Below are 57,671 nucleotides of genomic sequence, written 5' to 3' on the forward strand. Positions count from 1 at the left end.
GGCAAGGGCAAGAAGAACCCGGTCACCAAGCCCGATCAGTGCCTCGGCAAGACGAGTCCGAAGGTCATCGCCTGCCTGCAGCCTGACCGTCGGGTCGACATCGAACTCATCGGCACCAAGTAATCCGCCATCCCTCGGCGAAGCCCTGCCCCGGCAGGGCTTTTTCGTTTCCGGCACTCAGCGCTCGGCGGAGCGAAGTGAGCATTTCTTGCCTCAGTGTCGACGCGGCAGTTTCGGCGAGCGCCGTGGCGGCGTATTCGGGCAGAAGGAATGTTCTTATACTGAGCGGGGCAACTTGTTACGGACGACGCAGGCATGACGATCAACGCCGATCAGGGCGAGCTTGAGAAATTCAGCCAGCTGGCGCATCGCTGGTGGGATCCGGGTAGCGACTTCAAGCCGCTGCATGACATCAACCCGCTTCGCCTGGACTGGATCGACAGCCAGTCCGGGCTTGCTGGCAAGAGCGTTCTCGATGTCGGTTGCGGGGGCGGTTTGCTGTCCGAGGCGATGTGCGAGAGGGGCGCGACGGTGACCGGCATCGATCTGTCGGACAAGGCGCTGAGCGTTGCTCGTCTGCACCTGCTCGAAAGCGGTCGGATGGTCGATTATCGTCGGGTTTCGGCTGAGGAACTGGCGGCCGAAAGACCTGGCAGCTATGATGTCGTGACGTGCATGGAGATGCTCGAACACGTTCCCGATCCCGCCAGTGTTGTGCTTGCCTGTGCGACTCTTGTCAAACCGGGAGGGCACGTTTTTTTCTCGACCATCAACCGTAACGCCAAGGCCTATCTGTTTGCCGTCGTCGGGGCCGAGTATGTCCTGCGCATGCTGCCCAAGGGCACTCATGACTACTCCCGATTCATCAAGCCTTCGGAACTCCTGCGCTGGGCAAGGGCGGCCGGTCTCGAGGCCGGTGCTTTGCGCGGCATGACCTATAACCCGATCAGTGACCGCTACGCTCTGGGGTGCGACACCGACGTGAATTACCTTTTGCATTGCGTAAAGAGTGTTTGAAGCGATTCTGTTCGACCTTGACGGTACTTTTGCCGATACCGCACCCGACCTCGCTGCCGCCTTGAACCGTCTGCGTGCTGATCTGCATCTCGCACCGTTACCGCTCGCCCGGCTTCGCCCCTATACCTCCCAGGGGGTGCGCGGAATGCTCGGCGCTGGTCTCGCGATGCGCCCGGGTGACGCGCTCTATGCGGAGTTCTACGAGCGCTTCCTGCACTATTACAGCCAGGACATTTGCGTGGAGACGACGGTGTTTCCGGGTATCGACCAGCTTCTCGGCCGAGTGGAGAGACGCGGCGCTCCGTGGGGGATCGTTACCAACAAGGCACAACGCTTTACCCTGCCCTTGCTGGCTCGACTGGGTTATGCCAAACGGGCCGCCTGTGTCGTCAGTGGCGACTCGGCGCGGCGTGCCAAGCCGGCGCCGCAGCCGATGCAGTTGGCTTGCGCCTTGATCGCCAGGGAACCCGCGCGTTGTCTTTACATCGGCGATGATCTGCGCGACGTACAAGCCGGTCGTTCCGTCGGCATGGTGACCGTCGCCGTACGTTATGGCTATCTCGGCGATGGCGAGCCGATCGAAGCCTGGGGCGCCGATCATCTCGTCGATCACGCGGACGACATCGCCGTTTTGGCAGGTTTGCACTGATGCACTCACTCATCTTTCCGCCCGTCACTCGGGTCCGGCAGAGCTGGGCCTGCCGTGTATTCGTATCGGCGTTGGCACTAGCGATACGGTAAACTGGAACGATGTCCAAAGCCGCCCTGATCCTTTTTGCGCATGGCGCGCGTGACCCGGAGTGGGCCGAGCCGATGCGCCGCGTCAGCGCGGCTCTGGGCCGGCAGGCTCCCGAGTTGCGGGTCGAGTTGGCGTTCCTGGAGTTCATGCGGCCAAGCTTGCGCGAGTGCGCCGAGTCGTTGCTGGGCGACGGTTTCGAACGTATCGTCGTCTTGCCGATGTTCATTGCCCGTGGTGGCCACTTGAAGCGCGATGTTCCCTTACTGCTCGACGAACTGCGGCGGCGCCATCCGCAAGTGACGTTCGAACTGGCTGGTGCGGTCGGTGAAGCCGAGGCCATCGTGCAAGCCATGGCCGGACATGCGCTGACCGTCGCCGGTGTTTAGTCGGTGAAGGCGATCCTCCGCGCCGGGAAGAATCTTGTGCGCTGGAATCACGCCGCGCGATTAGCCATGGTGCCCCGTGTCTGATAGCTGTTTTTCGCCGCTCGGCTTTCTGGAAACGCCGTTTCGTGATCGTTTCGGTATTCCTCGACAGCCCCAAATGGCAACGCATGCGCGCGCTCGCTTGCGCTTGCTAAAGCCCTATGATCGGGCCGAAGCGGTACGCGGTCTCGAAGCGTTTTCCCACGTTTGGCTGATTTTCGTTTTCCATCGCACGGCCGGCAGGTGGAGCCCGACCGTTCGGCCACCGCGCCTCGGCGGCAACCGACGGGTCGGCGTGTTTGCCAGTCGCAGCCCTTTTCGCCCTAACCCGCTCGGCTTGTCGCTGGTCGAGCTATTGGCGATAGACGCTTGTGACGGTGTGCTGCTGACCTTCGGTGGCGTCGATCTGCTCGACGGTACGCCGGTACTCGACGTCAAACCCTACCTCCCGTTTGTCGAGAGCCGGCCGGCTGCTCGTACGGGTTTTGTCGATGGTGTGCCGACGCCAATGACTGTTCGCTTTGCGGCCCGTGCGCAGGCGGAATTGGACTGCTACACGGCGCGCTGGCCCGACCTGGCCGAGCTTATTTGCGAGGTGCTGGCACAGGACCCGCGCCCTGCCTATGCTGACGACCCTTTGCGGCGTTACGGCTTGCGGCTTTACGACCTGGAAATCAAATGGCACTGCGCGGACCGGCAGGCGATCGTCGATTCGATCGAGACCGTCGCTGGCGGCTGAGGCCATGGCGCCTCTGGGGCTGTCCAAGGCACGCGCCCGCTGAGGCCAGGAAGTGCCGTCGAACCGCGAGCACGTTATTTGATGGGCGGGCTTGTCGGCGCCAGCCGGGGCGCCGCGTTACTTCCTAGTGAACTGCCGGATACGGACCTCTGTCGCGCCTACCAGAGGTCCATGTTGGGCGACGCACATCGAAGAATCACCATCCTGGAGTACAGTTCATGAAAAAGTCGATTCTCGCGCTGATGGCGCTGGCGTTCAGTCAATCGAGCCTCGTCTTGGCTGATGGCCGTGGCTACAACGTATCAGGGGCCGTGGTTGTCGGCGGACCGGTCGGGCCTCGGGGATATTACGGCTATGGGCACCGGTGGGGATATCCTGGGCCGCGCGTCGGCGTCTACTTCGGTGGTCCGGCGGTCTGGGGTTGGCCGTGGGGACCGCCGGCCTACTATCCGCCACCCGTCGTCTATCCCCCGGTCGTCGCCGTGCCGCCACCCGTGGTCTATGTCGAAAAAGCCGACGAGGCCGGGTCGTCAGCCTCACCTGTCGGCGAGCCGCTGGAGCCGGGATACTGGTACTACTGTCGGGAACAAGGCGCTTACTACCCGGTCGCGCGTGAGTGTCAAGGCGCTTGGCAGAAGGTCGCGCCGATCAGAAAATAGTCCGCTTCGACGGGCTTGAAGCGGACCTCCAAACCGAGTTCAATACCCGGACTCCGGTGTTGGTGCCGGGGCTAAACTGGGAGCACAGCGCTTTACGGTGCCAGTCGTTCGCGAATCCAGCGCCTGTCGTCGGTCAGCCGGTAACGCAGGCGGTCATGCAAGCGGCTCTTCCTGCCTTGCCAGAATTCCCAGGTGTCGGGCTGTAGGCGGTAGCCTCCCCAGTGCGGCGGGCGGGGTGGGTTCAAAAGAAATTTTGCGCCGTAACGGGCCGCGTTGCTCAGGAGCACGCTCCGTCCGGTGATGACTTGGCTTTGCGGGCTGGCCCAGGCGCCAATGCGCGAATCCAGCGGGCGGCTGGCGAAGTAGGCGTCGCTCTCCGCCTCGCTTATTTTACCGACCCGACCTTCGATACGCACGACCCGCTCCAGTTCGACCCAGTGAAATTGCAGCGCCGCCCAGGGATTGTCCATCAGCTCTCGACCCTTGCGGCTGTCGTAATTGGTGTACCAGGTAATGCCGTCCCGATCGTAAGCCTTGATCAGCACGACCCGGGTTGAGGGACGGCCGCTGCCGCGGTCCACTGTCGCTAGCGTCATGGCGTTGGGTTCGGGGAGGTGTGCCTTGATCGCTTCGGCGAGCCATTGCTCGAACTGTTGGATTGGGTCGGCGTGCGAAGCTTCTTCGCTGAGTTCGGCGCGTTCGTAGCTCTTTCTGAGGGCGGCAAGATTGGTCATGGCGAGGTCGCAAGGGGGGCGGTTCGAAAAGGGCTCAATGACGGTCGGTGAAGGCTTGACAAAACAAGCGCCTTACCACTCTCCACCGGCTGCCAGGCGGGTGTCTTCAAGCCTGCAGCCAGGCCGCGCGCAGGGCATTGCTTTTCTTTTGCCAAAGCAGTTTGTGGTGGTCTTTGGTCGGTGCCGCGAGGCGAAGTGTAAACTCCATGAGTTCGTCGCGCCGAAACGCATGTAGCTTGATGGTATCGCCCGCTTTCCGGCGGCACAACAGGCGGTCGAAGGAGGCTGGCGTGACGCGCAGACCATCGATCGCCAGCAGTCGGTCGCCGGCGGAAAGCCCGGCCGCTTGCGCCGGGCCACCCTCGTAGACCGTCGCCAGGTTCACTTCATTGCCCTCGTTTTCGGTGCGCACGCCAAGCGACGGCAGGGTGGACGTTGCGGCACGCTTGAGGACGATGCCGAATGGTTTGAGTAGGCGTGCGAGAGGCAGTTCGGCGGTGCCGTGCACGGCGTCGGCGAAAAAGCGTTCGAGCTTCAGACCCGACAATTCCTCGGCCATCAGGCGAATGTCCTCTTCGCCGAGGCCCCTGCCGGTACAGCCATCGAGTTTTCCGTGGCGTTGCCAGAGGGCGCGCATAAGCTCGTCGAGCGAGCTGCGGTTCTCGGTTTCGGCGCGCAGCGTCAAGTCGAGGGCCAGCGCGACGAGCGCTCCCTTGGTGTAGTAGTTGACCACAGCATTGGCGCTGTTTTCGTCCGGCCGGTAGTACTTGATCCAGGCGTCGAAGCTCGATTGCGCGAGCGTTTGCCGGCGTCGACCGGGGTCGCGCTGGACCCGGTCCATGGTCTTGCCGAGGAGTTGCAGCCAGTCCTTTGCCGTGATCAGGCCGCAGCGCAGCAGCGCCAGATCGTCGTAGTACGAGGTGAAACCCTCGAAGGCCCAGAGCAGGGTGGTGTAGTTCTCAGCATCCAAGTTGTAGCGGCTGAAGGTGGCCGGTTTGATGCGCTTGACGTTCCAAGTATGGAAGTACTCGTGGCTACACAGGCCGAGAAATGTGCGATAACGTTCCGGCAGGCCCTTCATGCCACGGTAAGGCAGGTCGTCGCGCGCACAGAGCAGCGCCGTCGAAGAGCGGTGTTCGAGTCCGCCGTAGGCGTCGCCGACGGCGGTGATCAGAAAAACGTAGCGCGACATCGGTGCCGGTTCGCCAAAGAAACGGATCTGCCACTCACAGAGGCGCTTCAGGTCGCTGGCCAGGCGTTGCAAGTCGCTGTCCTGACGGCCACTGACGGCAATCTCATGCGGCACGCCGCAGGCCGTGAAGGTGGCCATGGCGAAGCGCCCCATTTCGACCGGGTGGTCGATCAGTTCGTCGTAACTGTCCGCGCGGTAGAGACCAAAGCCATGGTCGTCGGCCGCCGAAACTTCGCCGTGTGCCGGCGACAGCGCAGTGGCGACGCGCCACTGCTCGAACGGCTGGCCGAGGGGCGGCTGGAGGTCGACCAGACAGGGTCTCTGTTCTTGGCCGATGGCGCGCAGAAAAACGCAGCTGCCGTTGAAGAACGCGTGCGTCTGGTCGAGGTGTGCGCCGCGAACCGAGAGATCCCAGGCATAAATCTCGCTGATCACGGTCAATGCTTGGGTGTTGTCGACTGGCCTTGCGTGCCAGGTATGCTTGTCGACTTTTTCGAGTGGGACCGCTTGGCCACCCGCCTCGGCGCGAATCGCGACGACATGGCGAGCGAAGTCGCGGATCAGATAGCTGCCGGGAATCCAGGCTGGCAAGGCGAAACGTTGGCCCGCCGGGTCGCTTTCGGTAAGTGTGCAACGGACCTCGAAAAGATGCGCCTGCAGATTGCTCGGGCGAAGGCTGTAACGGACGGGTGTGGTTTTCATCGGGGAGTTTTCATGCTTTTTGGCAAGCTGGCGGAATTGTACGGCCTGCGCACGGTCCGACGAAGGGACCTGGCGACACCGCCTCGAACAAATCGGGCTGGCAATGCGCCGCACGCGGTGCTCGGCCAAGGCCATGCGGCGTACCCGCAAGCGTCGTTATCGGCCTGTCCAGAAATAGTGCGCCGATACGGCTTCACTCATGACCGTTTCATTGCTTGGATCCGGGCCCGAGTCATGCCACAATCGCGTGGTCCGGTATGAGGCCGGTAACCTATTCTGGTTTTCGAGGAGGGAGAGACAATGTTCACCATATCGCGGCGTTTCGCCGTTGCGGCAACTTTGGCCACGGCACTGATGTCCCTGCCTGCCATGGCGCAGGAACTGACCGGTACCTTGAAGAAAGTCAAGGATACCGGCGTCATCACATTGGGTCATCGCGAGTCGTCGATCCCGTTTTCGTACTATGACGACAAACAACAGGTCATCGGCTATTCGCACGAGATGATGCTCAAAGCGGTCGAGGCGATCAAGGCCGAACTGAAGCTCACCAAACTCGACGTCAAGCTGATGCCGGTGACCTCGGCGAATCGCATCACGCTGGTTCAGAATGGCTCCGTCGACCTCGAATGTGGTTCGACGACCAACAACACCGAACGTCAGAAGCAGGTCAGCTTTTCGAACAGCATCTTCGTCATCGGTACCCGCCTGATGACCAAGGTCAACTCCGGGATCAACGATTTTCCCGACCTGGCCGGCAAGAACGTCGTCACCACGGCGGGCACGACATCAGAGCGCCTGCTGCGTAAGATGAACGAAGACAAGCAGATGAAGATGAACGTGATCAGCGCCAAGGATCACGGCGAATCCTTCCTCACTCTGGAGACGGGTCGCGCGGTCGCCTTCATGATGGACGACGCCCTGCTCTATGGCGAAATGGCCAAGGCCAAGAAGGCGAGCGACTGGCTGGTGGTCGGTACGCCGCAGTCCTACGAAGCGTATGGCTGCATGCTGCGCAAGGATGACCCGGCATTCAAGAAGGTCGTCGACACGGCACTTGCCAAAGTGATGACCTCGGGCGAATCCGAGAAGATCTACGCCAAGTGGTTCTTGCAGCCGATTCCTCCAAAGGGGCTCAACCTCAACTTCCCGCTTTCGGAGGCCGTCAAGAAACTGTACAAGGCTCCCAACGACAAAGCGTTCGAGTAGCGCAAGCCCGATCCCGGGGGGCGATGGCCCCCTGGCCAATGTATCGCGTGCAAAGGAGGAAGCCATGTTGCAAAAGGACTTGAGGTGTTGGCTGGTGACTATGGTCTCGCTGCTGGCACTCAGCAGTGCCTCGCTAGCGGCTGGCAAGCCGAACGTCGTCATCCTCGCGACCGGTGGAACGATTGCCGGTGCCGGTGCCGACGCGACCAATAGTGCGACCTACCAGGCGGCGAAAGTGCCGGTCGACAAGCTCATCGCCGGCATTCCGCAATTGGCGGCGATTGCCGACGTACGTGGCGAGCAGGTTTTCCAGATTGCCTCCGAGAGCTTCACCAACGCCAACCTGCTGACTCTCGGCAAGCGTGTGGCGGCGCTCCTGCGGCAAGGCGATGTCGATGGCGTGGTGATCACGCATGGCACGGACACGCTTGAAGAAACAGCCTATTTCCTCAACCTGGTGGTGAGGAACGACAAACCCATTGTCCTCGTCGGCTCCATGCGACCGGGCACGGCGATGTCGGCCGACGGCATGCTGAACCTTTACAACGCGGTCAGCGTCGCGGCCAGCAGGGACGCGCGCGGCAAGGGCGTGCTGGTGACGATGAACGACGAGATCAACAGCGGTCGAGACGTCTCCAAGATGGTCAACCTGAGGCCGGAGGCCTTCAAGAGCCCGTGGGGAGCGCTAGGCATGGTCGTCGAAGGCCGGAACTACTGGTTCCGCCTGCCGGCCAAGCGGCATACGATCAACTCCGAGTTCGACATCGAGAAGATCGACACGCTGCCGCTGGTGGAGATCGCCTACGGCTCCGGAAATGCTTCGGACACCGCCTATCGCGCCTTCGCCGCGAGTGGTGCAAAGGCGATCATCCACGCGGGCACCGGCAATGGTTCGGTGAGCAGCGCCGTCGTCCCCTCGCTGGTCGATCTGCGGCGCAAGGGCGTGCACATCGTCCGTTCCTCGCATGTCAATGCCGGAGGCTTCGTCCTGCGCAACGCCGAACAACCGGACGACAAATACGATTGGGTAGTGGCACACGACCTCAATCCGCAGAAGGCGCGCATCCTTGCCGCTGTCGCTCTGAGCAAGACGCAGGACAGCAAGGAGTTGCAGCGGATTTTCTGGGAGTACTAGTCGGATTCCCGTCCGGCGGGGCGGGAGGCGATCTCGTGGCGAGCTATTGTCTTCGCCGGCGGCGGCCAGTTTCTTGGATCTTCCTATGGCTGAAGCAATGGTCGCCTGTCCTCATCGCCGGCTTTTCGCGCCGGTCGGGCCGGGCGATATTCCCGAATGGCTGGCCGACCGCCACGCGAAGGAGAAGCGTATATGGGCTATAACTGGAACTGGGGTATCTTTCTGCAGCCGACGGCGACCGGCGATGGAACCTATCTGGGCTGGATGTTCTACGGCTTCAAGGTCACCATTGCCCTGTCGCTGTCGGCCTGGCTGATCGCGCTGGCGCTCGGCGCCGTCGTTGGTATTCTGCGAACGGTACCGAACAAGTGGCTGTCGGGTTTCGCAACGGCCTACGTCGAAGTCTTTCGCAATATCCCGTTGCTCGTGCAGCTCTTCCTCTGGTACTTCGTGATGCCCGAGTTGCTGCCCGAGAAATTGGGTAACGCCTTCAAGCAAAGCAATCCGATCGTCCAGCAGTTTCTCTCGTCGATGGTCTGTCTGGCGCTGTTCACCAGTGCGCGGGTCGCCGAGCAGGTACGTTCGGGGATCAATTCGCTGCCGCCCGGACAGAAGAATGCCGGCCTGGCGATGGGCTTCTCGCTGCCGCAGACCTATCGCTACGTGCTGTTGCCGATGGCCGTGCGGTTGATCGTGCCGCCGCTGACTTCGGAGTTTCTCAACATTTTCAAGAATTCGGCCGTATGTTCGACGATCGGCCTGCTGGAATTGGCGGCGCAGGGCCGACAACTGGTCGATTACACCGCACAGCCTTACGAGTCGTTCATCGCCGTCACACTCGCCTATCTGCTGATCAACGTCGTCGTGATGTTCGGCATGCGCTGGGTCGAAGGGCACGTGCGCGTTCCCGGTTATATCGGAGGGAAGTGAGATGCATGAATTCGACTGGTCTTCGATTCCCAATTCACTGCCCTTCCTCTGGGACGGCATGAAGATCTCGCTCGAGATCACGCTCAGTGCCGTGGTTTTCGGGATCGTCTGGGGCACGCTGCTGGCGCTCATGCGCCTGTCGTCGATCACACCGCTGTCGTGGTTCGCGGCCGGCTATGTGAACCTCTTCCGCGCCATCCCGCTGGTCATGGTGCTGCTGTGGTTTTTCCTGATCGTGCCGCACTTGCTGGAGAGCATCTTCGGTTTCCCACGCGGTTCGGACATGCGCCTGTCGTCGGCGATCGCTGGTTTTGCCCTCTTCGAGGCGGCCTACTACTCGGAGATCATTCGCGCTGGCATCCAGTCGGTTCCCAAGGGACAGATGGCGGCCGCCAGTGCCCTCGGCATGACCTATGGCCAGGCCATGCGTCTGGTCGTACTGCCGCAGGCTTTTCGCAACATGGTGCCGCTGCTGCTCACGCAGGGGATCATCCTGTTCCAGGATACCTCGCTGGTCTACGTTTCGGCGCTGGCCGATTTTTTCGGTGCCGCCTACAAGGTCGGCGACCGTGACGGGCGCCTGGTCGAGTTGTTGCTCTTCGCCGGCGCCGTGTATTTCGTGATCTGCTTCACCGCGTCACGTATCGTTCGCCACTATCAGAACAAGCTCAAGACGGCCTGAAACTGCCCGCACCCACCTTTGAGCCACGAGTAGAGGAGACTCTCGATGATTTCGATGAACAAGGTCAGCAAGCATTACGGAGCCTTTCAGGTTCTCACCGACTGCACGACGCAGGTGCACAAAGGCGAAGTGATCGTCGTCTGCGGACCTTCAGGTTCCGGCAAGTCGACGCTGATCAAGTGTGTCAATGGCCTCGAGCCTTTCCAGAGTGGTGAGATCATCGTCAACGGGGTATCGGTCGGTGATCCGAAAACGAACCTTTCCAAGCTGCGGTCGACGGTCGGGATGGTTTTCCAGAACTTCGAACTGTTCCCGCACATGAGCATTATCGACAACCTGAGCATTGCTCAGCTCAAAGTGCTCGGGCGCAGCGAGGAGCAGGCGCGCGAGAAAGGTTACAAGCTGCTCGACCGGGTCGGTCTGCGCCAACAGGCGGAGAAGTACCCCGGACAGCTCTCCGGCGGTCAGCAGCAACGCGTGGCAATCGCCCGGGCGCTGGCGATGGACCCCATCTGCATGCTTTTCGACGAACCGACGTCGGCGCTCGATCCCGAGATGGTCAACGAGGTGCTCGACGTGATGACCGAACTGGCGCAGGAAGGAATGACCATGATGTGCGTGACGCACGAAATGGGTTTTGCGAGACGCGTGGCGAGCCGCGTCATCTTCATGGATCAGGGCCGCATCGTCGAGGACGACAGCAAGGAAGCGTTCTTCGAGCATGCGCGTTCCGAGCGTGCGCAACAGTTTCTCGCCAAGATACTGCATCACTAGTCTAGTCCACCTGCCGAGGGGATGGCCATGGTCAGCGAATCCGCCCAGAACCTGCGCCGCAACCTGCGCGAAATCACCGAGCAGCAGAATCTTTCGCGCTCGCTTGGCGAGTACCTCGAATCCTACTTCGCTGATGTCGAGTTGAGCGACGCCAGCGACGCCAGCCCGGAAGAGCTTCTCGGCGCGGCGCTGCAGCATTTCCGCCTTGGCGAAGCGCGACAGCCGGCGCAGTCCGCCGTGGCGCTCTACACTCCGGACTTCGATCGCCACGGCTGGCATTCGCCGCACACCGTGATCGATGTCGTGACCGACGACATGCCCTTCCTGGTCGATTCGATCACCATGGTCGTCTACCGCCATGGCCTGGTCATCCATCGTCTCGTGCATCCCTTGCTCGGTGCCGAGCGCAGCCCCGAAGGCAAGCTGCAACGCGCCTTGCCGCGCGGCGCCCCGGGTAGTCGGCCGGAATCGTGGATCCACATCGAGATCGATCGCGTGGGTGACGCCGGGCTGCTCGACGAACTGCACCGCGAGGTCGTCGCCGCTCTCGCCGACGTCCGCGCGGCGGTCGAGGACGGGGCGACGATGCAACAGCGGATGCGCGAGGCGCATGCCGAGATGCTGGAGGCCAAAGTCGCCGAGAGCGACGAAGTGGCCGCCTATTTGCAGTGGATCGGCGCCAACAATCTCGTCTTTCTCGGTTACGCCGACTATCGGGCGGCACCTGGCGACAGTACGCTGGCACGCGTCGCCGACAGTGGCCTGGGCATTCTCCGCGATCCCGAGCATCCGGGCTTCGGGCGTTGTCTGGCCGGCATTCCTGGCGGCGTCGCCGATCTGGCCGAGGATCCGGTGCCGGTGATCCTGGTCAAGGCCGATGCCCGAGCAACCGTCCATCGCGCCGCCTATCTCGACTTCATCGGCGTCAAGTGTTACGACACGAGCGGTCGCATCGTCGGTGTGCGAGCTTTCGTTGGTCTCTACACAGCGCACGTCTACCACGTCGCGGCGACCGAGATCCCCCTATTGCGGCGCAAGATCGCCGCCGTACGCGAAGCGATCGGTTTCCTGCCACGCAGCCATCGCGACAAGACCTTGATCAACGTCCTCGAAACCTATCCGCGGGACGAATTGATCGAGATCGACCGCGATGATCTGATGCGCATCGCGCGTGGCATCGTTTCGGTTTACGAACGCGAGCGGGTACGCGTCTTTCTGCGTAACGACGCCTGGGGGCGATACGTTTCGGCCATTGTGTACATGCCGCGCGATCGTTTCGACACCACGGTTCGCGAGCGGATCTCGGCGTTGCTCTACGACACCCTCGCTGCCGAGCGCGTGGACTATTTCATCACGCTTGGCGAAGCCAGGCTGGCTCGCCTGCATTTTATCGCCCGCACACCTGTCGGGAGCCGTTACCGCTACGACGCCGAGGCCATCGAGCGCCAGGTGGCGCGCATCGTCCGCGGCTGGACCGACGAGTTGAAGCAGAACCTCGTCGGCCACTTCGGCGAGGAACGGGGCAATAGTCTGTTGCGTCGTTACTCCCTGGAGCTTCCGCTGTCGTACCAGGAGCGGGTGACGCCGGCCTCGGCCGTATCCGACCTCGAACGACTCGAAACCGCCGAACGCAGTGGCTGTGTCGAAGTCAAGCTGAGCGCCACACAAACCGACGACGGTTCACATCAGCACCTGAAACTTTTCCATCGCGGCCGCCCGCGGCCTCTCTCGGCGATCCTGCCGATCCTCGAAAACATGGGGCTGACGGTGCTTTCCGAGCAACCGTTCAGCCTGCCGAAGAGCGACCTGCATATCGCCGACTTCGCCGTCCTCTTGCCTGATCCGGCGGCGCTCGACGACGACACGACACGGCAGGCATTCGTCGGACTGCTCGAACAACTGCTGCGCGATCAGGCGGAGAACGATGGTTTCAACCGCCTGGTCCTGCTGGCTGGCCTCGACGGACGGCAGATCGCCATTCTGCGTGCCTATAGCCGCTACCTGCGGCAGGCCGGTCTGCCGTTCAGCCAGGCCTATGTCGAACGTTGCCTGGCGACGCATTTCCCGATTACTCGCCGCCTGGTCGACCTCTTCGAGGCGCTATTTGCGCCGCACCACGACGACTCTCTCGCCGGCGCGCTGATCGACGAACTGAACATGGCGCTGCTGCAGGTCGCCAATCCGGACGACGACCGCATTCTTTCCTCGTTGCAAACGGTCATCCAGGCGACGCTGCGCACCAACGTTTACCAGCCGGACGGTAACGACCGGCCGAAACGCTACCTGTCGTTCAAGTTTTCGTCGCGCGACATTCCCTTCCTGCCCGCACCGGCGCCGCTCTACGAGATCTTCGTTTACAGCGAGCGCGTCGAAGGCGTACACCTGCGTGGTGCACGCGTGGCGCGTGGAGGCCTGCGCTGGTCGGACCGTATGGAAGACTTCCGCACCGAAGTACTCGGCCTCGTCAAGGCTCAGATGGTCAAGAACGCGGTCATCGTTCCGCTCGGCTCGAAAGGCGGCTTCGTCTGCAAGCGGCTGCCCTCGGCCGCCGACCGCGAAGCCTTCCAGGCCGAGGGAATCGCCTGCTACTCGACTTTCGTTCGCGGCCTGCTCGATCTGACCGACAACCTCGTTGGCGGCGCGATTCGGCCGCCGCGCGACGTGCGCCGCCGCGATGGCGACGATCCCTATCTGGTGGTCGCGGCCGACAAGGGGACAGCGACCTTTTCGGACATTGCTAACGCGATCGCCATCGACTATGGCTTCTGGCTCGGTGACGCTTTCGCTTCCGGTGGTTCGGTGGGCTACGACCACAAGAAAATGGGAATCACCGCCAGGGGGGCCTGGGAAGCAGTCAAACGGCATTTCCGCGAGATGGGTCTGGATACCCAGACGCAGGCGTTCAGCGTCGTCGGGATCGGCGACATGTCGGGCGACGTGTTCGGCAATGGTCTGCTGCTCTCACCGCACATCCGCCTGCTTGCGGCGTTCGACCACCGGCACGTCTTTCTCGATCCAGCACCTGACGCGGCGCGCAGCTTCGCCGAGCGTCGGCGCCTGTTCGCGTTACCGCGCTCCTCTTGGGCCGACTACGATGCGACGCTGATTTCGCCTGGCGGCGGCATCTGGTCACGCGGCGCCAAAGCCATTCCGCTGTCGGAGGAAGTTCGCGCCTGGCTGGGCAGCGAGGCGAGCCAGATGACGCCGCCCGAGCTCATCAAGGCCATCCTGCAGGCACCGGTCGATCTGCTCTATAACGGCGGCATCGGCACTTACGTCAAGGCGAGCAGCCAGACTCACCAGGAGGCCAACGACCGCGCCAACGATATCCTGCGCGTCGATGCTGACCGGCTCGGTGCGCGGGTCGTCGCCGAAGGCGGCAACCTCGGCCTGACACAAAAGGGCCGTATCGAATTCGCCCTCAACGGTGGTCGCATCTACACCGACGCGATCGACAACTCGGCCGGCGTGGATTGTTCCGATCACGAGGTGAATATCAAGATTCTGCTCAGCGGCCTGGTCAGTCGCGGCGACATGACCGGCAAACAGCGTGACGCACTGCTTGCCTCGATGACCGATGACGTGGGTCACCTGGTTCTGGTCGACAACTATCAGCAGACGCAGGCCATTTCACTCGAGGTGGCGGCGGGAGTCGTGCTGATCGACGTGCATGCGCGCCTGATACGCAGTCTCGAGGCGCGTGGCGCACTGAATCGGGCGATCGAGTTCCTGCCCGACGACAAAGCACTCGGCGAGCGGGCGCAGCAAAAGCGCGGTCTGACCGCGCCGGAAATCGCGATTCTGCTAGCCTACGCGAAAATCGCTTTGAAGGAAGCGATTCTCGCTTCCACCCTGCCGGACAGCGACGACGTCCGCGAGCTCCTGGTGAACTACTTCCCCGCCGCGCTGCTCGATCATTGTCGCGACCTTCTGTCGACCCATCCCTTGAAACGGGAAATCGTCACCACCCAACTCGTCAACCGCCTGGTCAATCGCATGGGGACTACGTTCGTCATGCAAGTCGCCGACGAAACCGGCGCCTCCGCGGCACAAGTCGCCGGCGCCTGGTATGCCGCGAGTAGTGTCCTGGACAGCGAAACACTGTGGTGCGAGATCGAGGCGCTCGACCTGATCATCGACTCGGCTCGCCAGACGGAGCTGATGGAAGGACTGCGCGCGATGACGCTCGCGGCGACACGGCGCCTGCTGAGGCAACACCTCGGAGGAGCGGCGATCGGTTGCCTGGTGGCCGACTATCGCCCGGCGGTCGGCGCCGCCATCGACCGCGTTTGCCACGGCAAGACCGGTGTGCCGGCAGTCACGGCGCTGATCGAGGGGCGCCTGGCGATCGTCGCGGCTTTCGACCTGGTGGATCTGGCGCGTGCCTGCGACCAGCCGATAGAGGTCGTCGCCAGCGCCCTCAACGGCCTGAAAGCGGCGATCGACCTCGACTGGCTGGCCAACGCCGTGAACCGCCTGCCAGCCGGCAACCGCTGGCAGGCGCGGGCGCGGGCGCAACTCAGCGGCGATCTGGCGGCGCTCAGGCAGCATCTTGTACGACAGCTTCTCGCCGGTGGCCTGCCGGCGACCTGTGAAGCACGCGCCGTGCTGGACGAGATCCAAGGCAACGAGCCGCAGGATCTGGCGATGCTCTCGGCGGGAGTGGCGGAAATTCGGCGACTTTTGGTACTCTGAGGCGCTTGGCGGCGAGCGGCAGGCTACGCCGCCAGGAAGGATATCGATCAGGCGAGCTGGAAGCGCTTGACCGACTGCTCCAACGTGCTGGCCAGCGACTCCAGGTGCTTTGCGATTTCCGCCATCGAGTCGACGGTATTGCTGACTTGCGTGCTGCTCGTGGCGATTGCACTGACGTTGTTCGATATCTCTTTGCTGCTACTGCTTTGCTCGCGCAACTGGGCGGTGATGTCGTCGACACTGGAAATCACCCGCGAGGCGGAGCCGTGGATGTCATCCATCGAACGTTTGGCTCGTTCCGCCTCGGCCAGCGCATCACGAACCCGTGTCGTACCGGCGGCCATGCTCTTTTCCGCTTCCGTCATGCACGAGCGAATCTTTTCGACGGTCGAGGATATTTCCAAGGTTGATCGTCGCGTCCGTTCGGCGAGCTTGCGCACTTCATCGGCAACGACCGCAAAGCCGCGGCCCTGTTCGCCGGCACGGGCGGCCTCGATGGCGGCATTAAGCGCCAGCAGGTTGGTCTGATCGGCGATCTCGCGAATCACATTGGCGATCGTGGCAATTTCCTCCGATTGCTGGCCAAGTTCGGTTACCGATCGCGACGATGCTTCGACCACCTCGGCGATCGACTTCATTTCGCTGGCCGTGCGACTCACGATCTCGCGGCCGGCGATCGCCGCCTCGCCCGTTTCTCTCGACGTGCTGTTGACTACATTCGAACTGCCCGAAATGTTCTGGATCGACGTCGACAGTTGCTCGACCGCAGCGGCGATCGTCTGTGCCGACTGGCTGCTGGCCGACGAGGCAGCCGACACTTGGCTCGATGCGCCAGCCAGGCGGCTGGCTTCCGACAACACTTCGCCGGATGTGGCATGAACAGCGGCGATCATCTCCCGCAGGTTTTCCTGCATCGTCCGCATGGCGGCCATCACGCTCTGTGTATCGTTGGGTACCAGGCTGATCGACTGCGTCAGGTCGCCACTGGCAATGGCGCGCGCGAGCGCAGCGGCGGTCGCCGGTTCGCCGCCAAGACGGCGCGTCAGGCGCCGGATCGTGGCGCCGCTCAACAGCAAAGCGACGGCGACGGCGGTCAGCGAGCCCAGTAGCGCCAAAATCACGATGCGAAGCGCGGCGTTCTCCTGCTTGGCCAACTCCGCCCGGATCTGCTCGTCGAGTTTCGACTCGACCGTCTTCATCAAATCGATGCGTGCCGTCGATGCCCGGAACCACAACGCCGGAGCGACGTCGAACTCCTCGCCGGCGATCGATTCGAGTGCCTTCCGGCTCATCTGTGCCACCTCCTCGACGATGCCGCCCTTGACGGTCTGGTCGACGGTGTCGCGTGCTTCGGCGGTGGCGAAAGTTCGGAAGCTTCGCATGTAAAGATCGTGGGCGGCGACGATTCCGACAAAACGACGGAACGACTCGGGATCAAAAGTCTTAGCGGCGAAGGCCGCGTTCAGTGTTGCACGTTCGCGGCCCGCGAACTCCTTGGCTTGAACGAACATCAGATAGGCCGTCGCCTGGCGCGCGATTTCCGCGTTGTTGGTGGCCTGGGCAACAGCGCCGATCACGTCGACCCCAGCCGAAATGGCTGCCGTATAGTGGGCAAAGGATTCTGCCGGCTTGACCGTCAGGGCGTCGACCTGGCGGCGGAGATCGGACAGGGCCGCGGCTTTGTCGATCGCCGCTTCGACTGGGGGGAGCAACGCTTGCGCCAGCCGGGGCGTTTCGCCCAGGCGCGTGGCGACCAACTTCAGACCGTCCAGTTTCTGATTGGTCAGTTCTCTTTGGCGGCTCAGTTCGGGGTGAAACTGCTCGCCTTTGCTGGCCAGAAAGCCTCCCGAAAGCCCTCGCTCCTTTTGCTGTTCGTGAACAAGTTGGCCGGTGACGATTGCCGCCTCGATGGCCGCGTTCGAGAGGCGGACTGACCGCAACTCGCCGATTGCTTCCCAGACAGCGAGCGTCGAGTAAACGACCAAGGCCAGGAGGGGAAGCGAAAGCATGACGAGCAGCCGGTTGCGGGTCGACATTTCTCGGGATGGATTCGCCATCGTGAAGGCCTCGCACAGGAAGTCTAAACACGCAATTTTAACGTGGACATCCAAGACGCACCATTCTGATGCGTTCTGAACTCGCTCTTCAGATCAAGCCAGAAAGTCTTTGCCACAACCCGATCTGACGCGGCGCAACATGTCCTGCGTCAGGTTTACGATGGTTGCCGCCATTCTCGGCGGCAAGAGACGACTTTCTCCTCGACCGGCACCATCGCGCGTCTGAGTTGCGCGCGCGTCGAAACGCGCCAGACAAGCGCCTGGTGTCCAGCCGGTGCTAAGTGCGCAGCACGTTGGAAAAACAAGGGTCATCCATGTGATGAAAAAGTATTTCTCAAGCCTGGGAATGCCTCTAAAATCCTCAGGCTTGGGTGCCCAAACCAAGAATTCGGTCAGCGCAACGACCCAGGGTCGAGCAGGCAGTGAGAGAAGCGTCGAAGTTTGGACAAGTTTCAACGGTCTATTAGCTTTGGGGCCAGCATGGAAACACTCCATAAGAACTTGGTGAAGCACCACAGAATTTCCCGGCAGATCGCCGTTCGGATGGCGGTTGGGGCGCTCTTGGTCACGCTGCTATCGTTGTTGAGCTTCGGCATGCTCGACTACCGGGACCGGGTGCAAGCCGCGCGAGACGCGTTGAACGAAATCGCTCAAAGCTCTGCACCGGCTATTGCGGGTAGCCTGTGGGGGTTCGACACGGCGCAGGTGGAGGTCATCGTCGATGGACTCACCCTCATCCCGAGCATCGCTAATGTGCTCGTGCTGGACGAGAAAGGTGTCGAGGTGACTGGCTCTGGCTACGAGGTAAGCGATCCAGACAGGCGGCTCGAAAAGCGGGTCGATCTTGTCTATCGGGATCCCGTGATGGAATCTCGGGTCGGCCAACTGCGGGTGGTGGTCGATCTCTGGCCCCTCAAAGTTGCGGCGGTGTCGCGCCTGCTGCCGCTCCTGATCGCGCTCGTGCTCGTGGTCACGGCGCTTGGTGCGGTCTTTTTCGCGCTGTTCGAGCGGGCGGTTGCTCGGCACTTGATTGCCATTTCCGACTATTTGTCGGGCATGTCCTTGGACCGGCTCGACAAACCGCTGGCGCTCCCGCCAGGCGCCCGGCTCGACAACGAGTTGGGCGTGGTGGTCGCGGCCATCAACGGCATGCGTCAACAGATCCTCAAATCGCACCGGGAACTGGAAGATCATCGGCGACACCTGGAAGAGACGGTGGCGCGACGTACGGCCGAACTCCGGCGCCAGCAGGCGTTCGCCCAGGCCGTGTTGGAGAACATTTCCGATGGCGTCGTCGCCTGCGACGAGAGCGGGCGGCTCTCGTTCTTCAACCGTGCGGCGCGCGAGATGCCGGGCATCGCCCAGGACGACCTGCCGCCGGAGCAGTGGGTGGAGCGTTACAGGATTTTCGAGGAGGACGGCGCGACGCCCATGGCCTTAGCGGACATACCGCTGTTTCGCGCCCTGCAGGGGGAGAGCGTGCGCAACGCGCAGATGGTCATCGAGCAGGCGGACGGACGCCGGCGGAATCTTCTGGTTTCCGGACAATCGATGCTCGACGCCGATGGCGCCAAGATTGGTGCGGTCGTCTCGCTGCACGACGTGACGGAACAGAAGATGGCCGAGGCCAGGCTGCTGGAAGCCAAGGATGCGGCGGAGGCGGCGAATCGCGCCAAGAGCCTGTTCCTGGCCAACATGTCCCACGAGTTGCGCACCCCACTGAATGCCATCCTTGGCTTCTCCGACCTTGTCCGCCGCAGTTCCGGCCTGTCCGAAACCCAGCAAGCGAACCTGTCCATCATCCACAAGAGCGGCGATCACCTGCTCGGTCTCATCAACGACGTGCTCGACCTGGCGAAGATCGAGGCCGGGCGCACCCAGATCGAGCGCGCGCCCTTCGACTTGGCCGACCTGATCGACGGGATCGCCAACATGATGCGCGTCCGCGCCCTGGAGAAGGGAGTGCAGCTACTGGTCGTGCAAGCCCCCGAGTTTCCCCGCCATATCGTCGACGATCAAACCAAATTACGCCAGATTCTCATCAACCTGCTGTCCAACGCGGTGAAGGCTACCGAAGAAGGAGGCGTCACCCTGCGTCTGGGCGTCGAGCCGGAACCCACCGAGCGCCTGATTCTGGAGGTCGAAGACACCGGCATCGGCATCGCCCCGGAGGAACAGAGCCGCATCTTCGATGCTTTCGTCCAGTCCGGTGCTTCGGGAAGTTGGCAGGGCACCGGGTTGGGCCTGGCCATCACTCGGCAATTCGTGGCGATGATGGGCGGCCAACTGACGCTCACCAGCGAAGTCGGCAAAGGCAGCCTCTTCCGGGTCGCCCTGCCGCTGCACCGGGCGCGCGCCGAAGATCTTCCCGAGGTGCTGCCGGAAAAAGGCGAGGTGATCGGGCTGGCAGCAGGACAGCCGGAGTACCGGATTCTGGTCGTCGACGACAATCCGGAAAACTCTCTTCTGCTCACTCAGTTGCTGGAGCATGCCGGCTACCTCGTGCGGGGGGCGGACAACGGCGCCGAGGCCGTGGCGCGCTACCAGGACTGGGCCCCCCATTTCATCTGGATGGACCAGCGCATGCCGGTGATGAACGGGGTGGAAGCGACCCGGCGGATTCGCAGCTTGCCCGGCGGCGACGTCGTGAAGATCGCGGCCGTCACCGCCTCCTCCTTCAAGCAGGATGACGCCCTGCTGCTTGAAGCCGGGTTCGACGCCATCGTCCACAAGCCGTTTCGGCCCGAGGAGATCCACGAGTGCATGGAAGATCTGCTCGGCGCCAAGCTTGTCCGCGCGGCGCTGCCGACGATCGAACGCGCACGCCAACTGCCGGCGCAACAACTCGCCACGCTGCCCGAAGCCCAGCGCCAGGCTCTCGTCGAAGCCATCGTCAGCCTCGACCGTAGCTGCATGAAGGCGGTTCTGCTGGAGATTGCGGAGTCGCAACCCACCTCTGCCGACGTACTCGGCCATCTGGTGGATAACTACGAGTATGAAACCATTCTGAACATTCTGGAGCGTGTGCCGAGTGCGGCGGACAACCCGTAAACCGACGCTCCCGCGCAATGTGCCGGTAGCTGCGGGCAGTCGTTGTGCGGCTTGTGTCGCCGTGATCTACCCACCGCCAGTCAGGGTAAGCTTGCGGCGTCATGTCGTTTCGGGTGGAAACGGGCCACCCGAGTTCGACCTGCGCCGTGCCAAGGGGCGCTTGTCCAGTGGGTGCGAAACCCACCCGGCGACTTTCGCTCCAGCCGGTAGCCATCGGACCCGTCATGGAAGTAACGAAGTGGCTGAATCCTTCGGTGTAGAGGGTTACTGGGTGACTTGGCGAGCGTACAGGCTGTAACGTGAGTGAACGCTGAGCAAGCTTCGAAAAGGGTGACGCACGGGCGACCTGCCAGTCGATGCGGGGAAGGCTGAGACTGCTTGGGAAGAGAGCGGAACGAGCACCGGGTAGCCGCGCCGGGGTATTGGCGGTGGCCTGTACGAAAGAGGAAGAGCGCGCGCAACACGGGAAGTCCTCGATGGTGGAGGTAGGAGTCTCCAACAAGTTGCCGGTGACGGCGAGGCCTGGCCATGGAGGATGGCGGAGGGGCCGGTAGTAGCGTGGAAGCCGGGTAATGCCGGTGGAGGGAAGGGGCCCTGGTTCAGAATCAACGCAGGAAGTGGCAAGGGCAGGAGATTGGGACACCTATCAACTCCGACAAGCGTTCAGAAGCTTCAGGCGGTGTTAAAGGCGAAAGCGAAGGCAGAACCCGAGTTTCGGTTCTATGTCTTGGCCAGGCAATAGTCGCCAGCAAGAGCCATGAGATCACTGCCATCCCGGAACTCCTGAAGGCACTGCCTATCAACGGGTTGCTCGTTACCATCGACGCCATGGGGTGCCAGAAGAACATCGCCCGTCAGATCACCGACCGGGGCGGCGACTACCTGCTGGCGGTCAAAGGCAACCAACCGACGCTGTTGGATGCCATCGAGACGGAATTCATTGACCAGTCCCCATCGGCAGATGTCGATCGTCACCGCCAGGTCCACACGTCCCATGGTCAGATCGTCGCTCAAATCGCCTCGGTGCTAGCGGCGCAAGGGATCGTTGATCTGGCCAATTGGCCCAATAGCAGGACGATCGCGTGGGTCGACTCCCGCCTAAGGTCGCTGACCACGAGTAGACGCTCGAGCGGCACTACTTACATCCGCTCTCGTGAATTGACGGCCGAAAAACTCGCCGCAGCGGTTCGGGGCCACTGGGGCATCGAGAATCACCTTCACGGGGTGCTCGATGTCAGCTTTGGCGAGGATGCCAGCGCCGTACGCAAGGACAACGCTCCACAGAAGAGAACCTCTCCCTCCTGAGGAAAATCGTTCTCGACCTAATTCGTCTGGATACCGCCGGCAAAACCAAGACCAGCCTGCGCCTGAAGCGCAAGCGCACCGCTTGGAAGGACGACGTCCGGATGAGGATACTGGGCTTTAGCGTGCAATAACATCCGAGTGCCGAGGCCCTGACCTGCCGAACTACTTGATCAGTGAATATTTTCTTACGACATTGTTGAATCTGTCGAGAAACCACTTGTGTTCATTGAGAAATTTTTTGGAGAAATACATGCCAAGCGGCATATCTCGGCAAAGTATCTTCTTATATTTGCCCGCATCTATTTTGTTGTTGGCGAAGTACTCCTCGATCACCTTGTCGTTTACAAGTACGGCCTTGATCCTTTTGGCGTCCAGCATCTTGACCAGCGCGTCCATGTCGCCTGGCGTTCCGGAGATTATGTAATTGTTGTCGCGCAGATATTTTTGCATGTTTGTGCCAAGAAGAACGGCCACCGGTTCGCTTTGCTGGAATTCCCGACTATTTGGGTCGAGGTTTGAATCCTTGTTCAAGAACCAATACCATTTTTGAGGCACGAAAACCTTGGACAAGACCGCGTAGGAGCTTCTCTCCTCGTTCCATGAGGCGGCAAAAAAAGCATCCGCTTCGCCATCCTTCACCATCGCCTGAGCTCTTGCCCATGGATAGATCGTAATTTCATACTTTATGTTCATCTCGTCGAGAACCCTTTTCACCACTTCTGTCGCCTCGCCTCCGACTTCGCCACTTGGCAGTTTAAAATGGTAGGGCGCCCACTCCTGGGTTGTGATAATTATTTTCCGGTTAATTTCTTCCGCAGAAAATGCATTTGAAAAACCAAAAATCCACAACACAGCAAGCAAAGCATAGTTTTTCATGTGCTCTCCATCCGTGACACTAAAGATTCGCTGATCAATGCGCCTCGCGACCCCGCTTCAATTTCGGTAGCGCCGCGCAACCAAACACAAGAACTTCTGCCCACGGGGTTGTCTCGTCCATTTCGTACCTTCAGGATCTACTTGGGAAGAACTGATCTGCTTCATCTCGCCATTTGGCGGGCGAGAAAGCCGAGATTATACTATGCGGATAGGTTGCGACTGAATCAACGGTCCTCTGGACGTGTTCTCGGCTGATCTGGCGAACCGCGCAGGCCAGCAGCATCAGTCTCCGCACCCTTGCCAAAACCCCGGAGGCGGGTGGTGGCTGCCGCCCAGACTTCTTGGCCATCTCGATTGTTTCGTCGATGATCGGCGCGGTTTCGATGCCTCGGTTGTGGTGGTGTCTGATCACGTTGATCGGCCACTCGAAAAACTTGTTCGCCTGCTGACACCGGTGGACGGTCCGGTCCGTCCAGATTTCGAGAGAAGAGAGGGTGACACGGAGGGCGGGAGACTTCCGCTCTCGCACAGGGGCTTGGCGTTACACAAAGAATGGCCGGGAGAGCCGCGCGTAATGCGGAAAGCACAAACGAAGACGCCCAAGCGAGAACGCTTGGGTGCGGAATTCTTGTGGCGGAGCGCTGACCATTGCCGACTGACCTCCCGCGCTTGCGAACGATGGGGCAGAGATGCGACGGCTCGCGAGGGGTTACGGGATACACAGCGGTCGATCGCCGACCCAGCCCTAGCCGATCCGCTCCTGCTTTAGTCGCAGCCTGATCTGGTGACGATCGTATCTGAGCTCGTCATAGACGGTCGCCTTCTCAGTCGCCACACCTGACAAGGCGTCGCGCGCGGCTCGGGTACTCGTCCTCATTGTTCCCGCCTTCTGGCGTACCCGCTCAGGCGTTGGTCGCTCGCGTCGTGCGCAAAGCCCCGCTATGGCCGATGCCGAGCCGGGCGAGTTCAACCGAAGCTCAGGCGGCACCCGGCTACCAATTCGATCAGCGCATCGCCTGGTGTCTTCAGCGGTAGGAAAACGCGGAAATCTGGCGGAGAAAAGCTCAGGCCACCATGGCTGAAGCGCGAAATGCCGTGCTTACGGCTAGGCTCCCGCGTATCCGTCCCTTCGCCGCGTCGAGGACTCGCTGCGTCAGGCTGCCGCCCGTCCTTCGCCCGGCTCCAGGCCGACAATTTTCGGGCCCGATTTCTTGGTGGCGCCAGACCCCCGTGGCTGTTGGCCGCCTTTGACACTTGGTAGAGGCCGCACGAAGACGGTTCGTCCCAAGCCGTCGGGACTGCTTGCCGCCTGGGTTGCGCTGCGATTCCGGCGAAGTTTTCAGCTTTCGTCGGCATGCTTTCCCCGAACAACGAGTGCTGTCAGCGCCTTTCAGAGCCTGAATTAGTTGCGGGAACCGCATTGGTCTCCTATTGTTTTATTATCCATTCTTCGGTCGGCGTTGCGACACTTTGGGCTATAAGCCCTAAATACTAAATATGGATGCCGTAACTTCCTGGGGGGTTGCCAATCATGGCGGCACGGGTCTTGTTGGTCGTCTTGCTTGCCTTTCTCGTCGGTTGTGCCCAAATGAGCGAGATGGCATTCAAGCTGAAGGTGACGGCGGCACCAAATTCGCAGCTTTATGTGCAACAGGAAGGCTTTCAGCCAACCGTTCGAACCCTCGAGGTCGTGGTTGATGTGGCCCCGCCGGTACTAGGGTGGGACGATTCAACTGCTTCGATTCACTCAGCCCTTCGCAACGAATACGATACGATTACCGATGTCGTTCTTGAGCAACTGGTAGCTCAGTCAAAACAGTTGGGATATGAACCGAGCTTCCGGCTTCAGGCCGAGCGGGTCAGCCTGTTCCACAGAAGTCCCTCGACATCTCCCGTTGCGGTCGTGAGTTCCGTAGGAAAAAAAGTGACTGAGCGGCGCAAACAGCTCGAGCCGCACAACCTGCTCTATGTCTGTCTACCAGTTGCCAAGAGCCAGACTATTCCCGCGGCATTTGGAGGAAGGCAGGCCATCCTCGCTTTTTCCAGGCCAGTCTTGTATCTGGGCTCAGCCCGAGAAGACTGCGGAGGGATGTTCGGTCTCACCAACATGAATATCGGTTTCAGTGATAACAATGGCAAAGGTGTTTGGAGCGCACAGGTGCGTGTCAGATCAATTCTCGCCATCGCACCGAACGATTTTGATTCCCTATACAGCCGGGTAACCAGGAACTCGAATGAGAGTTCGTTTCAAGTGCCCAGCGTGCAGTACCTCACCGCAAAAGAGTGGGGTGCCGTCCTTGCCAAGGATTTGGCGGATACCTTCTCGTCGGCCTCGAAGCCCGAGTGACCGGCAGTTCCCCGAACTCTGGCGTGTGGGCTTGCTTCGTCAATTCGGCCGGGAGCGATGCTCCGCCGTTACTGGGGGGCGTTGCTTGCAAGGAGGAGCAGACGCAAGATGACGGTTTTTGCCGATCTGGCCAACGTTTGTTACTTCGCGAAAGTCAAGCCTGAGTGACACTCCTGTGCGCAACAGCGGCTAAATAGGCTCGAAGGGCAGAGCGAAGAATATGGCGCAGACCACGGCCCGGCGTTTCAGCGTCCCTGCCAGTACCGACGGTACTCGCCGCGATAGGAGGACAGCGCGAGTTCGCTGGCCAGCTCGATGCGCACCGCGCCGTCGCGGTCGCTGCGCCACAGCCGGCTGCCGGCGTAGCGTGCGACGACATCGGGCCGCGGATGCTGGAAGCGGTTGCGGTAGCCAACCGGAATGATCACTTCCTGAGCGCCAACGGCCGCCACGAAGTCCGGGGTCGATGACGTTCCACTGCCGTGATGCGGCACCAACAGCACGTCGCTGCGCAGTTGATCCGCTGCCCGGGCCAGCAGCGCCTGCTCGTCGCGTGCCTCGATGTCGGAGGTGAGCAGCATGCTGCCGACGGCATTCTCGATCCGCAGCACACAACTCATGTTGTTGGTCTTGACGGCCTGGTGCTCGTAGTCGTCCGCCTGCGGATGGAGGATCGTGAAACGCACGCCATCCCAGGTCCAGGTCTGACCCGCGACGCAGCGTTCGCCGGCGAGTTCGGGAACCGATGACAGCGTGCGGGCGATCGGTAAAGCTTCCTGCACGGCGACGACGCCCCCAGAATGGTCCTTGTCGCGATGCGTCACGATCAGCGCATCGATCAGCCCAAGCCCTTGCGCGCGCAGAAAGGGAACGACGATTCGCTGGCCGGCGTCGGATTCCGCGCTGTACAGCGGCCCGGTATCGTAGAGCAGGGTATGTCCGGCCGTGCGCACGACCACGGCCAGTCCCTGGCCGACATCGAGCACGTCGATCCAGGCGTCGCCTGCCGCCGGCCGGGCAGCCGGCCAGGAGAGCGCCGGCAGCAGCAGGCACAGGCCGAGCCAGCGTGCCGGGAAGCCGCGTGGCAAGAGCAGCCACAGCACGCCGAGCACGGCCAGCAGGGTGGCCGCTAGTGGCGGTGCCGGCTGTTGCCAGATCGGCCAGCCGCCCAGCCAGGCGAGAAAGTGCATCACGCCCGATAGCAGCCAGTGGTCGAGAAACAGCAGCGGTGGCCAGGGAAATACGGCGAAGACCAGCGCCAGCGGCGTGATGACGAAGCTGACCAGGGGGATGGCCAGCGCGTTGGCGAGCGGCGAGACGAGCGAGAACTGCTGGAACAGAAAGAGCAGCAGGGGCAGCGTGCCGATCGTCACTGCCCACTGCGTCGCTCCCCAGCCGACGAGTGCCGCCCGCCAGCCGCCCGCGGTGCCGATTCGCGCCGTGCCGACGAAGAAGAGCAGGCCGACGGCGACGAAGGACAGCCAGAAGCCGGGCGCCAGAACGGCCCACGGATCGATCAGCAGCACGACGAGCAGCGCCAGCAGAAGGCTGCGGCTGGCGCCGAAGTGGCGACCCGACCACAACGCCAGGGCGACGACGGTCAGCATGTAGAACGTCCGCTGCGTTGGCACGGCAAAGCCGGCGAGCAGCGAGTAAGCGCCGGCGGCCAGCCAGCCGGCGGCGATCGACGCTTTCGGCGCCGGCAGGAGAAGCATCAAGCGCTCGCTGCGCCGCCACAGCCAGCCGACGAGGCCGGCGAACAGAGCCGCCACCATCGTCACATGCAAACCCGAGATCGACATCAGGTGAGTCACCCCGGTCTGCCGGAACAGGCGCCATTGGTCGGCGGGAATGGCCGCCTGGTCGCCGATTGCCAGCGCCGCGAGAATTCCCACATAAGGCGCTTCCGGCAGGGTATCGAAGAACGAGCGGCGGAGCCGCTCGCGCCAGCGCTCGAGCGCGTAAGCGGGTCGCCAGACGAAATCGTCGAGTCGCTGCGCCGCGCTGCGCGGCCGCACATAGCCTGTCGCCCGCAGTCCGCGTTCGAGCAGCCAGGCCTCGTAGTCGAAGCCATGCGGATTGGCGTTGCCGTGCGGACGCTTCAGGCGAACGGTGAATCGCCAGCGCTCGGCGGGGCGGATCGGCAGCGCCTCACGCCACTCTTCCTCGAGCTGGCCGCGGTACCAGGAAAGCATGACGCGGCGAGGTAGCACGGCACCCGGCGTCACCACCGTCTCGACGACGAACTCGAAGCGCTCGCCACGCTCGAAGGCGTGCGGCAGCGCGGCGACGACGCCGACGACTTCGATATCGCGGCCTTCCCACTCGGGTGGCAGTCGATCCGCCAGACGCTCGCCGGCGAGCAGCGCGGCCCAGGCCAGACCGAGTAGCGCGCCGCCCAGCATGGCCGCCAGGTGGCCGATGGCGCTTGGCCGACGGCCCGGCCATACGGACAGCAGCAAGCCGGCAAGCAGCAGGCCGGCGAGCAGCAGCAGGGCCGGAAGTCGTTCCTGGATCTGCAGAAGCCCGACACCGAGGGCGAAAGCGATGATGCGCAGGCGCATGCGGCATCAGACCTCAATGACTCGCATCCGCGGAAACGACCATGCGGGTTGCTGCCGCGCGCCGGCCGCCACAGGAAGCCGGTCAGCCGAGACGGAAGCGGCGCATCTCGGCCTCGAGATCTCGCGACAGTGTTTCGAGCTGCTGAGCCGTGCTGGCGTTACCGGCCACCAGGCGGCGGTTCTGTTCGGCCATTTCGGCGACGCGCTCAACATTGTGGGCGATCCCGCTACTGGTGGTGCTCTGTTCGCGCAGCGCCTGCGAAATGTCGGCTACGCGGTCGACCACCTGCCGCGCGTTGCCACCGATTTCGGCGATCGACTCCCCGGCCCGCCTGGCCAGGGCGACGCCCTCGCCGACACGGCCGACCCCGGCGTTCATGCTGGCCGCCGCGGCGCGTGTGCCGTTCTGAATGGCGCTGATCATCTCCGCGATCTCGCTCGTCGAGCGGCTTGTCCGCTCGGCCAGTTTGCGCACTTCGTCGGCCACCACAGCGAAGCCGCGTCCCGACTCGCCAGCGCGCGCCGCCTCGATCGCCGCGTTGAGCGCCAGCAGGTTGGTCTGATCGGCAATCTCCTTGATCACGTTGACGATCGCCGAGATACGTTCCGAACGTCCGCCCAGCTCGGCGACGATGGTTGCCGACTGATTGACGATGTCGGCGATCCGCTCGATCGCCTGGACGACACTGCCGACCGCTTGCTGGCCCTCGGACGACAGCTCGCCGGCTCGCGCAGCAATCCGGTCGGCGTCCTGCGCACGGCTCGACAGGTGTTCGATGCGCGCGCTCATCTGCTCAATGGCGGCGGCCATGGTCGACGCCGCGTTGCTCTGCTGCTCGCTGCCATGCTGAATACGCGCCGCCGACGCGGAAAGGTGTTGCGTCGCGTCGCGCACCTCGCCGGCGCCGCGCTGGACGCTTTGGAGCAGGCCGCGGAAGGCGGCCACCATGTCGTTCAGGCTGTCGCCGACGAGTTTCAGCTCGTCGGCGGTTCCGAGATCGACGCGGACGCTCAGGTCGCCGGTAGCGATCGTTCGTGCGTCGGCCGCCAGCCTATCGATACTGCCTATCGTCGAGTAGTAGGCACCGACAGAGACGTAGGCGTAGAGCAGCAGGATCAGCACCGACAGGGCGAGGCTGAGGTGCAGCTTGCGTTCGGCCTCGGCGACGCGGCCATGCAGCAAGTGCTCGATGGTCGGAAACAGGCTGCCGAACATCTCCTTATACGCTTTTTCGAGTGAAGCGGTGGTTAACGAAAAATACTCGCTCGCGGGCGTCGCGAAGGTGCCCGAAAGAATGTCCTGGTTGACCAGCGCGCTGACTTTCTCGGCCGCCCCCGCCATGTCGCCGGTCGAAGCCGCCAGCGCCGGCTGCAGGGCGGGGTTGTAGCGCGAGGTTTTTCCAATATTGCGGCGCAGACCTTCCACGGCCGCATTCAGGTCGGCCAGCAAGGCGGTAAACTCGACCTGTTGCGACAACACCAGCGCTTGCCTGCGGGTCAACACTCCCGTACCCAAAGCGCGTAGCTGTCCCATTCGCTCGATGGCCAGCGGCAGCTTGTCGACCGCCGTATCGATCAGGTAAGTCGAGTCGATTTCCGGATCATTGATCAGCGTGTAGTGATCGGCGACGAAACCCTGCAGGCTGAGCAGATCGTCGATCAGGCGGTTGTGCGCCAGGAAGTTCTCGCGCGGGATCAGATCCAGGCCATCCTTCTGAATGGCAGCCCAGCTTTCGGCAATCTTCTGCCACAGATCGCTCGTTGCCAGTGCAGGCACCAGCCCGCCTTCGAGGGCCTGGAAGGCGGCGTTCACTTCCTCTTCGCGTGCCGCTCGCCTGTCCCGCATCTCCTCGCTTCCGTTGAGCACGCCCGCCGAAAGACCCCGGTGGACCTGCAGATGTTGGACCAGGCGGGCGACCGGTTTGAGCACCTCGATACCGGCCAACTCGTGTCGCGAACTGTCGATCACTCGGGACAGGCTCTGGTAGAGGTTGGCCACCAGAACGGCGATGGCGATCAGGGCGAGCGCACCCATGAACGCGAATTTCTTCGTATAACCGACACGGTTGAGCAGCACGATGGCGGGTGTGAACAGGGCTCGCATCTTTGGCTCCCTCCTTTCCTTGGACCAGGCTTGTCAGGCATCGCGAGCGGCGCTGGCCAGAGCCGGTCCATGAATGTCACTCGCCCGACGTGTGCAGGCGTCCGTCGCGCAGCGTCAGGATTCGGCCGACGCGGCCGGCCAGGGCCGGGTCGTGGGTGACGACGACGAAACTCGTCTGGCGCGAGCGGTTGAGCGCCAGCATCAGCTCGAAGACGCTTTCGGCAGTCTGTCGATCCAGGTTGCCGGTCGGTTCGTCCGCCAGCACGCAAGCCGGCTCGGTGACCAGTGCGCGGGCGATCGCCGCCCGCTGGCGCTCGCCGCCCGACAGCTCGGCCGGTGTGTGTTGCAGGCGGTGCGCCAAGCCGACCTCGTCGAGAACCTTTGCCGCGCGCGCTTCGGCTTCGCTCCTCGCTACCCGGCGGATGTGCAGCGGCATGGCGACATTCTCCAGAGCGCTGAATTCGGAAAGCAGATGGTGAAACTGGTAAACGAAGCCGAGGTGGCGATTGCGTAGCTCGCTGCACTGCGCGTCGTCGATTTTCGCCAGATCGTGCCCCATCAACTGCACGCTGCCGCCGCTCGCCGCATCGAGACCGCCGAGCAGGTGCAACAACGTGCTCTTGCCCGAGCCCGACGCACCGACGATAGCCACCCGTTCGGCGACGCCGATCGCCAGATCGACGCCGAGCAGGACCGGGACGTCGGTTTCGCCCTGGCGAAAGATTTTGCGCAGGCCCTGGCAGGCCAGTACCGGATCACTCATAGCGCAACGCCGCCGCCGGATTGACACGTGCCGCTCGCCAGCTCGGATAGAGCGTCGCCACCAAGGCGAGAACGAAAGCGACACCGGTGATCGTCGTCACGTCGCGCCATTGCAGTTCGGACGGCAGATTGGAAATGTAGTAGACCTCCTTGGCCAGAAACTGTGTGCCAAGCAATCGTTCGATGAAGGGAACGACGACGTCGACATTGAGCGCCAGCGCCACGCCACCGGCGACGCCAAGCCCGAGGCCGATGAAACCGATCAGGGCACCCTGCACGATGAAGATGGCCATGATGCTCGACGGGCGGGCGCCCAGAGTGCGCAAAATGGCGATGTCGGACTGCTTGTCGGTCACCGCCATGACCAGGGTCGACACGATGTTGAAGGCGGCGACCGCGATGATCAGCGACAGGATGATGAACATCATGTTCTTTTCGATCTGCACGGCGCGAAAGAAGTTGGCGTGGCTGCGCGTCCAGTCGCTGATGAAGGCATCAGTATCGAGCGTGGCGGCCAGCGCGCGCGCGACGCGCGGCGCCAGAAAGAGATCGTCGAGTTTCAGGCGCACGCCGGACACCCGGTCATCCATGCGGTAGAGACGCTGTGCGTCGGCCAGGTGGATCAGGGCCAGGCCGCTGTCATATTCGTACATGCCGACCTCGAACAGTCCGGCAACGGTGAAGGTCTTCAGGCGAGGAACGACGCCGGCCGGCGTGACGACACCCTGGGGCGCGATCAGCGTCACCTTGTCGCCGACGAAGACGCCGAGCGCACGCGCCAGTTCGCTGCCGAGAACGATGTTGAAATGCTCGGCCTGCAGGGCGTCGAGCCGGCCGCTTTTCATGTGCGGGCCGAAGTCGGCGACCTTGTCTTCCCGATCCGGCAGAATGCCGCGCACCAGCGCGCCGCGCACCGCTTGCCCGAAGGCGAGCATTCCCTGCGCCTGCACGAAGGGCGCCGTAGCCAGGACATGGGCCTGCCCGGCGGCCTGGCTGGCGACCCGCTCCCAGTCCCCCATCTCGCCGCTGGCGCCGGTGATCTGGACGTGCGAGACGACGGCAAGGATGCGCGCTCGCAGCTCGGTCTGAAAACCGTTCATCACCGACAGAACGACGATCAGTGCCGCAACCCCCAGGGCAATGCCGAGCATCGAGATCAGCGAAATGAAGGAAATGAAGTGGTTGTGCTTCTTGGCGCGCGTATAACGCAGGCCAATCAGCAGTTCGTAGGGCAGAGCCATCAGCGGCAAATACTCCTCTCAGGGTGGCGGCGCGAAGCGCCGAAGGCACGGGTTCACTATGCTACACTTTTCGACGTCATCCGGCCGCAGGCTGTCCGTCGCTCCCATCGGAACGGCCTGCCTGGCCTTCCGTCACATCACTACGCCTCCCCATGCCGCTTACCCTGGTCGTTCCCGAACTGCTATGGCCCGAACCCGGCGACCGCCAGACTTTGGAGTCCCTGGACTGCCCGGGCTTGTGCACGCTGCTGGCGCGCAGTCGGCTCGGGCGGCGCCCGCCGCAATCGTTCGAAGCCGCACTCTGCGAGCCATTCGGACTGACCGGCGAGCTTCCGTATGCCGCCTATCGCGTGCTTGGCGAAAGCGGCATGACGGCGGCGCGTGAAGCCTGTTGGATCTGCGCCGATCCCGTTCATCTACGCCTGCATCAGGAGCGCCTGGTTCTGGCCGACGGCGGCAGCCTGGCCATCGATTCCGCCGAGGCCGAGGCGATCGTCGGCGAACTCAACCGCCAGTTCTCCGACATCGGCACGTTTCACGTCGCGACGGCCGAGCGCTGGTACTTGCAGTTCGCCGGCGCGCCCGATCTCGGCCAGTTCGACGTTCTGCCGCTGTCTACGGTCGCCGGCCGACGGGTCGAACGGCAACTGCCGGAGACGCCACGCTTGCGCTGGCTGCGCCAACTGCTCAACGAGATCCAGATGCTGCTCCACCGGCATCCAGCCAACATCAAGCGTGAAGAGGAAGGCCGATCGACGATCAACAGCCTGTGGTTGTGGGGTGCCGGCGCCTTGCCGGCGACCGCGGCAAGCTCACTCGCCGGTGTCTGGGCGGACGATCCGCTGGCGCTCGGCCTGGGCCGGGCGTTCGGGCTGCCGGCGCATCCACTGCCGGACGATGCCGGCCAGTGCTTGTCCCGCTGCGCTTCCGCCAGCCGCCAACTGCTGGTCGTCGACGCGCTGCAGCGGGCGGTTCACTACGAAGATGCCGATGCCTGGCGCGCCGCTTTGCTCGACCTCGAAGCCCGCTGGTTTGCTCCCCTGCAGAAGGCGCTGGCCGGCGGTCGGATCGGCCGCCTGTGCCTGCAGGCGACAACGGCCTACGGGACGCTGGCCTGGGAGAGCGGCCGCAGCGAACAGTGGAAGTTGTGGCGCCGCCCTGAGCCATTGATCAGCCACGTGCAGTCGCTGGCCAGGGCGAAACGATGACGCGCCTGCGCGCTCGTCCGGTCGCGCCGCGTCTCCAGTGGCAGCTCGAACAACAGGGGTTGCACCCGTTGCTGGCGCGCCTCTACGCGGCACGCGGAATCACTACGCGCAGCGAACTCGACTACGATCTGACCTCGCTGCTGCCGCCGGCCAGACTGACGCACGCCGCCGAAGCCGCCGTCCTGCTGGCCGATGCGATCGCCGCGCGGACCCGGATCCTGATCGTCGCCGACTACGACTGCGACGGGGCGACGGCTTGCGCGGTCGCCATCCGGGCGCTGCGCGCCTGCGGTGGCTGCGTCGACTACCTGGTGCCGAACCGCTTTACCTGCGGCTACGGCCTGTCGCCCGACATCGTCGACCTGGCGGCGACTCGTCGGCCGCAGCTCATCGTCACGGTGGACAACGGCATCGCCAGCATCGACGGCGTGGCCCGTGCCCGGCAACTCGGGATCGCCACGCTGATCACCGACCACCACTTGCCGGCGGACGAATTGCCGGCCGCCGACTGCATCGTCAACCCAAATCTGGCGCACTGCGACTTCCCGAGCAAGCACCTGGCCGGGGTCGGCGTCATCTTCTACGTGATGCTTGCGCTGCGCGCCGAACTGCGCGGCCGCGGCTGGTTTGCCGAAGGCAGTGGGCGCCAGGAACCGAAACTCGCGGCCCTGCTCGATCTGGTGGCTCTCGGCACCGTCGCCGACGTCGTGCGGCTAGATCACAACAACCGCGTACTGGTCAGCCAGGGCCTGCAGCGCATTCGCCAGGGCCGGCTGACGCCCGGTTTGCGCGCCATTTTCGACGCCGCCGGACGCTCGCCGGCGCAAGCCACGGGTGTCGACCTCGGTTTCGTGATCGGCCCCCGCGTCAACGCCGCCGGCCGTTTGGCCGACATGTCGCTCGGCATCGAATGCCTGATCACCGACGACGAGGCGCGTTCGATGAACATCGCACAGCAGCTCGACGCGCTCAATCGTCAGCGGCGCGAGATCGAATCGGGCATGCAGGAGCAGGCGCTGAGCCAGATGGCCCGGGCGACCGCCGATCTGGAAGCGGCCGCGACGGGTATGGCGACGGCGGCGGCCGGGCTGGCGCTGTTCGATGCGCAGTGGCATCAAGGCGTCGTCGGCATCGTCGCCGCACGCCTCAAGGAAAAGTGGCATCGGCCAGTCTTCGCCTTCGCGCGCGGTGAAGGTGGCGAAATCAAGGGTTCGGGCCGTTCGATCGCTGGCCTGCACCTGCGCGACGCCCTGGATCTGATCGGCAAGCGCGCGCCTGGCCTGCTGTTGCGCTTCGGTGGTCACGCGATGGCCGCCGGGGTGACGATTCGTGAAGTCGACTTCGAACGTTTTCGCGAGCTGTTTGCCGAGGTCGCCGACGAGTTTTTGGCACCGGCCGATCGCCTGCGCACGCTCGAAACCGACGGCGGACTGGAAGCCGGGTATTTCTCGGTTGCCACGGCGCGACTGCTGGCGGCCGAAGTCTGGGGTCAGGGCTTTCCGCCGCCACTTTTCGAAGACGAATTCGTCGTCGAAAGCCAGCGCATCCTCAAGGACAAGCACCTCAAGCTACGCCTGCGCAAGGGGACGCAGCCGCTCGATGCGATCCAGTTCAACTTCGAGCAGGCGCCCGGCGGTACGATGCGCGCCGCTTATCGACTGGCGATCAACGAGTTCAATGGCGTCCAGACGCCGCAGTTGATGATCGAACATATCGAAAGCGTGGTGCCGTGACGGATTCGGAGATCGGTAAACAAGAAAGGCGGCCGAAGCCGCCTGCTTGTGCGTTACGCTGAAACGGTGTATCAGCTGCGGCGCCGACGCGTCGCCAAACCCAGTAGACCGAGGCCGACAAGCGCCAGCGATCCGGGTTCCGGCACCTGAATCTGGACGGTCTCGATTTCAACGATCCAGTTACCCGGGTCGATGTCGATGCGCAGCGTGTTCGCTCCCGGCAGCAGCTCGGCAAACACATCGAAGAACGAGTCCAGACTTTCGGTCGTTCCGACGCCAAGGCTCCCCGGTCCCGGCTGAATGTCGAAGCAGCAGTAGTTGTACGTCTGGTGGGTCAGCACGCCGAGCAGGTTACCGTTCAGCCGCACCTCGTCGTTCTCGCTCAGGTCGACTCCCTCGGCCGTGATCCTCAGGCGCCCCGCGACGCCGGCGGGCTTGGGGTTGAAGAAGGTGATCTCGACGGATTCGGGGTAAGGATCGCCTGCGCTGCTCTGCAGGATCTGATAGACGTCGAGGTTGATCAGAGCCGCTCCCGCCGAGAACGGCAGGCCGAGGAAAGCCAGGGTTGCCAAGACTTTCTTGATCATGTGTGTCTCCTTGCGTGGTGGTCGGTGGAAGAACGTGGAGAGCCAAGCGTCCGTCTGCGGGGCCTTCCCTTTCGCGCTACTTCACTTGCGGCTTGCGAAGAAAATCCGAGCAAAATTCGCACCGGAAATATTTTTTACTTGGAATCCGAGAGTTGAATACATCTTGCCGGCGATCCGTAAAGTTTCCCGACATCGCTCGGAATGGCTATAGTTTTCTCGCCGCAGGAGTGGAGTTCCGTCGGTGTGGTCACCGAAGTCAGCTCCCCTCGCTTCGGGCACTCGGCCGCCGGCGTCGCCATGCCGTCAGGCTGCCAAGCAGGAGGCTCCCAGCCGCCAACGCAAGACTCGACGGTTCGGGTACGGCACGCGTGGGTTCGGCATAGAGGAAATCGTCCATCACCACCATGTCGGTGATCTCGTCGGCGCGCACGCCATTGGACAGGATGGCATTGGCGCCCGAGGTGAGCCGCACCCGGCTGATCTTCTCGCCAGCTTTGGCCACGGCGCCGACGAAGCTCAAGCCCTGGTTGCCTCCGACCAGAACGTCGCGCGCCAGGAGCAGCGTATCGGTCGCGTCGAAGAACTCGATCCTGGTCACGCGAGGCAGTTCGACATCCACGAAAATGGCGCCGAAGGCGCTCGTCGTGGCGGCGATGCCTGTCCCCGGGACAAAGAACGTGACGTCGGTGATATTGCTTTCGACGGCCGTAAACAGCCGCTGCGCGCTGAAAGTCTGCAAGTCGCCCGGGAATCCGAACAGCGTCGGGGTGGGCAGGTCGGCGTTGGCGCTCACCAGGAAACCGCTTCCCGGCGTGCTGAAGACCGCTCCACGCGGCGAGTTGACGTTGAAGAAATTGCCGGGCAGGGGGTTGGGATCGGCCCGTGGGTCAGGCACGCCATCCCAGTTGATCTCGCGGCGAAGGCCGCCGAAAGACCCGTTTGCTCCAGCAACGCTTCCTCCCCCGACGGCGGTACGGAAGGCGTCGCGCGCGGGGCTGATCGCCGCCGGGTTGGCGCCGGCCGCCTCGAAGGTGATCAGGCTGGCCCCCGCTGCCGGGGCCAGCAGCAAGGCGGCGACCGCTGCCGCCGATGTGTAGATTGACTTCATGTCCCTTCTCCTCGCTCTGAAAACGCCTTGGCGATACGACCATCGGCTCGCGTTGAATGCGAACAATAAGCATAAGCAAGATTCTGGCCTGAAAACATTTATTGCGGTATAACAGGTAGTTAGGAAATGTATTTTGCCTTGCTTGCCGATTGGTGTAAAGAATTTCGACAAGTAGGATTGACGCTGGGGCCGCGATCGGCCGGCGGAGGCAAGGGGTAGGACGTCGGTGGCGATCGTGCCCCGGTGTCAACGCGCCGAGTTTGCGTCGCGTCGCGCGACCGACGATAATCCGTTTCGGAGCCGGCTGTGCGGGCCGGCCGAACAGGGAGGTGGTGGATGGATTTGTGGGCGTGCCCGGCGGTGGTCACCGGCGCAGCTTCGGGCCTTGGTGCGGAAACGGCGCGCTATCTGGCCGAAGCCGGCGCCAAGGTGACGGTGATCGACATCGATGGCGACGGTGTGCAGAAGATCGCCGAGGAGATCGGCGGCCTGGCGATTCCCTGCGATGTCGCCGATTCACGGTCGGCCGAGAATGCCGTGGCCATGGCGCGTGCCGCACATGGTGCGGCACGCGTTCTCGTGCATTGCGTCGGCCGTGGCCACTCCGAGCCGATCATCAGTGGCGACGGTCCGATGCCGCTCGACGACTTCCGCCAGCTCGTCGAAGTCAACCTGATCTCGACCTTCAACATGATGCGGCTCGCCGCCGCCGACATGGCGCAACTGCCGCCGCTGGCCAATGGCGAGCGCGGCGTCATCCTGTCGACCGCGTCGGTTTCCGCCTACGAAGGGCAGAGCGGTGAAGCGGCCTATGCGGCATCCAAAGGCGGTGTCGTCAGCATGATCCTGCCGGCGGCGCGCGAACTCGGTGCGCTGGGAATTCGCGTCGTCGGTATCGCGCCGGGGCTGTTCGGTACGCAGACGCTGTTCAACATGGAGAAGAACCTGGATTCCCGGCTCGCTCGCCAGATCCCGTTTCCACACCGCTTTGGCGATGCCGCCGAGTTCGCCATGCTGGTCCTCCACGTCCTCAAGAACATCATGCTCAACGGCACCGTGTTGCGCCTGGACGGCGGCTACCACCGTTAAGCGGCGGGACGAACGAACGCTGGGTCGCCATCGTGGGCAAGCCCCTTGTTCTCCACCTCGTTTCGCACGCTTCGGGCGAGCTGGTCGAAATGCTGGCGCGTAACGCCGTCGCGCAGCTCGCCGGTGTCGAGATCGAGCGACGCTTGTGGAAGATGGTCCGCCGCCTGGGCCAGATACCGGGGATTCTGGCGGCGGTGGCCAGCAAACCGGGCTATGTCCTGCACAGCATCAGTCACATGGACATTCGCGAGACGCTGGAAGAGGGCTGCCGCCGTCTGGCCGTACCTTGCGACTTCGTCCTCGAACCTCTGGTCGGCCGCCTGGCCGCGCACGTCGGCACGGCCGTACAGTTGCATACCAGCTCCGGCGACGCCTTCGACGAAGACTACTATCGCCGCGTCGAGGCCATGAAGTACGCCCTCGCTCACGACGATGGAATGGCAAGCGACGATCTCGAGGGTGCCGACGTGATTCTCGTCGGCGTGTCGCGAGCCACCAAGACGCCGACCTGCATGTATCTCGCATCGCGCGGCATCAAGGCGGCCAACGTGCCGCTGGTGCCGGGCGCGGCGCTGCCGGGCGGACTGATGAACGCACGCAGTCCGCTCATCATCGGACTGGTCGTCGATCCGGCCCGCCTGGCAACCGTCCGCTCGGCCCGCCTGCACTCCCTGAACCAGGACGGCGGCAGCGAGTACGCCGACGTCGAAGCCTTGCGCAAGGAGGTACTCGAGGCACGCCGCCTGTTCGTCATGCGCGCCTGGCCGGTCATCGACGTCACGCATCGTTCGATCGAACAGGCGGCTTCGATGATCATCGCGAAGCTCAAGGCGCGCGCCGGCGATCGTTCCTAACTCGCCGAGCGTCCGGCCGACCGTCAATCGACGCTGGCGAGAAGGCTTTTCGCCTCTGTGTGGAGTTGGTAAAGGTCGGTGTCCACAAGTTCGAGAAGGCGCAGGCACGAGCCGCCGAGCTTTTGCCATTCCTCGGTTCGGCTGCCACCGGTGAGCTGCTGGACGAGGTGTTCCGCCGTTTGGCTGATGGCCACCAGATGGCGGCTGGCGACGGGTAGGCCAGAGTCCGTGAGGTCGATTGCCGAATGGTCATGGTGGTGTCGGATGGCCAGACAGATTTCCTCAGGCAACCACCAGTCCCGCGCCAGCAGGCAGCCGATCATGGCGTGGTCGGTCGGAAAATCCTGTTGCTCGACGGTCGTGAAAGCGCGCTCGCAGTCGGCGTTGGCCCGCTCAAGGGTTTGCCGGTAGGTCGGGAAACGGAGCAACAGCATGGCGATGCCGGTGTCCCGAAACAGGCCGTAGGTGTAGGCGTCATTGGCTTGCACGCGACGGTGCGGGGTTTTCTGGGCGAGCCAGCCGGACAGTACGGCAATCTGAGCCGAAGCGCCCCAGAAACGCTCGAGCCGGTTGTTGACCGGAAAGGCCCGACGCAGGCTGAGGGTGGCGATGGCGCGGCTGGCGACGTCCAGGCCGAGCATCAAGAGCGCGTCGTGCACCGAGCGAGCGCGCTTGCGAAAACCGAAGTAAGCGGAATTCACGCTCTGGATCAGTCCGGCCGCCAGGCCGACATCGACGCTGATCAACTGACCGATGCGTTGCAGATTCGGCCGGTCGCTGTCCATTTCGGCCTTGATGCGGTCGATGATGAGCGGGCGCGGGGGAACGTCCAGATCCTTGAGCATCCGTTCCAGGAAGAGATCGACGTCGGGTACGGCGTTCGAGGTTTTGTCTTTCATTACTGCAGCCTTTGAGCCATCCACGCCATCAAGGCGGGTTCGGGCATGGGTCGTGCGTGAAAGAAGCCCTGGGTCGCGTCGACGGCCGCTTCGGCGAGCGCGGCCAGTTGCGCGGGGTTTTCGACCCCTTCGGCAACGACGGTCATGCCCAGCTCGGAGCCCAGGCTGGTCATCGCCTTGACGACAGCGAAGGAGCGTCGGTCGGTCGGCAGAACGCTGGCGAAGGAACGGTCCAGCTTGAGCTTGTTGGCCGAGAGATCCTTCAGGGTCGACAGACAGGAAAAGCCGGTACCGAAGTCGTCGATCGCCAGTCCGACGCCAGCGGCGCGTGCCGCCCCCAAATTCGCCTGTACGGGGGGTGCGAGATCCATGAAAAGCGACTCCGTGAGTTCGAGCTCAAGCAAGTCCGGCGGTAAATTGGCGCACACCAGCGCGGCGTGCAGAGCCTGAGTGAACTTGGGCGAAATCAGTTGCGCTCGTGAAACATTGATCGCCATCTTGGTTGGGGTTCCCTGTTCGCGCAGGCGGGCGGCGCAACGCGCGCCCTGAAACAGGCTCCACTCGCCGAGGCGGACGATCAGCCCCGTTTTCTCGGCCACCGGGATGAAGCGCGCCGGAGTGATCTGATGCCCGTCGACGGCGCAGCGCATCAGCGCCTCGACTGCCTCGACCCCGCCGCTGGGGCGGACAATGGGCTGGAAGTGGAGGCACAGCTCACCATTTTCCAACGCACGGTGCAGGGCGTTTTCGATGGCCAGTTCCTCGCGCGCCAGTTCGACACCGAGGCGCCTGGTCAGCAACTCGTCGCCCGACGTCACCAGGCGGTTGCGGCCACGGCGCTTGGCCTCGCTCATCGCGCGGTCAGCCCGTTCGAGCCAGACCACCGGCTCCTCGTCACACAGCTTGACGGCAAGGCCGATGCTGACCGACGGATGGATCACGAGTTCGTCGACGTGCAAGGGCCGCCGTATCTCGAGCAACAGCCGGCGCGCCAAGTCGTTGGCCGACGCTTGGTCGAAGCCGGGGGCGAGCACGACGAACTCGTCGTCACCCATGCGCGACAAGCGGCACTGGACACCGGCGAGCGCGCGGATACGTTCGGCGATGTGGGCAATGACGCGGTCTCCGGCGCTATGCCCGAACGATTCATTGACCTGCCGAAAACGGTCGATATCCAGCCAGATGGCGCTCAGACCTGTGGCCACGGTGGCGGCCTCGGCCGCCAGAGCGATGGCTGCCTGCAGACAGGCCCGACGCGTAAGGAAACCAGTAATCGGGTCGAGCAGGGGATTCGCGGAGGGAGTCGTGGCGGCACGCCGCTGGCGTGTCGCTGCTGATGGACGGTCGGTCCGGTCGGTCATCGCTTGCTTTCCTGACGCAGAGGGGGCGGTGGTGCTCGCTGGCTTGGTCGAGTCGCCGAGCTTACGCAACCGGGTGGCAAGACGCTTGACCCGGCGCGTCTTCCGCATGACCATTCGTGCCATTGGGAGATTCAGCGCATCTGGGAGCCGCCGCCATGCCTAAACTGGAAAGTACCCTGGCCAGCCTATGGCTGATCGTGTTGCGGTTGGTTGAACTCCACGGTATCGATCCTCAACGCTTCCTGCACGAACTCGGGATCCGACCCGAGACGCTGCGCGATGTCCACGCGCGCCTGCCAAGTCGGCTGGCCGATGTCGCTTTTGCCAAAGCCGCGGCGCAGATTCCGGACCCGGCGTTCGGCTTGCGCGCCGGCGAGTGCTGGCACCCCTCCAATCTCGGGACGATGGGTTACGCTTGGTTGTCCAGCCGAACCCTGCACACCGGGCTCAAGCGGCTTGAGCGTTTTTCGTGCGTGCTGGGCAATCGCGCGACCTATCGCTGTGTCGACGAAGCGGCCGGTATACGCTTCCTATTCGACCACGGCCGCAAGGACGCGAAGGTCGGCTATCCGATGGCCGATTTCACACTGTCTGTTTTGATCGACATGTGCCGGACCAATTTCGGTAGCAAGCTGAACGCCGCCGCTCTGCGCCTGCGTCGCCCCCAACCCGACGACCCACGGGCCTGGTTGGAACTGTTCGGCTGCGACGTGCAGTTCGGCGCCGCCGAGGACAGCCTTCTGCTCGACCGCGAAACCGCTGACATGCCGCTGCCTTCGGCCAACATTCCATTGGCCAACACCTTCGATCGCATCCTGACCGAGCAATTGGCCTGCTTTTTCGACGACGACGTCGTCAGTCGCTGCAAGGCCCATCTGCTGCGGCAACTCACCTCGGGACCGCCGTCGGCGCAAGAAACGGCTAAAGATCTGGGTATGAGCCAGCGCACTCTGCAGCGCAGACTGGGCGAACTTGGCCTGACCTATCAACGCTTGTGTGACGAAACGCGTCACGAATTGGCACGTCGCTACCTCGACGACAGTCGCAAGTCGGTTACCGAGGTGACCTTTCTGCTCGGTTTTTCCGAGCAAAGTGCCTTCACCCGTGCCTTCAGGCGCTGGAGCGGCATGTCGCCGAGCGCTTATCGCTACGGTCCGGCCGCTTAGAAGCGGTGTCGGCAGCAAGCTCGGCCGCGCCCGTATATAATTGTCAGTTTTCCCCTTAGAAGATCAGAGGCATTATGGAAGCCGAACAGCTCAACATCCTAGACAGCCGCCTGGCCGACCTTGGCCTGCGCGCTTCCGAACTGCGGAGGTATCTTTGACTACGATCAGAAGGCCGATCAGCTAAAGACCGTCGAGCGCGAACTCGCCGATCCCAAGGTCTGGGAAGACGCCGAGCGCGCGCAGGATCTTGGTCGCGAAAAGCGATCGCTGGAAACCGTCGTGCTGACGCTGGACCGCGTCGGCGACAGTCTGCGCGATGCCGGCGAACTGTTCGCCATGGCGCGCGAGGAGGACGATGACGACACGCTGCACGCGCTGGTGTCGGATATCGACGGTATCGAGAAAGAGCTAGCCGGTCTGGAGTTCCGCCGCATGTTCAACAATCCGGCCGATCCGCTCAATTGTTTTCTCGACATCCAGGCCGGCGCCGGGGGTACCGAGGCACAGGACTGGGCGGCGATGCTCTTGCGCATGTACCTGCGCTACGCCGAGCGCAAGGGCTACGCGGTCGAAGTGCTCGAGGAGTCGGAAGGCGAGGTCGCCGGCATCAAGACGGCGAGCCTGAAGATTTCCGGCGATTACGCTTACGGCATGCTGCGATCGGAAACCGGCATTCACCGCCTGGTGCGCAAGTCGCCGTTCGATTCCAATGCCCGAAGACACACCAGTTTCTGCTCGGTTTCCGCCTATCCCGAGATCGACGACTCGTTCGAAGTGGAGATCAACCCGGCCGAACTGCGTATCGACACCTATCGCGCTTCCGGCGCGGGCGGTCAGCACATCAACAAGACCGATTCGGCGGTACGCATCACGCACTTGCCGACCAATATCGTCGTTCAATGTCAGAACGACCGCTCGCAGCACCGCAACCGTGCCGAGGCGATGGCGATGCTCAAGTCGCGCATCTACGAAGCCGAGATGCGCAAGCGCCAGGCCGAACAGCAGAAGCTCGAAGATGCCAAATCCGACATCGGATGGGGTCACCAGATCCGCTCCTACGTTCTCGACCAGTCACGAATCAAGGATTTGCGCACCAACGTCGAAGTCGGCAACACCCAGGGTGTGCTCGACGGCGACCTCGACCAGTTCATCGAAGCGAGCCTGAAACAAGGCGTCTGAGGTCGGCGACGTCGCGCCGACCGGACCCTGAAACTCCCGCACCCCAACCGATCACGAGATACCGCTAACCATGTCTCCAGACGACACTCAGGTCAAGGGCTTGCTGCCGCAAGACGAGAATCACATCATCGCCGAACGTCGCGCCAAACTGGCCGAATGGCGGCAGACCGGTCAAGCCTATCCGAACGATTTCCGGCGGGAGAATACCGCCGGCAAGATCAACGAGGTCTACGATGCGCGAAGCCGAGACGAACTCGCGGCTTCGCCGGTCGAGGTCAAGGTGGCGGGCCGTATCCTGCTCAAGCGCGTGATGGGTAAGGCGGCGTTCATCAGCATTCAGGACCTCTCCGGGCGCCTGCAGTTGTATGTCAGCCGCGACCAGCTCGGCGAGCAAGACTACGTCGCCTTCAAGCGCTGGGACATCGGCGACATCGTCGGCGCCGTCGGTACGCTGTTTCGCACCAGAACGGGCGAACTGACCGTCGATTGCTCGGCCATCCGCCTCCTCACGAAGTCGCTGCGACCGCTGCCGGAAAAGTTCCACGGCTTGACCGACCAGGAACAGAAGTACCGGATGCGTTACGTCGACCTGATCACCAACGAGCAATCGCGCCTTGCTTTCGCCATTCGCAGCCGTATCGTGCAGTCGATCCGCAACTTCATGGTGCGCCACGGTTTCCTCGAAGTCGAAACGCCGATGATGCACAGCATCCCCGGCGGTGCCGCGGCGCGGCCGTTCAGGACACATCACAATGCGCTGGAGATGGAACTCTTTCTGCGCATTGCCCCGGAATTGCACCTCAAGCGCCTGGTCGTCGGCGGCTTCGAGAAGGTCTTCGAAATCAACCGCAACTTCCGCAACGAAGGCTTGAGCCCGCGCCACAACCCCGAGTTCACCATGATGGAGTTCTACGAGGCGTACTCCGAGTATGGCCAGTTGATGGACTTTACCGAAGGGTTGTTGCGCCATAGCGCGCGCGAAGCGCTGGGGGGCGAGGTCTTCGCGTATCAGGGGCGGCCGCTGGACTTCGCCAAACCTTTCGCGCGTCTGACGATCAGCCAAGCGATTCATCGGTCGCACCCCGGTTTCAGCCTGACACAACTCGCCGATGCCGCCTGGTTGCGCGAAAAGCTCGCCGCACTCAAGGTCGAGGCGGGATCCGCGGCCGGGCTGGGGGCTTTGCAGCTGGCGCTCTTCGAAGCGACGACCGAGGTCGACCTGTGGAATCCGACCTTCATCGTCGATTACCCGGCCGAAGTCAGCCCGCTGGCGCGCCGCAGCGACCGCAACCCGGACGTCGCCGAGCGCTTCGAGCTGTTCATCGCCGGTCGCGAGATCGCCAACGGCTTCTCCGAACTGAACGACCCGGAAGACCAGGCGGCGCGCTTCCTCGAACAGGCGAAAGCCAAGGACGCCGGCGACGAGGAGGCCATGTACTACGACGCCGACTACATCCGGGCACTCGAATACGGGCTGCCGCCGACCGGCGGCTGCGGTATCGGTATCGACCGCCTGGTGATGCTGCTTACCGATGCGGCGAACATTCGGGACGTCATTCTTTTTCCGCAGATGCGGCCGGAGTAGGCCGCGACCGGGCGATGAACCGCCGGGCGATCGTCATCGGCGCCGGCCTGGCGGGCAGCAGCGTCGCCGAACGGCTGGCGGCGCGTGGCTGGTCGATCGAGCTGATCGAGCGTGCCGAAGCGGCAGGCCAAGGCGCTTCCGGAAATCTGGCCGGGGTTCTGCGGCCGCTGCCTTCGCTCGACGACAACCGTCTGGCGCGTCTGACGCGCGCCGGCTTCCTTTACGCCCGTCAACATTTCGCTGCGCTGGAGGCCGCCGGTCTGGCGCTGCGCTGGCGGCCGACCGGCGTGCTGCATCTGGCGCGCGACGAGGCGCATGCCGCCACGCAGCGACGTATTGTCGAGGCAAGGCAGCCGAGTGCCGACGAACTGCGTTTCGTGGACCGGCGGCAGGCCGCGCAACTCGCCGGCTGGCCGGTAAGCGGCGGCGGCTGGTGGTTCGCCGGGGGCGGCTGGGTTGCTCCGGCCTCGCTGTGCCGCGTCAATCTGGCACGCCACGCCGATCGCATCCGGCCGCACTACGGGCGCCAGGTGGCCTGTATCGACCGGCCGGCAGATCTCTGGCGAGCGTACGACAGCGCCGGCCAGATGATCGCCGAAGCACCGATTCTGGTTCTCGCCAATGCCGGTGACGCGAAACGCTTCGCCCTCGCCGAGCACTTGCCCTTGCGCGTGGCGCGTGGTCAGGTTTCGCATCTGCCGGCGCCCGCTGGCTCGCCGCCCGACGTAGTCGTTTGCCGATCGGGCTACGTCACCCCGGCGATCGACGGGGTGCGCTGCGTTGGCGCGACGTTTTCGGTCGACGACGGAGAACTCGGCCTGCGCCAGGCCGATACGGCCGAAAATCTGGCCAGACTCGATTTCATCCTGCCCGGCTATGGCGACGGACTGTCCGCCTCGATGCTCGGTGGCCGGGTCGGTTTCCGCCCGCTGGTGCCGGACCGTCTGCCAATGATTGGCGCCATCGGCGACGCTGCGGCGATCGACCCCGAGCGCCGCCCCGCGCGGCTGGCCGAAGTGCCGCGCGTTCCGGGGCTCTATCTGAACAACGGATTCGGTGCGCGCGGTATCGTCTGGTCTGCGCTGGCCGGCGAGCTGCTGGCTTGTCTGATTACCGGCGCGGCGCCGCCGCTCGCCGGCGATCTCGTAGGCGCGGTCGATCCGGGTCGCTTTCTGCTGCGCGGCCGTCAGCAACGGCTACGCAACCTTGCCGTCCAGCGTCCGCCGGGCTAGCCGAATTAGCCGAATTAGCCGGACCGGTGTAGCGGCCTGGTGCGGATCACGCGGCCTGCCGCCCATCTGTGGCCGCGCGCCCCACCCGGAAAGGCGGGACGGCGATTCACCGGTCGGAGGCAGGCTCTTTCAGGCTGGCCGACGGCGGCGTGCGGCGGCGAGACCGGTCAGTCCGATGGCCAGCAATGCGAGCGAGGCAGGCTCGGGGATTCGCGGGTCGGGCTCGAAATTCGCACGCAGGCCCATGACGCCGTTGATCTCATTGTCACCGTCCGAAATCAGGGCACCTGGCCCGCCATTGATCACCGAGGCGTAACGGAACGTGGCGCTGGTACCGGTGCCGACGGCATATACGAAACCGTCCCAGACGACCGAAGTGTCGCTGTAGAGTCCTTCCAGCCAGACACGTTCGGTCACTGCCAGCGTCCAGGTGATCAGGTCATTGGACAGGTAGACGGTGGATTCGATGGCTTCCTGGGGTAGCGGACCATGGTCGATGGTGTTGAAAATGGCTGCCTTGGTGGCCTGGAATCCGAGATCCCAGACCGAATTGCCGATCGTAGCATCGGTCTGAATCCAGTGCTGGTCGATCCCATTGCCGCCAGCGGCGGCGCCTACGCCGCTATACGTATAGTTGTAACTCCCCTGGTTGCCACCGTCGTTGACGCCCGGCTGATCGAGCGATGTGCCGTAGCTTCCGAAGGAGGGGTTGCTGACGACGTTGACGCCGTTGTACCGGATCATCTGCGCCGCGGCGAAGCCGGCCGCATTGAAGTTGCCGTCGTCGAGCAAATTGTTGGCGACTACCAGCGCACGGTTCGCCGGCGTGTCGGCGCCGTAATAGAGACTGGCGAAAGTGCCGACGGTGGCGCTCTGCCAGCTACGGGCGTCGTTGGGATCAGTGAGCAGCGCAGCGTGAGCGGCACCGACGGTAAGCAGCGATGCGGAGAGGAAAACGATTGGTTTGAGCATGAAACCTCCGTGGCGAAAGAGAGTCGGGACGGGAAGAGCTTGACGGTCGCCGGCCAGGTACTATCGGTGCGAAGACTGGTCACGTGCGATGGCTTGCGGCAAGCACAATTCATACCAGACTTTTTCGTCGATTGCAGAGTCGCTGTTATATCGGACAGTTGGCTTTTCTGACGGGAATCACTGGAACAGCGTCTCCACTCTCATGGCAATCCCTGTAAAGAATATCGACAGCGCGCTGCTGGCCTCGGCTTAGTTAGGTACGGCGACCTTCGAACCAATGGTTCGCTGTGCTCTGTAAACCGCGCTGGCCACCGCAGGTCCTGCACCCTGGTCAGGCGACCCTCACGCCAGCGTGTCACTGGCGCGACAGTCGTCCCGGACTCGCCGGTGGACAACGACCGGGCGCGGGAGAAGGCGACAGGGCCGCTACCTTGCACTTTCCTGCGCTTGCTTGGCCACCTGGTTCAGGTTCGCCTGGCGCTTGCTTCGGAAACTCAGGGCAAAGCAAGTGCGCTCCCCGGGAACGACGACGAGCGCTCCGTCGATTTGCCGGGTCAGGTTGAGCAGCAGCTGCCAAGCAAGGCTTTTCGTCGCCCGGTCGAGCCGGAAGCCTGCCGGCAACCCGACGCCGTCGTCGCTGACGGTGACGCCTACCGCGCCGTCCATGGCGATCGCCAGTTCGACATCGACACGACCGCGGCGGCCAGCAGGAAAACCGCGTTGCAAAGCGTTGGAAACCAGTCCGCTGACGATCAGGCTGCAGGGCAACGCGATCCCGATGTCGAGTGTGACCGCGGCCAGCGTACGGTGGAGGACGACACCCGCCGGCGTGTGCTGCTTGTCGACCTGCATGAGAAGCCGCTCGAGAAACTGATCGAAGGCGATGTCGGCGAGATTCGCGGTGTCGCACCGCGGCTCGCTCGCTGGCGCTATAGATTGTCGGTAGCCAGTTTTTTCCATGCGCACGACGCGCCCCGCCGGATCGGCAGTCGCGCGGCCCGGAATGCTTCGCAAAGCTGTCACTACGTGTGCCGGCTTCTTGACCGCATGACGATGCCGCAGGGCTTCCTCTTCCTCGAGCGCTGCCATGCTGCAGGCCAGCGCGCGTTTACGTTGCGTGACGTCGTGCACGATGGCATAGATGCCATCCGGAACGCCGGCGACGCTGGTCCGCAGGAAGGCACGCACTTCGACGGGAACGACAGTCCCATCGCGCCGGACGTACTCCTTCTCGTAGCTGTCGGAAAAGCCGCGCGGCAGAAGCTGCTGATCGATGATGCGGGATTCGCTGGTGTGCCAGCACGCCGGCGTCAGTTGAGTGTGGCTCAGGTTTCGCAGTTCGGTCAGCGTATAGCCGAGCATTTCCTGGAAGGCCGGGTTGGCGTCCTCAACCCGGCCAGTCATGTCGACGCTGACGAAGGCGTCGCGCAGGCTATGGCACAGGCGCCGATACTTGGCTTCGTTTTCGCGCTGTGCCTCCTCGATGGCGATACGTCCCTGGATTTCCCGGCGTAGCTCCTGGCTGTTGCGGATCAGATCTTCGGTGCGCTCGACGACCAGGCCTTCGAGGTGGCGGCTGACCTGTCGCAGTGCGTCTTCGGCGCGTTTGCGCTCGAAGATTTCGGCCTGCAAGGCCTGGTTCTGCGCTTCGACACGAGCCCGCAAGCGACGCAAACGAAGCTGTGTGTCGATCCGGGCGAGCACCTCGGCGCTCTCGAAGGGTTGGCTCAGATAGTCCGACGCGCCGACCTCGAAGGCCAGGACTTTGTCGAAGGGTTCGCCAGAGGGGCACAGCAAGATGATCGGAATGCCGGCCATAGGCGGATCGGCACGTAGGCGACGGCATACTTCGTAGGCGTCCATACCCGGCACGTTCAGGTCGAGCAGAATCAGGTCCGGTGGTTCGCGGCTGGCGCAGGTCAGCGCGGTCGCCGCCTCCGCTGGCGGACGAACGTCGTAGCCATGCGTGGACAAGACGCTGCCGAGAACACTTGGGTTCTCGCCGTCTTCGATCAGCAGAATGTCCGCGACCGCCGTCAGTGGTCGATGCTCAGTCATCACGCCTTCTCCCGCCTGAAGAAGCGCCGCCCGGCGCCGGGTTGAAGCGGCGCGCTTCGCCGACCAGGCCGCCATTGGCGGCCCTTTCCCGGTGCTTCAGCCGGTCGACGGCGGTCAGGTCGGCTCTCCGCCAAGCTGCATGATCATGGTGCTCGTCGTGTTTCACTAGACTTGTTTCCTTTGAAGTTCGTGCCGCGTAGTGGCCAGTCATCCCCGGCATCGTGCTGGCACACCGGGTTCAGAACGTCGTGTTCGATGCATTCTGGTGACGGCCCCGTGATCGCCTCGGCGACGATCCTGCGCCGACCTTACAGAGGTTCAGGCGCGCTACCAAGCGCGCTAGCGAGCCTGCCAGGAGGTAATACTAATCACAGGAAGGGCGGCAGACTATCCGCAGATATACGGAAGATCGGTAGAAGTACCGAGTCGGGCTTCGTTCCCTCCGCCGCGCAAGCTTTGGCCGCTTACGATTGACGGCGCTTGCCGACGGCTTCTATACTGGCCGTTGATTGTCCAACGGGCTGGTCGAGCGGTCGTTGGCCCGGACTCCGTCCGGAGAGTCCGCATTTTCAGGCGGTAGGCGGAGCGTCAAGGTTGGCGCGTACCGCTCGTCAGCACCGATTTTCCCCGCCGCCGGGCAGGCCGAAGGAGCACTGCATGTCCATGACGTCGATCCTGCGTCCGGTGGTGATGCCGCCCGAACTGATCGGCCAAGCCGCCCCCTGCGATCTGTTCAATGCCAGCGGTGTTTTGATGTTGCGGGCGGGCGCCCGCATTGGCCACGGTCGCCAGGATCCCTCCGAGCCGTTGCGCTTTCATTGTCCGGCGTCGTTCGCCGCCAGAATTTGTCACGTTAACCCGGCGCGGGAACTGTCGCGCATCGCGCTTGCGCTGGGCGACATGGCGGAGCGCGTCGCCAGTGGCGGGAATGTGTCGGCCAGCGAACTGCGTCGACTTGCCGATGACCTGCTCGAGGTTTGGCGACTCGACGCGGACGCCTGCCTGGGTGCCGTGCGGCTCAGCCGGTTTGCCCGGGCCGGTGTTCGCCACGCCATCCTCGTCGCTTTGCTGGCTCTCGAGACTGGCGCGGCGGGTGGGGTACCGATCCGGAGTCTGCCTACGCTGGCCGGCGCCGGACTCAGCATGAATCTGACCAAGCTGGCGCTGCACGACGAGATGTTCGAGCGGAGCGCGGCGCCCGATGCGGCGCAGCGGCGCGAGATCGTCAGCCATCCCGCCGAGGGCGCCCGCTTGCTGCGCCGCATCGGTCAGGGTTGCGAGGAATGGATACCGGCCGTTGCCGGACACCACGAGAACATCGACGGCAGTGGCTATCCGGCGGGATTGAAAGGCGCGTCGATTACCGTGACAGCGCGTATTCTGCGCGTCGCCGATACGCTGGCGGCGCGCTTGACCGGGCGCCGGGCGCGTTCGCCCGTCTATTGGAACCTGAGCCGCTCGGGAGACAGTTCGTTGCTGACGCGGCACGTCTTCGGTCCCGATCTCGCGCTGCTGGACAAGTCGCTGGCTGGTCAACTCATGAGGTCTCTCGGTCCATTTCCGCCGGGCAGTCTGGTTCGTTTGAGCAATCGCGAATTGGCGGTCGTCACGCGCCGGACTTTGGGTGCTGCGGCACAGCCGCGGCAGGTGTTCGCGATCACCGACACCGATGGCCGCCCCTTGGAAACCCCGACCTTTCGCAGAACGGGTCTTGGCTGGCTGGCGATACGGGCTTACGCGCAGGATGAGGCGAGCCGCCATCAGAGCCATGGCTGGAGTTCGGCCTGGGGCTACGATGTCTGACCGCGGCCCCGCCGGCGCTGGGCGGCGGCACAAACAGGGAGCCCACCTTGCGGCGGGCTCCTCTGGCAACCGGTTGCGGCGGCAATCGCCACCGCCAGGGTTCTACTCGAATTCGATGATCACCTGATCGACCGACAGGCTATCGCCGGGCGCGGCAACTACCTTCTTGACCTTGCAGTCGAGTTCGGCCTTGAGGACGTTTTCCATCTTCATCGCTTCGATGACAGCCAGCTTTTCACCGGCGCTGACCTGCTGTCCAACGACCACCGACACTTCGCGCAGCAGTCCCGGCATCGGCGAAAGCAGGAACTTCGACAGGTCCGGCGGCAGCTTCTTGGGCATCAGCGCCAGCATGCGGGCCGCGTTGGCTGTCATCACCGTCACCTTGACGTGCTTGCCGAAGTGCACGACGCGATAGAGCAATCCGATGCGCTCGAGTTGCAGACAGATCGGTGCGCCGTTGCAGGTGCCGCGAAAAACGAGTTCGCCGAATTTCCAGTCGGAAACGAGATCGTAGCGGTCCACTCCGTGCGTCACCGAGTAGCCCCCGGGAATCGGTTTCACGACCACAGGGTAGTCCTTGCCTTCCATCTGCACGACCCATTCGTCACCGACCTTGCGCTGGTGACCGGCCATCTGGCCGCTGACTTGGACGGCGCGGTCGATGTAGCGGCGGCGCCCAAAAGCGGCCAGCGCGGCCAGTAGCCCCGGATCCTCGTGAACGACGTCGGAAGCCACGAAGCCGTTCGGATATTCTTCGGCAATGAAATTGGTCGTGAACACCCCCGACAGGAAGCGCGGATTCTGCATCAGCGCTGCCTGGAACGGAATGTTCGAGTCGATGCCGCGGATCACGAAAGCGTTCAGCGCATCACGCATGCGGCTGATCGCCTGATCCCGCGTTGCCCCGTGGCAAATCAGTTTGGCGATCATCGAGTCGTAATACATCGAAATTTCGCCGCCCTCGAAGACGCCGGTGTCGACGCGGACCTGTCCTTCGGCGGTTTCCGGCGGCCGATACTTGACCAGGCGGCCGACCGACGGAAGAAAACCACGGAAGGGGTCTTCGGCGTTGATCCGGCACTCGATCGCCCAGCCGTTGGGCTTGATGTCGTTCTGCGTGAACGGCAGTTTCTCGCCGGCCGCGACACGAATCATCAGTTCGACGAGGTCGACGCCGGTAATCATTTCCGTCACCGGATGTTCGACCTGAAGGCGGGTGTTCATTTCGAGGAAATAGAACGACTTGTCGGAGCCGACGACGAACTCGACGGTGCCGGCGCTCTGGTAGTTGACGGCCTTGGCCAGTGCCACGGCCTGTTCGCCCATCGCCTTGCGGATGCTGTCGTCGATGAACGGCGAGGGAGCTTCCTCGAGCACCTTCTGGTGTCGCCGCTGGATCGAGCACTCGCGCTCGAGCAAGTAGACCGTGTTGCCGAAGGAGTCGGCGATCACCTGAATCTCGATGTGGTGCGGACCTTCGACGAACTTCTCGATGAACACGCGGTCGTCGCCAAAGCTGTTGCGGGCTTCGTTGCGGCAGGCCTCGAAGCCTTCGAAGGCTTCCTTGTCGTTGAAGGCGACGCGCAAGCCCTTGCCGCCGCCACCCGCGGATGCCTTGATCATCACCGGATAGCCGATTCCCTTGGCGATCTCGACCGCCTGCGCCGAGTCGGCGATTTCCGCGTTGTAGCCCGGGATGGTGTTGACCTTGGCTTCCATGGCCAGCTTCTTGGAGGCGATCTTGTCGCCCATGGCGGCTACCGAATAGTGTTTCGGGCCGATGAAAATGACGCCGTTGTCCTCGAGACGGCGCGAGAACTCCTCGTTCTCGGAGAGGAAGCCGTAGCCCGGATGGACCGCTTCGGCGCCGGTTGCCTTGCAGGCGTCGATGATCTTGTCGATCACCAGGTAGGATTCCTTCGAAGCGGCCGGGCCGATGCAAACGCTTTCGTCGGCCATCAGCACGTGCATCGAGTCCTTGTCCGCCTCGGAATAGACCGCGACCGTCTTGATGCCCATCTTCTTGGCGGTCTTCATGACCCGGCAGGCGATCTCGCCGCGGTTGGCGATCAGAATTTTCTTAAACATCTCTCTATGTCTCCCCGTCGATCAAAGCGGAATGTTGCCGTGCTTGCGCCACGGGTTTTCCAGATGCTTGTTGCGCAGCATCGCCAGCGAGCGGCAGATGCGCTTGCGTGTTTCGTTCGGCATGATGACGTCGTCGATGAAGCCACGTGCGCCGGCGACGAAAGGATTGGCGAACTTGGCCTTGTACTCGGCCTCGCGGGCCGCCAACTTGGCCGGGTCGTTCTTCTCCTCGCGGAAAATGATCTCGACCGCGCCCTTCGGCCCCATGACCGCGATTTCGGCCGACGGCCAGGCGAAATTGACGTCGCCGCGCAGGTGTTTCGATGCCATCACGTCGTACGCGCCGCCGTAAGCCTTGCGCGTGATCACGGTGATCTTCGGCACCGTGCACTCGGCATAGGCGTAGAGCAGTTTGGCGCCGTGTTTGATGATTCCGCCGTATTCCTGGGCCGTGCCGGGCATGAAGCCGGGGACGTCCACGAAGGTCACCACGGGGATGTTGAAAGCGTCGCAATAGCGGACGAAGCGCGCCGCCTTGATCGAGCTCTTGATGTCCAGGCAGCCAGCGAGGACCAGCGGCTGGTTGGCGACGATGCCGACCGTCGAACCGTCCATGCGCGCGAATCCGATCACGATGTTCTTGGCGTACTCGCGCTGCAGTTCGAAGAAGTCGCCGTCGTCGGCGATCTTGATGATCAGCTCCTTGATGTTGTACGGCTTGTTCGGATTGTCGGGAACCAGCGTGTCGAGCGAGAAGTCGAGGCGGTCGGCCGGATCCTGCGACGGCAGGCGCGGCGGTTTTTCCCGGTTGTTCGACGGCAGGAAGCTGATGAAGCGGCGAATCATCATCAGCGCTTCGACATCGTTCTCGAAAGCGAGGTCGGCGACCCCCGATTTGGTGGTGTGGGTGATCGCGCCGCCGAGTTCTTCGGACGTCACGTCTTCGTGCGTCACCGTCTTGACCACCTCCGGGCCGGTGACGAACATGTAGGACGAGTCCTTGACCATGAAGATGAAGTCGGTCATCGACGGGCTATAGACCGCACCGCCAGCGCACGGCCCCATGATCAGCGAGATCTGCGGCACGACGCCCGAAGCGAGAACGTTGCGCTGGAAAACATCGGCGTAACCCGCCAATGACGCGACGCCCTCCTGGATGCGCGCCCCGCCCGAGTCATTGAGGCCGATCACCGGTGCGCCGACCTTGATCGCGTGATCCATGACCTTGCAGATCTTCTCGGCGTGCGCCTCCGAGAGCGAGCCGCCAAAAACGGTGAAGTCCTGCGAAAAGACGAACATCAGCCGGCCGTTGATGGTCCCGCAGCCAATGACGACGCCGTCGCCAGGCACTGATTGCTCAGCCATGCCGAAGTCGTTGCAGCGGTGTTCCTTGAACATGTCCCACTCTTCGAAGGAGCCGCTGTCGAGCAGCAGCTCGATGCGCTCGCGGGCAGCCAGTTTGCCCTTGCTGTGCTGGTTGTCGATGCGTTTCTGGCCACCACCCAGGCAGGCCGCCGCGCGCTTTTCTGCCAGCTGGCGAATGATGTCATGCATATGTTCTACTCCCTAACGGTCGCGTCAATCAGAACTACAAACAAGTCGGAGGTTTCGGTGTGATAAGCGAAGTCAGTGCTTCAGGTAGGCCAGCAGCCGGGAGGCGGCGGCTCCGGGTGTCGTGCGTCCTTCCGCGACGTCGCCCGACAGCTCGGGCAGTGCCGAGCGGACTGCCGGGTGGGAACGGAAATAGTGACGCAGGCCCGAATCGATCAGGTTCCACATCCAGTCGACGGCTTGCCGACGTCGCTTCTCGTCGAACTCGCCGCTGGCGATCATGGTTGTCCGGTAGCGTTCGATCTCGGTCCAGAACTCGCTGATGCCGCGCTTGGCCAGTGCGCTGACGGTGAGAACCGGTGGCCGCCAGTTCGGGCTGGTGCTGCGCAGCATCGTCAGCGCCGCTTTCATCTGTCCGCGGGCAAAGGCCGCGGCGCGCTCGTCGATGTCGGCCTTGTTGAAGACCACCAGGTCGGCGATCTCGACGATTCCCTTCTTGATCGCCTGCAAGTCGTCGCCAGCGTTGGGCAGTTGCAGCAGGACAAAAGCGTCGACCATGCCGGCCACCGTCGTCTCGGACTGTCCGACGCCGACCGTTTCGACAATGATGACGTCGAAGCCGGCCGCTTCGCAGACCAGCATCGCCTCGCGCGTCTTGTCGGCTACGCCACCCAGCGAACCCGACGAAGGGCTGGGCCGGATGAACGCCTCGTCACGCTGACAAAGCATCTCCATGCGTGTCTTGTCGCCGAGAATCGAACCGCCCGAGACCGAGGAGGACGGGTCTACGGCGAGCACGGCGACGCGTCGGCCGGCGGCAATCAGATGCAGTCCGAGAGTTTCGATGAAGGTCGACTTGCCCGCGCCAGGGGCACCGGAAATGCCGACACGCATGGTTTTCCCGGTGTGCGGCAGGAGTGCCGTCAACACCTGCCGGGCGCGTCGCTGATGGTCGTGGCGCGTCGATTCGACGAGCGTGATGGTTTTTGCGAGCGCTCGCCGACGACCGGCCAGCACCCCTTCGACGAGATGCTGGTCGGCAGCCGAGAGGCCGGCGGCAGGGGGGCTGGTCATGTCGGTCGGCGAAAGATGCGCGGCGGCTGGCTCAGGCCGTGACCGGTGCGCGCGCTTTGCGGATTTCGGCGAGAACGGTCATCGCCGAATCCTCGATCCGGGTTCCTGGCCCGAAAATGGCTTTGGCGCCCGCCTGGTAGAGAAAGTCGTAGTCCTGCGCCGGAATGACGCCGCCGGCGAAGACGATGATGTCGTCGGCCCCTTGATCCTTCAGCGCCTGGACGAGCGCGGGGAGCAGCGTCTTGTGGCCGGCGGCGAGCGACGACACGCCGACGGCATGGACGTCGTTCTCTATCGCCAGACGGGCCGCTTCTTCCGGCGTCTGGAAAAGCGGTCCGACGTCGATGTCGAAACCGAGATCCGCGAAGGCGGTGGCCACTACCTTGGCGCCGCGGTCGTGGCCGTCCTGGCCAAGCTTGGCGATCATGATCCGCGGCCGGCGGCCTTCCTCGTCGTTGAACTTGGCGATCTCGGACTTCAGTGCCTCCCAGCTCGACAGGCCGTCGACGACCGCGCCATAGACGCCGGAAACCGTCTGCTGCGTGGCGCGGAAGCGGCCGAACACCTTCTCCATGGCGTCCGAAACCTCGCCGACGGTGGCGCGCAGGCGCATGGCCTTGACCGCGAACTCGAGCAGATTTCCGTCGCCGGTTTCGGCGCAACGCGTCAGGTCGGCCAGCGCCGCGTTGACCTGGTCGCTGTCGCGGGTGCTGCGGACTTGCTTGAGGCGAGCGATCTGCGATTCACGGACAGCGTTGTTGTCGATGTCGCGAATGTCGATCGTGTCTTCCTTGGCCAGCTTGTATTTGTTGACGCCGACGATCACGTCCTTGCCGGAATCGATGCGCGCCTGTTTGTCGGCCGCGCAGCCTTCGATCTTCATCTTCGCCCAGCCCGATTCGACGGCGTGCGTCATGCCACCCATGGCCTCGACTTCCTCGATGATCTTCCAGGCTTCGTCGACCAGATCCTGCGTCAGCTTTTCCATCATGTACGATCCGGCCCACGGATCGATGACATTCGTGATGTGCGTTTCCTCCTGAATGATGAGCTGTGTATTGCGTGCGATGCGGGCCGAGAACTCGGTCGGCAGGGCAATCGCTTCATCCAGGGCATTGGTGTGCAGCGACTGGGTACCGCCGAACACGGCGGCCATCGCTTCGATCGTCGTGCGCACGACATTGTTGTAGGGATCCTGTTCGGTCAGCGACCAGCCGGAGGTCTGGCAGTGCGTGCGCAGCATCATCGACTTGGCGCTTTTCGGCGAAAACTCCTGCATGACCTTCCACCAAAGCAGGCGCGCCGCGCGCAGCTTGGCCACCTCGAGGTAGAAGTTCATGCCGATGGCGAAGAAGAACGACAGGCGGCCGGCAAATTCGTCGACGTCGAGGCCGGAAGCGAGCGCCGTTTTCACGTACTCGCGGCCGTCGGCGATGGTGAAGGCAAGTTCCAGCGCCTGTGTCGCACCGGCTTCCTGCATGTGGTAACCCGAAATCGAGATCGAGTTGAACTTCGGCATGTGGTGCGCGGTGTAGCCGATGATGTCGGAAATGATCTTCATCGACGGCTTCGGTGGATAGATATAGGTGTTGCGAACCATGAACTCCTTGAGGATGTCGTTCTGGATCGTTCCCGAAAGCTTGTCCTGCGGTACGCCTTGCTCTTCAGCGGCGACGATGTAGCCAGCCAGAATCGGCAGAACGGCGCCGTTCATCGTCATCGACACCGAGATCTTCTCGAGCGGGATGCCGTTAAAGAGGATCTTCATGTCTTCGACTGAATCGATCGCCACGCCGGCCTTGCCGACGTCACCGGTAACGCGCGGATGATCGGAATCGTAGCCCCGATGGGTGGCCAGGTCGAAGGCGACCGAAACGCCCTGGCCACCGGCCGCCAGCGCCTTGCGATAGAAAGCGTTCGAGGCTTCGGCGGTGGAGAAGCCGGCGTACTGGCGAATGGTCCACGGACGCACGGCATACATCGTTGCTTGCGGGCCGCGGACGAAGGGCGCCAGACCGGGCAAGGTATCGGTGTACTCCAGACCTTCGATGTCGGCCTTTGTATACAGTGGCTTGACGACGATTCCTTCGGGCGTGACCCAGTTCAGGGCTTCGACCTGACCGCCGGGAGCCGATTTGGCGGCAGCCTTTTTCCAGGCTTCGAGATTTGCAGGGACTAAGGGCGC

The 57,671-nt window shown here is 63.2% G+C and carries 40 protein-coding genes and 1 pseudogene (1 of these 41 running past the window's edge); 23 read left to right on the plus strand and 18 right to left on the minus strand.

Annotation, left to right across the window (positions count from 1 at the left end):
• The first annotated feature begins 315 nt into the window (after positions 1-315).
• From ubiG to Q1M07_RS04935, 5 genes are all read left to right on the plus strand, one after another.
• Positions 316-1,017, plus strand: a complete 702-nt coding sequence (ubiG, locus tag Q1M07_RS04915; RefSeq protein ID WP_300451509.1) for a bifunctional 2-polyprenyl-6-hydroxyphenol methylase/3-demethylubiquinol 3-O-methyltransferase UbiG — start codon at positions 316-318, stop codon at positions 1,015-1,017.
• Positions 1,010-1,666, plus strand: coding sequence for an HAD-IA family hydrolase (locus Q1M07_RS04920; protein WP_300451512.1), 657 nt, complete (start codon positions 1,010-1,012; stop codon positions 1,664-1,666). Before ubiG ends, Q1M07_RS04920 begins: the two co-directional genes overlap by 8 nt.
• 101 nt (positions 1,667-1,767) lie before the next feature.
• Positions 1,768-2,142 carry a CbiX/SirB N-terminal domain-containing protein gene (locus tag Q1M07_RS04925; protein ID WP_300451514.1) on the plus strand — a complete coding sequence of 125 codons (375 nt, stop codon included), beginning with the start codon at positions 1,768-1,770 and terminating at the stop codon, positions 2,140-2,142.
• Positions 2,143-2,218: 76 nt separating this feature from the next.
• A complete protein-coding gene (gene tsaA, locus Q1M07_RS04930; RefSeq protein WP_300451516.1) occupies positions 2,219-2,920 on the plus strand; it encodes a tRNA (N6-threonylcarbamoyladenosine(37)-N6)-methyltransferase TrmO in 702 nt (233 codons plus the stop codon).
• Between the two features lie 218 nt (positions 2,921-3,138).
• On the plus strand, positions 3,139-3,579 hold the full coding sequence (locus Q1M07_RS04935; RefSeq protein WP_300451518.1) for a hypothetical protein: 441 nt from the start codon (positions 3,139-3,141) through the stop codon (positions 3,577-3,579).
• A 92-nt stretch (positions 3,580-3,671) separates the two neighbouring features.
• On the opposite strand, the gene pdxH is transcribed toward Q1M07_RS04935, so the two are convergent.
• Positions 3,672-4,313 carry a pyridoxamine 5'-phosphate oxidase gene (gene pdxH, locus Q1M07_RS04940; protein ID WP_300451520.1) on the minus strand — a complete coding sequence of 214 codons (642 nt, stop codon included), beginning with the start codon at positions 4,311-4,313 and terminating at the stop codon, positions 3,672-3,674.
• A 106-nt stretch (positions 4,314-4,419) separates the two neighbouring features.
• Positions 4,420-6,207, minus strand: coding sequence for a M61 family metallopeptidase (locus tag Q1M07_RS04945; RefSeq protein ID WP_300451523.1), 1,788 nt, complete (start codon positions 6,205-6,207; stop codon positions 4,420-4,422).
• A gap of 300 nt (positions 6,208-6,507) precedes the next feature.
• On the opposite strand from Q1M07_RS04945, the gene Q1M07_RS04950 reads away from it, so the two are divergent.
• The 6 genes from Q1M07_RS04950 (at position 6,508) to Q1M07_RS04975 (ending at position 15,629) form a co-directional block, all read left to right on the plus strand.
• Positions 6,508-7,413 carry a glutamate/aspartate ABC transporter substrate-binding protein gene (locus Q1M07_RS04950; protein ID WP_300451526.1) on the plus strand — a complete coding sequence of 302 codons (906 nt, stop codon included), beginning with the start codon at positions 6,508-6,510 and terminating at the stop codon, positions 7,411-7,413.
• A gap of 100 nt (positions 7,414-7,513) precedes the next feature.
• Complete coding sequence (locus tag Q1M07_RS04955; protein ID WP_300451686.1) at positions 7,514-8,548, plus strand: asparaginase; 1,035 nt, start codon at positions 7,514-7,516, stop codon at positions 8,546-8,548.
• Between the two features lie 192 nt (positions 8,549-8,740).
• Positions 8,741-9,478 (plus strand): amino acid ABC transporter permease, encoded by a 738-nt coding sequence (locus tag Q1M07_RS04960; protein WP_300451529.1) that lies wholly within the window; start codon positions 8,741-8,743, stop codon positions 9,476-9,478.
• A 1-nt stretch (position 9,479) separates the two neighbouring features.
• Positions 9,480-10,160 (plus strand): glutamate/aspartate ABC transporter permease GltK, encoded by a 681-nt coding sequence (gene gltK, locus Q1M07_RS04965; protein ID WP_300451532.1) that lies wholly within the window; start codon positions 9,480-9,482, stop codon positions 10,158-10,160.
• Between the two features lie 45 nt (positions 10,161-10,205).
• A complete protein-coding gene (locus Q1M07_RS04970; protein ID WP_300451535.1) occupies positions 10,206-10,934 on the plus strand; it encodes an amino acid ABC transporter ATP-binding protein in 729 nt (242 codons plus the stop codon).
• A 27-nt stretch (positions 10,935-10,961) separates the two neighbouring features.
• Complete coding sequence (locus Q1M07_RS04975) at positions 10,962-15,629, plus strand: NAD-glutamate dehydrogenase (RefSeq protein WP_300451538.1); 4,668 nt, start codon at positions 10,962-10,964, stop codon at positions 15,627-15,629.
• Between the two features lie 47 nt (positions 15,630-15,676).
• Here Q1M07_RS04975 and Q1M07_RS04980 read toward each other — a convergent pair whose 3' ends face one another.
• Complete coding sequence (locus Q1M07_RS04980; protein ID WP_300451541.1) at positions 15,677-17,686, minus strand: methyl-accepting chemotaxis protein; 2,010 nt, start codon at positions 17,684-17,686, stop codon at positions 15,677-15,679.
• A gap of 504 nt (positions 17,687-18,190) precedes the next feature.
• Here Q1M07_RS04980 and Q1M07_RS04985 point away from each other — a divergent pair.
• Together Q1M07_RS04985 and Q1M07_RS04990 are read left to right on the plus strand one after the other, a co-directional pair.
• A complete protein-coding gene (locus tag Q1M07_RS04985; protein ID WP_300451544.1) occupies positions 18,191-20,737 on the plus strand; it encodes an ATP-binding protein in 2,547 nt (848 codons plus the stop codon).
• Positions 20,738-21,457: 720 nt separating this feature from the next.
• A pseudogene (locus Q1M07_RS04990) lies at positions 21,458-22,173 on the plus strand (ISAs1 family transposase); the annotation flags it as partial.
• A gap of 31 nt (positions 22,174-22,204) precedes the next feature.
• Here Q1M07_RS04990 and Q1M07_RS04995 read toward each other — a convergent pair.
• Positions 22,205-22,918, minus strand: coding sequence for a transporter substrate-binding domain-containing protein (locus Q1M07_RS04995; RefSeq protein ID WP_300451547.1), 714 nt, complete (start codon positions 22,916-22,918; stop codon positions 22,205-22,207).
• 1,546 nt (positions 22,919-24,464) lie between these two features.
• On the opposite strand from Q1M07_RS04995, the gene Q1M07_RS05000 reads away from it, so the two are divergent.
• Positions 24,465-25,265 carry a hypothetical protein gene (locus tag Q1M07_RS05000; RefSeq protein WP_300451550.1) on the plus strand — a complete coding sequence of 267 codons (801 nt, stop codon included), beginning with the start codon at positions 24,465-24,467 and terminating at the stop codon, positions 25,263-25,265.
• 245 nt (positions 25,266-25,510) lie between these two features.
• On the opposite strand, the gene Q1M07_RS05005 is transcribed toward Q1M07_RS05000, so the two are convergent.
• From Q1M07_RS05005 to Q1M07_RS05020, 4 genes are all read right to left on the minus strand, one after another.
• Complete coding sequence (locus tag Q1M07_RS05005; RefSeq protein WP_300451553.1) at positions 25,511-27,829, minus strand: DNA internalization-related competence protein ComEC/Rec2; 2,319 nt, start codon at positions 27,827-27,829, stop codon at positions 25,511-25,513.
• 82 nt (positions 27,830-27,911) lie between these two features.
• Positions 27,912-29,933, minus strand: coding sequence for a methyl-accepting chemotaxis protein (locus tag Q1M07_RS05010; protein WP_300451556.1), 2,022 nt, complete (start codon positions 29,931-29,933; stop codon positions 27,912-27,914).
• 76 nt (positions 29,934-30,009) lie between these two features.
• Positions 30,010-30,696, minus strand: a complete 687-nt coding sequence (gene lolD / locus Q1M07_RS05015) for a lipoprotein-releasing ABC transporter ATP-binding protein LolD (RefSeq protein WP_300451559.1) — start codon at positions 30,694-30,696, stop codon at positions 30,010-30,012.
• Positions 30,689-31,936 carry a lipoprotein-releasing ABC transporter permease subunit gene (locus tag Q1M07_RS05020; RefSeq protein WP_300451561.1) on the minus strand — a complete coding sequence of 416 codons (1,248 nt, stop codon included), beginning with the start codon at positions 31,934-31,936 and terminating at the stop codon, positions 30,689-30,691. The genes lolD and Q1M07_RS05020 overlap by 8 nt, the downstream gene beginning before the upstream one ends.
• A gap of 152 nt (positions 31,937-32,088) precedes the next feature.
• Here Q1M07_RS05020 and Q1M07_RS05025 point away from each other — a divergent pair, with 152 nt between their 5' ends.
• Both Q1M07_RS05025 and recJ read left to right on the plus strand, forming a co-directional pair.
• The gene (locus Q1M07_RS05025; protein WP_300451564.1) at positions 32,089-33,144 is read left to right on the plus strand and encodes a hypothetical protein; all 1,056 of its coding nucleotides are present in this window, start codon (positions 32,089-32,091) and stop codon (positions 33,142-33,144) included.
• Positions 33,141-34,877, plus strand: coding sequence for a single-stranded-DNA-specific exonuclease RecJ (gene recJ / locus Q1M07_RS05030; protein ID WP_300451567.1), 1,737 nt, complete (start codon positions 33,141-33,143; stop codon positions 34,875-34,877). Before Q1M07_RS05025 ends, recJ begins: the two co-directional genes overlap by 4 nt.
• A 71-nt stretch (positions 34,878-34,948) precedes the next feature.
• Here the strand turns inward: recJ and Q1M07_RS05035 are convergent, their stop codons facing one another.
• Positions 34,949-35,464 (minus strand): PEP-CTERM sorting domain-containing protein, encoded by a 516-nt coding sequence (locus Q1M07_RS05035; RefSeq protein ID WP_300451570.1) that lies wholly within the window; start codon positions 35,462-35,464, stop codon positions 34,949-34,951.
• A 256-nt stretch (positions 35,465-35,720) separates the two neighbouring features.
• Positions 35,721-36,572, minus strand: a complete 852-nt coding sequence (locus tag Q1M07_RS05040) for a PEP-CTERM sorting domain-containing protein (RefSeq protein ID WP_300451573.1) — start codon at positions 36,570-36,572, stop codon at positions 35,721-35,723.
• A gap of 336 nt (positions 36,573-36,908) precedes the next feature.
• Here Q1M07_RS05040 and Q1M07_RS05045 point away from each other — a divergent pair, with 336 nt between their 5' ends.
• Both Q1M07_RS05045 and Q1M07_RS05050 read left to right on the plus strand, forming a co-directional pair.
• Complete coding sequence (locus Q1M07_RS05045) at positions 36,909-37,661, plus strand: SDR family NAD(P)-dependent oxidoreductase (protein ID WP_300451576.1); 753 nt, start codon at positions 36,909-36,911, stop codon at positions 37,659-37,661.
• A 32-nt stretch (positions 37,662-37,693) separates the two neighbouring features.
• Entirely contained in the window at positions 37,694-38,515 is an 822-nt protein-coding gene (locus Q1M07_RS05050; protein WP_300451579.1) for a pyruvate, water dikinase regulatory protein, read from the plus strand.
• 23 nt (positions 38,516-38,538) lie between these two features.
• Here Q1M07_RS05050 and Q1M07_RS05055 read toward each other — a convergent pair whose 3' ends face one another.
• Both Q1M07_RS05055 and Q1M07_RS05060 read right to left on the minus strand, forming a co-directional pair.
• Positions 38,539-39,414, minus strand: coding sequence for an HDOD domain-containing protein (locus Q1M07_RS05055; RefSeq protein WP_300451582.1), 876 nt, complete (start codon positions 39,412-39,414; stop codon positions 38,539-38,541).
• Positions 39,414-40,775, minus strand: coding sequence for an EAL domain-containing protein (locus Q1M07_RS05060; RefSeq protein ID WP_300451585.1), 1,362 nt, complete (start codon positions 40,773-40,775; stop codon positions 39,414-39,416). Before Q1M07_RS05060 ends, Q1M07_RS05055 begins: the two co-directional genes overlap by 1 nt.
• Positions 40,776-40,930: 155 nt before the next feature.
• Between Q1M07_RS05060 and Q1M07_RS05065 the strand changes: the two genes are divergently transcribed.
• The 4 genes from Q1M07_RS05065 to mnmC all read left to right on the plus strand — a co-directional run bounded on the left by Q1M07_RS05065 (position 40,931) and on the right by mnmC (position 45,937).
• On the plus strand, positions 40,931-41,941 hold the full coding sequence (locus tag Q1M07_RS05065; RefSeq protein ID WP_300451587.1) for an AraC family transcriptional regulator: 1,011 nt from the start codon (positions 40,931-40,933) through the stop codon (positions 41,939-41,941).
• A 74-nt stretch (positions 41,942-42,015) separates the two neighbouring features.
• Positions 42,016-43,120, plus strand: a protein-coding gene (gene prfB / locus Q1M07_RS05070; protein WP_300451590.1) for a peptide chain release factor 2 whose coding sequence is annotated in 2 segments (ribosomal slippage) — positions 42,016-42,096 and positions 42,098-43,120 — 1,104 coding nt in all. Because the reading frame shifts where the segments join, the coding sequence is not laid out codon by codon here.
• Positions 43,121-43,190: 70 nt separating this feature from the next.
• The gene (lysS, locus tag Q1M07_RS05075) at positions 43,191-44,705 is read left to right on the plus strand and encodes a lysine--tRNA ligase (RefSeq protein WP_300451593.1); all 1,515 of its coding nucleotides are present in this window, start codon (positions 43,191-43,193) and stop codon (positions 44,703-44,705) included.
• 14 nt (positions 44,706-44,719) lie between these two features.
• Positions 44,720-45,937, plus strand: a complete 1,218-nt coding sequence (mnmC, locus tag Q1M07_RS05080; RefSeq protein ID WP_300451596.1) for an FAD-dependent 5-carboxymethylaminomethyl-2-thiouridine(34) oxidoreductase MnmC — start codon at positions 44,720-44,722, stop codon at positions 45,935-45,937.
• Positions 45,938-46,066: 129 nt separating this feature from the next.
• Here mnmC and Q1M07_RS05085 read toward each other — a convergent pair whose 3' ends face one another.
• Positions 46,067-46,909, minus strand: coding sequence for a PEP-CTERM sorting domain-containing protein (locus Q1M07_RS05085; RefSeq protein WP_300451597.1), 843 nt, complete (start codon positions 46,907-46,909; stop codon positions 46,067-46,069).
• Between the two features lie 426 nt (positions 46,910-47,335).
• Positions 47,336-48,967 (minus strand): PAS domain S-box protein, encoded by a 1,632-nt coding sequence (locus Q1M07_RS05090; RefSeq protein WP_300451599.1) that lies wholly within the window; start codon positions 48,965-48,967, stop codon positions 47,336-47,338.
• Positions 48,968-49,624: 657 nt separating this feature from the next.
• On the opposite strand from Q1M07_RS05090, the gene Q1M07_RS05095 reads away from it, so the two are divergent.
• Entirely contained in the window at positions 49,625-50,770 is a 1,146-nt protein-coding gene (locus Q1M07_RS05095) for an HD domain-containing phosphohydrolase (protein WP_300451602.1), read from the plus strand.
• A 102-nt stretch (positions 50,771-50,872) separates the two neighbouring features.
• Here the strand turns inward: Q1M07_RS05095 and accC are convergent, their stop codons facing one another.
• The 4 genes from accC to scpA form a co-directional block, all read right to left on the minus strand.
• Positions 50,873-52,861 carry an acetyl-CoA carboxylase biotin carboxylase subunit gene (accC, locus tag Q1M07_RS05100; protein WP_300451605.1) on the minus strand — a complete coding sequence of 663 codons (1,989 nt, stop codon included), beginning with the start codon at positions 52,859-52,861 and terminating at the stop codon, positions 50,873-50,875.
• A gap of 21 nt (positions 52,862-52,882) precedes the next feature.
• A complete protein-coding gene (locus Q1M07_RS05105; protein WP_300451608.1) occupies positions 52,883-54,415 on the minus strand; it encodes an acyl-CoA carboxylase subunit beta in 1,533 nt (510 codons plus the stop codon).
• Positions 54,416-54,487: 72 nt separating this feature from the next.
• Positions 54,488-55,486: a methylmalonyl Co-A mutase-associated GTPase MeaB gene (meaB, locus tag Q1M07_RS05110; RefSeq protein ID WP_300451611.1), complete on the minus strand. Its 999-nt coding sequence runs from the start codon at positions 55,484-55,486 to the stop codon at positions 54,488-54,490.
• A gap of 31 nt (positions 55,487-55,517) precedes the next feature.
• Positions 55,518-57,671, minus strand: partial view of a methylmalonyl-CoA mutase gene (gene scpA / locus Q1M07_RS05115; RefSeq protein ID WP_300451614.1) — the 3' portion only. The gene runs 21 nt beyond the window's last position; the window shows 2,154 of its 2,175 coding nt (coding positions 22-2,175); its start codon lies beyond the right edge, outside the window — the gene reads right to left on this strand; it ends in the stop codon at positions 55,518-55,520.

Origin of the sequence: Accumulibacter sp. (assembly GCF_029255285.1) — a bacterium.
Lineage (GTDB): Bacteria > Pseudomonadota > Gammaproteobacteria > Burkholderiales > Rhodocyclaceae > Accumulibacter.

Excerpts from the sequence above, each read along its gene's own strand:
- Q1M07_RS04950 (WP_300451526.1), top strand. The coding sequence starts at position 6,508 with ATGTTCACCATATCGCGGCGTTTCGCCGTTGCGGCAACTTTGGCCACG.
- meaB (WP_300451611.1), bottom strand. The coding sequence starts at position 55,486 with ATGACCAGCCCCCCTGCCGCCGGCCTCTCGGCTGCCGACCAGCATCTC.
- Q1M07_RS04980 (WP_300451541.1), bottom strand. The coding sequence starts at position 17,686 with ATGGCGAATCCATCCCGAGAAATGTCGACCCGCAACCGGCTGCTCGTC.
- Q1M07_RS05045 (WP_300451576.1), top strand. The coding sequence starts at position 36,909 with ATGGATTTGTGGGCGTGCCCGGCGGTGGTCACCGGCGCAGCTTCGGGC.
- Q1M07_RS05055 (WP_300451582.1), bottom strand. The coding sequence starts at position 39,414 with ATGAAAGACAAAACCTCGAACGCCGTACCCGACGTCGATCTCTTCCTG.
- ubiG (WP_300451509.1), top strand. The coding sequence starts at position 316 with ATGACGATCAACGCCGATCAGGGCGAGCTTGAGAAATTCAGCCAGCTG.
- Q1M07_RS05010 (WP_300451556.1), bottom strand. The coding sequence starts at position 29,933 with ATGCGAGCCCTGTTCACACCCGCCATCGTGCTGCTCAACCGTGTCGGT.
- lolD (WP_300451559.1), bottom strand. The coding sequence starts at position 30,696 with ATGAGTGATCCGGTACTGGCCTGCCAGGGCCTGCGCAAAATCTTTCGC.
- Q1M07_RS05090 (WP_300451599.1), bottom strand. The coding sequence starts at position 48,967 with ATGACTGAGCATCGACCACTGACGGCGGTCGCGGACATTCTGCTGATC.
- lysS (WP_300451593.1), top strand. The coding sequence starts at position 43,191 with ATGTCTCCAGACGACACTCAGGTCAAGGGCTTGCTGCCGCAAGACGAG.
- Q1M07_RS05035 (WP_300451570.1), bottom strand. The coding sequence starts at position 35,464 with ATGATCAAGAAAGTCTTGGCAACCCTGGCTTTCCTCGGCCTGCCGTTC.
- Q1M07_RS05005 (WP_300451553.1), bottom strand. The coding sequence starts at position 27,829 with ATGCGCCTGCGCATCATCGCTTTCGCCCTCGGTGTCGGGCTTCTGCAG.
- mnmC (WP_300451596.1), top strand. The coding sequence starts at position 44,720 with ATGAACCGCCGGGCGATCGTCATCGGCGCCGGCCTGGCGGGCAGCAGC.
- Q1M07_RS04960 (WP_300451529.1), top strand. The coding sequence starts at position 8,741 with ATGGGCTATAACTGGAACTGGGGTATCTTTCTGCAGCCGACGGCGACC.
- gltK (WP_300451532.1), top strand. The coding sequence starts at position 9,480 with ATGCATGAATTCGACTGGTCTTCGATTCCCAATTCACTGCCCTTCCTC.
- Q1M07_RS05095 (WP_300451602.1), top strand. The coding sequence starts at position 49,625 with ATGTCCATGACGTCGATCCTGCGTCCGGTGGTGATGCCGCCCGAACTG.
- Q1M07_RS05105 (WP_300451608.1), bottom strand. The coding sequence starts at position 54,415 with ATGCATGACATCATTCGCCAGCTGGCAGAAAAGCGCGCGGCGGCCTGC.
- Q1M07_RS04970 (WP_300451535.1), top strand. The coding sequence starts at position 10,206 with ATGATTTCGATGAACAAGGTCAGCAAGCATTACGGAGCCTTTCAGGTT.
- pdxH (WP_300451520.1), bottom strand. The coding sequence starts at position 4,313 with ATGACCAATCTTGCCGCCCTCAGAAAGAGCTACGAACGCGCCGAACTC.
- accC (WP_300451605.1), bottom strand. The coding sequence starts at position 52,861 with ATGTTTAAGAAAATTCTGATCGCCAACCGCGGCGAGATCGCCTGCCGG.
- Q1M07_RS04945 (WP_300451523.1), bottom strand. The coding sequence starts at position 6,207 with ATGAAAACCACACCCGTCCGTTACAGCCTTCGCCCGAGCAATCTGCAG.
- Q1M07_RS05040 (WP_300451573.1), bottom strand. The coding sequence starts at position 36,572 with ATGAAGTCAATCTACACATCGGCGGCAGCGGTCGCCGCCTTGCTGCTG.
- Q1M07_RS04975 (WP_300451538.1), top strand. The coding sequence starts at position 10,962 with ATGGTCAGCGAATCCGCCCAGAACCTGCGCCGCAACCTGCGCGAAATC.
- Q1M07_RS04955 (WP_300451686.1), top strand. The coding sequence starts at position 7,514 with ATGGTCTCGCTGCTGGCACTCAGCAGTGCCTCGCTAGCGGCTGGCAAG.
- Q1M07_RS04925 (WP_300451514.1), top strand. The coding sequence starts at position 1,768 with ATGTCCAAAGCCGCCCTGATCCTTTTTGCGCATGGCGCGCGTGACCCG.
- Q1M07_RS05085 (WP_300451597.1), bottom strand. The coding sequence starts at position 46,909 with ATGCTCAAACCAATCGTTTTCCTCTCCGCATCGCTGCTTACCGTCGGT.
- Q1M07_RS05020 (WP_300451561.1), bottom strand. The coding sequence starts at position 31,936 with ATGGCTCTGCCCTACGAACTGCTGATTGGCCTGCGTTATACGCGCGCC.
- Q1M07_RS05025 (WP_300451564.1), top strand. The coding sequence starts at position 32,089 with ATGCCGCTTACCCTGGTCGTTCCCGAACTGCTATGGCCCGAACCCGGC.
- Q1M07_RS04935 (WP_300451518.1), top strand. The coding sequence starts at position 3,139 with ATGAAAAAGTCGATTCTCGCGCTGATGGCGCTGGCGTTCAGTCAATCG.
- Q1M07_RS05060 (WP_300451585.1), bottom strand. The coding sequence starts at position 40,775 with ATGACCGACCGGACCGACCGTCCATCAGCAGCGACACGCCAGCGGCGT.
- Q1M07_RS05065 (WP_300451587.1), top strand. The coding sequence starts at position 40,931 with ATGCCTAAACTGGAAAGTACCCTGGCCAGCCTATGGCTGATCGTGTTG.
- recJ (WP_300451567.1), top strand. The coding sequence starts at position 33,141 with ATGACGCGCCTGCGCGCTCGTCCGGTCGCGCCGCGTCTCCAGTGGCAG.
- Q1M07_RS04995 (WP_300451547.1), bottom strand. The coding sequence starts at position 22,918 with ATGAAAAACTATGCTTTGCTTGCTGTGTTGTGGATTTTTGGTTTTTCA.